General features: G+C 69.8%; 8 protein-coding genes and 2 pseudogenes (2 of these 10 cut by a window edge). 7 read left to right on the forward strand and 3 right to left on the reverse strand.

Features of this window, described 5'->3' with window-relative positions; translation table 11 throughout:
* From ACIRRA_RS05685 to ACIRRA_RS05700, 4 genes and pseudogenes are all read left to right on the forward strand, one after another.
* Window positions 1–8,663, forward strand: the 3' portion of a protein-coding gene (locus ACIRRA_RS05685; RefSeq protein ID WP_402763518.1) for an SDR family NAD(P)-dependent oxidoreductase. Its footprint begins 4,282 nt before the window's first position; only the last 8,663 of its 12,945 coding nucleotides appear in the window; the start codon falls outside the window, past its left edge; its stop codon occupies window positions 8,661–8,663.
* A 51-nt stretch (window positions 8,664–8,714) separates the two neighbouring features.
* Window positions 8,715–19,436: pseudogene (locus tag ACIRRA_RS05690) on the forward strand (SDR family NAD(P)-dependent oxidoreductase); the annotation flags it as partial.
* Window positions 19,433–35,248, forward strand: coding sequence for an SDR family NAD(P)-dependent oxidoreductase (locus ACIRRA_RS05695; protein ID WP_402763521.1), 15,816 nt, complete (start codon window positions 19,433–19,435; stop codon window positions 35,246–35,248). The pseudogene ACIRRA_RS05690 and the gene ACIRRA_RS05695, both read left to right, overlap by 4 nt.
* A 19-nt stretch (window positions 35,249–35,267) precedes the next feature.
* A complete protein-coding gene (locus ACIRRA_RS05700; protein ID WP_402763530.1) occupies window positions 35,268–51,503 on the forward strand; it encodes an SDR family NAD(P)-dependent oxidoreductase in 16,236 nt (5,411 codons plus the stop codon).
* 214 nt (window positions 51,504–51,717) lie between these two features.
* Here ACIRRA_RS05700 and ACIRRA_RS05705 read toward each other — a convergent pair whose 3' ends face one another.
* Together ACIRRA_RS05705 and ACIRRA_RS05710 are read right to left on the reverse strand one after the other, a co-directional pair.
* Complete coding sequence (locus ACIRRA_RS05705; RefSeq protein ID WP_402763533.1) at window positions 51,718–52,476, reverse strand: thioesterase II family protein; 759 nt, start codon at window positions 52,474–52,476, stop codon at window positions 51,718–51,720.
* The gene (locus tag ACIRRA_RS05710) at window positions 52,469–53,326 is read right to left on the reverse strand and encodes a class I SAM-dependent methyltransferase (protein WP_402763536.1); all 858 of its coding nucleotides are present in this window, start codon (window positions 53,324–53,326) and stop codon (window positions 52,469–52,471) included. The genes ACIRRA_RS05705 and ACIRRA_RS05710 overlap by 8 nt, the downstream gene beginning before the upstream one ends.
* 110 nt (window positions 53,327–53,436) lie before the next feature.
* Between ACIRRA_RS05710 and ACIRRA_RS05715 the strand changes: the two genes are divergently transcribed.
* Together ACIRRA_RS05715 and ACIRRA_RS05720 are read left to right on the forward strand one after the other, a co-directional pair.
* Window positions 53,437–54,771, forward strand: a complete 1,335-nt coding sequence (locus ACIRRA_RS05715; protein WP_402763538.1) for a cytochrome P450 — start codon at window positions 53,437–53,439, stop codon at window positions 54,769–54,771.
* A 9-nt stretch (window positions 54,772–54,780) separates the two neighbouring features.
* Window positions 54,781–55,038: pseudogene (locus tag ACIRRA_RS05720) on the forward strand (beta-ketoacyl synthase N-terminal-like domain-containing protein); the annotation flags it as partial.
* Window positions 55,039–55,127: 89 nt separating this feature from the next.
* Here ACIRRA_RS05720 and ACIRRA_RS05725 read toward each other — a convergent pair.
* A complete protein-coding gene (locus tag ACIRRA_RS05725; protein WP_402763541.1) occupies window positions 55,128–55,826 on the reverse strand; it encodes a response regulator transcription factor in 699 nt (232 codons plus the stop codon).
* A gap of 219 nt (window positions 55,827–56,045) precedes the next feature.
* On the opposite strand from ACIRRA_RS05725, the gene ACIRRA_RS05730 reads away from it, so the two are divergent.
* Window positions 56,046–57,671 carry the 5' portion of a cytochrome bc complex cytochrome b subunit gene (locus ACIRRA_RS05730; protein ID WP_402763544.1) on the forward strand. Its footprint extends 42 nt past the window's final position, so the window shows 1,626 of its 1,668 coding nt (coding positions 1–1,626); it begins with the start codon at window positions 56,046–56,048; its stop codon lies off the right edge, out of view.

Raw genomic sequence — 57,671 nt, forward strand, 5'->3', positions numbered from 1 at the left:
CAGTGGGGGAGCCGGACCCGGCCGGCCGACGGCAGTTCAGCTTCCACTTCCGGCAGTCGGGCCGTCGATCAGGTGAATGGCTGCGCAATGCCAGCGGTGTCCTCGCTCCCGCGTGGGACGGCGGCGATGTGCTGCTGGACCGATTGCAGGACGAGGCCTGGCCGCCCGCTGACGCCGAAACCCTTGATCCGGCGTGGATTCCCGAGCGGATCGCACAAGCCACGGGACTCGAGTACGGTCCGGCCCTGATCGGCATCGATGCCGCGTGGCGGCGTGGCGAAACCGTATTCTCCGAGATCACCCTGAACACCGCCGCCGCGATCGAACCGCAGCGATTCGATCTGCATCCGGCCCTGCTGGACCTGGTGATGCACGCCGGGCTGGCCGGACTCCTGTGGACCGATCAGGACGGCGACCCGGATATGGGCCGGTTGCTGTTCCGCTGGGGCGGCGTGCGCCTGCATCGCCCGCTGGGCAGGGCGACAACGCTGCGGGTCCTCGCCGTGGTGCGCGGACCGGAGGCGATTTCCCTTGCGGCCATCGATGATTCGGGTCAGCCGGTGGTCTCCGTCGACGCGGTCGTCATGCGGCCCTTCGATGTGAAGCAACTGCGCGGCGCGCTGGCCGACGATACCGCCGACCTCTACGAGATCCACTGGACGCCCATCTCGTCGAGCGTTGCTGAAATCGCTGCCGCGGAACAGATTCCAGATGTCGTCTGGTCCCCGGGGCAGGACGCCACCGACGACCCGGCGGTTGTTCGCGGCCATGTGGAAACGGCGCTCACCACGGTCCAGGAGTGGCTGGCCGAAGAGCGTTCGGCCGACAGCCGATTGGTCGTGGTGACCGCGAATGGCGCTGCGCTGCCGGGTGAATCACCGGACCTCGCCGCGGCGGCTGTCTGGGGTTTGCTGCGTAGCGCGCAATCGGAGTATCCGGGACGGTTCGTTCTCGTCGACTCCGATCCATCTGTGCCCCTGGATGATCCGGCACTGATCGGTGCGGTGCTCGCGACCGGCGAACCGCAGGTCGCGGTGCGATCCGGTGCGTTGCTGGTTCCCCGGCTGGCGAAAGCACGTTTGGCAAGCGAGGTCGAGGCCGGGTTCGGCACCGGTACGATCCTCATCACCGGCGGCACCGGTGGCCTCGGTGCACTGATGGCACGTCACCTGGTCGAGGCGCACGGAGTCCGCCACCTGCTGCTGGCGTCCCGGCGTGGCGAATCCGCCTACGGCGTCGGGGAATTGGTGTCCGAGCTGTCGGAGGCGGGCGCGACCGTCCGCGTGGCGGCCTGCGATGTGAGCGATCGGGACGCCCTGCGCGCCCTGCTCGATTCGATCGCCGCCGACCACCCGTTGACCGGCGTGATCCACGCGGCGGGCGTCCTCGACGACGGCACCCTCGCGGGCCTGACCGCCGAGCAGCTGCGGCGCGTCTTCGACTCGAAAGCCACTGCCGCGCAACATCTGCACGACCTCACCCGTGACCGTGACCTGTCCGCTTTCGTGCTGTTCTCGTCCATCGCGGCGACGATCGGGTCGGCGGGACAGGGCAACTACGCTGCGTCCAACGCCTTCCTCGACGCGCTGGCCCACCGTCGTCGCGCCGCCGGGCTGTCCGCGACCGCGCTGGCCTGGGGGCCCTGGAACACCGCCGGCGGCATGACCGGAACCCTGGACCGCAGCGCCCTGGCCCGCTGGGAACGGCTCGGCCTGCATCCGATCGCCCATGACGCGGGTCTGCGGCTGTTCGACCAGGCCACCGGCAGCACCGCCGCTCACCTGGCGGCGATCCGGTTCGACCCGGCGCAGCTGCGACGCGAGGCCCGCGATGGCGCGGCACCGGCTGTGCTGCGCGGCTTCCTGCCCCGTACCGCCGATCGGACTGCGGCACAGTCGAGTTCGCTGGCCGCGCGGCTGAGCCGAGTCGCTGAGGCCCAGCGTGCCGAGGTCGTGCTCGACCTGGTTCGTGAACACGCCGCGGCGGTGCTCGGGCACACTTCCATCGAGGACATCAGTCCCACCGAGCGATTCGACGCCCTGGGCTTCGACTCCCTCGGCGGGGTCGAATTCCGCAACAGGCTCTCCAAGGCGACCGGTGTCGGGCTGCCGTCCACCCTGGTCTTCGACCACCCCACCGCCGCGGCCGTGGCCACCTTCCTGCTCGCCACGATCCAGGGCACCGATTCCGCTCCGAAGACGACGCGCGCACCGCGCCGAGCCCGCGCGGACGAACCCATCGCGATCGTGGGCATGGCCTGCCGGTACCCCGGCGGCGTCGAATCGACGGACGCCCTCTGGGATCTGGTCGCCTCCGGAACCGACGCGACCGGTGACTTCCCCGCCGATCGCGGCTGGGATCTCGAGCGACTGTTCGACCCGGACCCGGGCAAGCCCGGGACCGTCTATACCCGGCGCGGTGGATTCCTCTACGACGCAGGCGATTTCGATCCCGGCTTCTTCGGCATCGGCCCGCGCGAGGCGACCGCGATGGATCCGCAGCAACGCCTGCTGCTGGAGGTGTCGTGGGAGGCCCTCGAACACGCGGGACTCGACCCGACCTCGTTGCGCGGCAGCGACACCGGTGTCTACACCGGCGTCATGTACCAGGACTACGAGGCGGTGACGGGCAAGGCCGGACCCGAGGTCGAGGGCTATCTCCTGACCGGCGGCCTGGGCAGTGTGGCCTCCGGGCGGGTGGCCTACGCGCTGGGTCTGGAAGGCCCGGCGATGACCGTGGACACCGCCTGTTCGTCGTCGCTGGTGGCACTGCATCTGGCCTGCCAGGCCCTGCGGCAGGGCGAAAGCTCGCTGGCCTTGGTCGGCGGCGCGACGGTGATGGCGACTCCGATGGTGTTCCAGGAGTTCTCGCGGCAACGCGGCCTGGCGCGCGACGGTCGCTGCAAGTCGTTCTCGGCCGCCGCCGACGGTGTCGCCTGGTCCGAGGGCGCGGCGGTACTGGTGGTCGAACGCCTCTCGGATGCCCGCCGGTTGGGCCACGACGTGCTGGCCGTGGTGCGCGGCAGCGCGATCAACCAGGACGGTGCCAGCAATGGCCTGACCGCGCCGAACGGACCCGCACAGCAGCGGGTGATCGAGGCGGCCCTGGCGAATGCCGGACTGTCCGCGCGGGATGTGGATGTGGTCGAAGCACACGGAACCGGAACGGCACTGGGCGATCCGATCGAGGCGCAGGCATTGATCGCCACCTACGGACGTGACCGCACGGGAGAACCGCTCGAGCTCGGCTCGCTCAAATCGAATATCGGCCACTCCCAGGCTGCCGCCGGGGTCGGCGGCGTGATCAAGATGGTGCAGGCGCTGCGGCACCGGATGCTGCCCAAGACCTTGCACGTGGATTCGCTGTCGCCGCACGTGGATTGGTCGGCGGGCACGATCCGGGTATTGACCGAGGCCCGTGCCTGGCCGACCGGTGACCGGGTGCGCCGGGCCGGGGTGTCGTCCTTCGGCATCAGCGGCACCAATGCGCACGTGATCATCGAAGAGGCTCCGGCCCAGCCGGTTCGCGCGACGACCGAGCCCGGCTCGTCCGGGCCGGACCTCGAGGGTGCCGTCGTGCCCTGGCTGGTGTCGGCCAAGTCGGAGGCGGGTCTGCGGGCGCAGGCCGAGCGGCTGCGGGCCTGGTCGTCCGATCGTGTGGAAGCCGATATCTGGTCGGTGGCACGGTCATTGGCGGACTCGCGGGCCTGGCTGGACCACCGGGCGGTGGTCGTCGGCCGCAACCGGGACGAATTGCTGTCGGGCCTGGCCGATCTCGCCGCGAGCGCGCCGGGCGCGACGACTGGGACGGCCGGTTCTGGGAAGACCGCATTCCTGTTCACCGGCCAGGGCGCGCAGCGGGCCGGTATGGGTGCCGGCCTGTACGAGGCGTTCCCGGTGTTCGCGTCCGCGCTCGACGAGGTGTGCGCGACGATCGATCCGCTACTGGGCCGGTCGCTCGAAGACCTCATGTTCACCGACGCCGACAGCGTGTTGGACCGCACCGAATACACCCAACCGGCGCTGTTCGCATTCGAAGTGGCACTGTTCCGGCTGCTCGAATCCTTCGGCATCACACCGGATCTGCTGATCGGCCACTCGATCGGTGAACTCGCGGCCGCGTATGTCGCGGGCGTGTGGTCGCTCGAGGATGTGTGTGCGCTGGTCGTCGCTCGCGGCCGTTTGATGGGCGCATTGCCCACGGGCGGAGCCATGCTCGCGGTCGCGCTGCCCGAATCAGAGGTGGCGGCAACGCTCGCCGCGCACCACGGGCAGGTGTCGCTGGCGGCGGTGAACGGCCCGTCGTCGGTGGTGCTGTCCGGTGCGGCGTCCGTTCTGGACGAGATCGGCGCAGGATTCGCCGGCCAGGGCGTGAAGACCTCCCGACTACGGGTCTCCCACGCCTTCCACTCGGTCCTGATGGAACCGATGCTCGACGAGTTCCGTTCCACCGCAGCCGGATTGACCTACCGTCAGCCATTGCTGCCGATCGTGTCGAATGTGTCGGCCCGGTTGGTGGCCGACGAGCTGACCGAGCCCGAGTACTGGGTCGAGCAGGTCCGGGCAGCCGTCCGGTTCGCGCCGGGAATCGACGCCCTGATCGAGTCGGGCGCGCGGCGATTCGTCGAGATCGGCCCGGACGCGGTACTGGCCGCGATGACCCGGCAATGTGTGGCCGATACTGCGGCCGAGGCGAAATCGACGGTGATCGCGACCGCCCGCCGTGCGATCGATGAGCAGACACAGTTCGTGTCCGCGCTGGCACAGGCTGCTGTCATCGGTGTCGAGGTGGACTGGACGCCGCTCTGGGCCGATCGAGCTACGGATCGGATCACGCTGCCTACGTATGCGTTCCAGCACGAGCGTTACTGGGCACGGACGGTCGACGCACCCGACCTGCGGCAGTCGGGCCTGGACGAGGCGGGACACCCCCTGCTGAGCGCGATGTTGCGGCTGCCCGACTCCGACGAGGTGGTGTTCACCGGGAGGCTGTCGCGGTCCGCTCAGCCTTGGCTGGCCGATCATGCCGTCGCCGGAACCGTGTTGCTACCCGGCGCGGCTCTGGTGGAGCTGGCGCTGCATGCGGGAACGACGGTGGATTGTCCGCTCCTGGCCGAACTGGTCATCGAAGCGCCCCTGCCGATTCCGGCCGCCGCGGCCGTCGACCTGCGCGTTGTTGCGGGCGGGCCGGATTCGACCGGCACCCGGACGGTGTCGGTATTCTCACGGTCCACGGATTCGCACCGCCTTGATGAGAACTCGCCCGACAACCCAGCGGCACAGTGGATCCGCCACGCGACCGCGACGGTCGCAGCCGGGTCTCCCACTCCCCGTGGCGATTCGGCTCTGGCGAGCTGGCCGCCGATGGGCGCGACACCGATCTCGATCGATCACGCCTATGCGGGCTTGACCGAGCGAGGCTACGAGTACGGCCCCGCGTTCCGCGGTCTGACCGCCGTGTGGGAGCACGACGAGGTGGTGTACGCCGAGGTCGTGCTGCCCGAGGCTGCCCGAGCGGGCGGCACAGCATATGGTCTGCACCCGGCCTTGCTGGATTCCGCCCTGCACGCGATCCTGCTGGGCGGCTTGGTGTCCGGCACCCCGGCTGGCGCGATCGCCGTGCCGTTCTCCTGGGAGAACGTGGCCCTGTACGCCACGGGCGCGACCACCCTGCGCGTACGCGTCGCCAAGACCAACTCCGGTCCGGGAGGTGAGCGTTTCGCCGTCTCCCTTGCCGACCCTGCCGGGCTGGCGGTAGCGGAGGTCGAGGCGCTGACGCTACGGACTCTGTCGACCGACTCCCTCGGAGCGGCCGAGCCCCGCGCCGAAAGCGTTGGCTACAAGTTGAACTGGGTCGAGTCGAGCAGGTCCACCGACGACCTTGCGGCAGTACCCGCCTGGAGCGCCGCCGACGATGGCGAGACGGTGACGGTCGGAGCTCACGACGTGACCGTGTTGCGGCTCGACCCGGCTGCTGACCGTCTCGACGAAAGTTCTGCCCGTCATTCCGGCGAAACCGATGTGCCCACGGGGGTGCGGGATCTGGTTACGGGCCTGGCTGCACGGGTGCAGGGACTGCTGGCGGCGGATCGGCGCATTGTCGTGGTGACGCGGCGGGCGGTTGCGGTGCGTTCGCACGAGCGGGTGGATCTGGCCACGGCGGCGGCATGGGGGTTGCTGCGCACGGCGCAGAGCGAGAACCCCGAGCGGATTGTCCTCGTCGACGTCGAGGATTGGGAGTCCTATCGGACGGCTGTGGCGCTGGCCCTGGCCACGGGTGATGAACCGCAGGTGGCGTTGCGGGATGGGAAAATCTGTGTGCCGCGGCTGAACCGGGATGTGTCGAACGCGCTCACGGCACCTGACGCCTCGGCGTGCGCCATGACGTTGCGTGACAAGGGCACATTGAGCGCGGACAACTTCGCTCTCGAAGAGCATCCGGGTGCGTTGGAACCGCTCGCGGCGGGGCAGGTTCGGGTGAGCGTGCGGGCGGTCGGGCTCAACTTCCGGGATGTGTTGATGGCGCTCGGCACCTATCCGGACAAGGCCGGACGACCCGGTGGGGAAGGGGCCGGTGTTGTTCTCGAGGTTGCCTCGGATGTGACCCAATTCGCGGTCGGTGATCGGGTTTTCGGGCTGATCCCGGGTGTCGGGTCGATGGCGGTGGTTGATCGGCGGCTGCTTGCGCCGATGCCGCGCGGGTGGTCGTTCACGCAGGCTGCGGCGATTCCGATCGTGTATGCGACCGCCTACTACGGGCTGGTTGATCTGGCCGCAGCGCAGCCGGGCGAGACTTTGCTGTTGCACGCGGCGACCGGTGGGGTGGGGCTGGCGGCCGTGCAGCTCGCGCGGCATCTGGGGCTTCGGACGCTGGTCACCGCAAGTGAGCCGAAGTGGAATGTGTTGCGCGAGCTCGGATTCGACGACTCCGCCATCGGAAACTCGCGGACGTTGGATTTCGAGCAGAAGTTCCTCGACGCCACCGGCGGACGCGGGGTGGACATCGTCTTGGACTCGCTGGCGGGCGAATTCGTGGACGCCTCGCTGCGGTTGCTGCCGCGCGGTGGGCGATTCGTCGAGATGGGCATGATCGATCGGCGCGATCCGGTCGAGGTGGCCGCCGAGTATGCGGGCGTGGACTACTTCAGCTTCATGCTCATGGAGGCGGGTCCCGCACGGCTGCACGAGATTCTGGGCACGCTGGTCGAGCTGTTCGACGCCGGGGCGCTGACTCCGTACCCGACACTCGCCTGGGATATCCGGCAAGCGCCGGACGCCTACCGATACTTGAGCCAGGCCCGGCACATCGGGAAGAACGTGCTCACCGTGCCGACAACGCTGCGTCCCGAGGGCACCGTGTTGATCACCGGCGGCACCGGAGGATTGGGTGCGGTGGTCGCACGGCACCTGATCACCGAGTACGGCGTGCGCAGGCTGATGCTGGCGGGTAGGCGTGGTCCGGAAACGCCGGGCGCGGCCGAACTCGCCGCCGAGCTGACCGCGCTCGGCGCGCACGTGGACGTGGTCGCATGCGATGCGGCCGACCGCGCCGCCCTGGACGCGATGCTGGCGGGGATCCCGGAGCGGCATCCGCTGACCGCCGTGGTGCATGCGGCGGGCGTGCTGGCCGACGGTCTGCTGTCCACCATGACGCCCGAGCAGATCGCGATGGTGTTGCGGCCCAAGGTGGATGCGGCCTGGAACCTGCACGAGGCGACGAAGGAGCTGGATCTGTCGGCGTTCGTGCTCTACTCCTCGATCGCGGGCGTGATCGGCAATCCCGGTCAGGCCAACTACGCGGCCGCCAATGTCTTCCTGGACGCGCTGGCACACCATCGGCAGGTCTCCGGCCTGCCCGCGACTTCGGTGGCGTGGGGTCCGTGGGAGCAGAGCGGCGGCATGACCAGCACGCTCGGCGCGGCCGACCTCGCCCGGCTGCGCCGGGAAGGTCTGCTGCCGATTGGCGACGAGGAGGGCATGGCGCTGTTCGACGCCGCATTGGCGGGCGGACGGTCGCCGTTCGTTGCGATCCGGGTCGACCCGGCCGCGCTCAGCGAGGCGCAGGAGGTGCGTCCGGTCATGCGCGGCCTGTCGCGGCCCATGGTCCGTCGAGTGGCCGAAACCACCGATGCGCCGACGACGGCGGCGAATGCGTCCGCATCGTTGACAGCGCAACTGCAAGGCCGTGCGACCGCCGACCAGGAACGCGTCCTGCTCGGCGTGATCCGGGCCCAGGCCGCGGCCGTACTGGGACACGCCAATGCCGACTCGATCCCGTCCGACAAGCCGTTCAGCGATATCGGATTCGACTCGCTGGGCGTGATGGAATTCCGCAATCGCCTGAAATCGGCTGTCGGCGTGCAATTGTCGGCGACCGCCATGTTCGACCATCCGACCCCCGAAGCGCTGGCCGGTCACCTGCGCCGAGAACTGGTGCCGGTCGAGGACCCGGCGGAACGCATTGCCGCCGAACTCGATTCGCTCGCGCACCGCTTTGCCACGGTCGAGCTGTCGGCCGTGGACCGCACGGCCATCGCGAGCCGGTTGACCACCCTGCTGCGAGAACTCGAAGGCGGCGGCGACCTCGACTTCGGTGGCGGCGCCGACGGCCTCGACGATGCCGACGACCGCGAGCTGTTCGACTTCATCGACCAAATCAGCTGAAGCGCCCCCGCGACCACCTCAGCTGAGCACACACGATCTGGAGTTCCACCGATGGCCGACAACGATGAACTACGCCGGTATCTGAAGAAGACCGCGAAAGAGCTCTACGACACCAAACAGCAACTGCGCGCACTCACCGACCGGTCGCGGGAACCGATCGCGATCGTCGGCATGGCCTGCCGGTACCCCGGTGGCGTGCGCTCGGCCGCGGACCTGTGGCGGCTCACCGCCGACGGCGTGGACGCCATCGGCGACTACCCGGCCGATCGCGGGTGGGACCTGGACCGGCTCTACAACCCGGATCCCGATGTGCCGGGCGGCATCTACACCCGCGACGGCGGATTCCTGGACTCCGTAGGCGATTTCGACGCGGCCTTCTTCGGCATCGGCCCGCGTGAGGCCGCGGCCATGGATCCGCAGCAGCGTTTGATGCTGGAGGCGTCCTGGGAGGCCCTGGAAGACGCGGGCATCGACCCGGTGTCGTTGCGCGGCAGCGACACCGGCGTGTTCGCCGGGGTCATCCATCAGAACTACGGGCCCCGCATCGGCGGGCCGAATATCAGCGCCGAGACCGAAGGACATGCCTACCTGGGTGTTTCGAACGCTGTGCTGTCCGGACGGATCGCCTACTCGTTCGGGCTCGAGGGCCCCGCCCTCTCTGTGGACACTGCCTGCTCGTCGTCGCTGGTGGCACTGCACCTGGCGTGTCAGGCGCTGCGGCAGGGTGATACGTCGCTGGCGCTGGCGGGCGGGGTGACCATCATGTCGGATCCCTCGCTGCTGATCGCCTTCGCCCGCCAGCGCGCCTTGTCGCCGGATGCGCGCTGCAAGGCGTTCGCGGCGGCCGCCGACGGCACCGGGTTCTCCGAGGGCCTCGGAGTGCTTGTGCTGGAGCGGCTTTCGGACGCCCGGCGCCACGGGCACACCGTGCTGGCGGTGGTGCGTGGCAGCGCCGTCAACCAGGACGGTGCGAGCAACGGACTGACCGCGCCGAATGGCCCGTCGCAGGAACGAGTCATCGCGGACGCGTTGGCGAATGCCGGGCTGGCACCGTCGGATATCGACGCCGTGGAGGCGCACGGCACCGGGACCATGCTGGGCGACCCGATCGAGGCGCGCGCCCTGATCCGCGTGTACGGCACCCGGCGCGAGGGTGCGCCGCTGCGGCTGGGATCGTTGAAGTCGAACATCGGCCACACCTCGGCCGCCGCGGGCGTCGGCGGCGTGATCAAGATGGTGCAGGCCATGCGCCACGGCGTGCTGCCCAAGACCTTGCACGTGGATGAGCCCACCCCGCACGTGGATTGGTCCGCGGGCACGGTGCGGCTGTTGCGCGACACCGAGCCGTGGCCGGCGGGGGAGCGGGTCCGGCGCGCCGGGGTGTCCTCGTTCGGGGCCAGCGGCACCAATGCCCACCTCATCCTCGAGGAAGCGCCCGCGCACCCGGCCGCGGAGGAAGACGCGAACCGGACCGATCCGGAGCCGACCGTCAAATCTATTGCGGCCGAGATTGTTCCGCTGTTGATCTCGGCGAAGTCCGAGGACGCGCTCCGCGCCCAGGCGGATCGACTACGACGGTGGCTGACCGAGCACCCCGACCTCGACGTGCGAGACGTCGCGTACTCCCTGGCAACCTCGCGGGCACAACTGGATCGGCGGGCGGTGGTCGTCGGGCAGGACCGCGATGGACTGCTGGCCGGTCTGATCGATCTGGCCGCGGGCTCGCCCGGCACGATCGAGGGCACCGCTGGTTCGGAGCAGACGGCCTTCCTGTTCACCGGACAGGGCGCGCAGCGAGTCGGCATGGGAACGGGCCTGTATCAGGCGTTCCCGGTGTTCGCCGCCGCGCTGGACGAGGTCTGCGCACAGTTCGATCCGCTGCTGGGCCGCTCGCTCAGAGACCTGATGTTCGCCGACCCCGAGGGCGGGCTCGATCGCACCGAGTTCACCCAACCGGCGCTGTTCGCGTTCGAGGTGGCCCTGTTCCGCCTGGTCGAATCCTTCGGTGTCACACCGGATCTGCTGATCGGACACTCTATCGGCGAGCTGGCGGCGGCCTACGCGGCCGGTGTGTGGTCGCTCGCGGACGCGTGCACGCTGGTGGCGGCCCGCGGCCGGTTGATGGGCGCGCTGCCGGTGGGCGGCGCGATGCTCGCGGCGGCGATCGGCGAAGGACGGGCCGTCGAGATCACCGCCGGTCTCGCCGACCGGGTGTCGATCGCGGCGGTGAACGGACCGTCCTCGACCGTGCTGTCCGGCGATGTCGAGGCGATCAACGAGCTCGAGCGGCTGCTGTCGGCCGAGGGCGTGAAGACGAATCGGTTGCGCGTCAGCCATGCATTCCATTCGGCGCGAATGGACCCGATGCTCGCCGAATTCCGCGCCGTGGCAGCGGGATTGACCTATCGGGAGCCGACGCTGCCGATTGTGTCGAATGTATCGGCGACCGTGGTCGGCGCGGAGCTGACCGATCCGGACTACTGGGTCGCGCAGCTGCGCGGCTGCGTCCGGTTCGCTCCCGGAATCGATGCGCTGGTGCAAGCCGGTGCCCGACGGTTCCTGGAGATCGGCCCGGATGCGGTGCTGGCGGCCATGACTCGCGGCTGTCTGGCCGAGCATCCGGAGATCGAGTCGGCGTCATCGGTGGCAGCGGCCGCCCGGCGCTCGGTCGACGCTGTCGAACAGTTCGTCACCGCCCTGGCCCAGGTGTATGTCGCCGGTGCGCGGGTGGACTGGCGGGCGTGGTTCGCGGGCCGGGACGCGTGTCGAATTCCCTTGCCCACCTATGCCTTCCAGCATCGTCGCTGCTGGCTGCCGAACGCCCTCGAGGCGTCGCCGTCCACCGACCATCCGATCCTGAGCGGAGTGATCGGGCTGGCGGGCAGCGACGAATGGCTGCTCACCGGCCGATTCTCGCTGCGCACCCACCCGTGGATCGCCGATCACCGCACCTACGGCGTGGTCGTGGTGCCGAGCGCGACCTTCATCGAATTCCTGCTCGTCGCGGGTCGCCGGATCGATTGCGGGGTGGTCGAGGAACTCACCCTGCAAGCGCCGATCCTGCCGACCGCCGACGACGAGGTCGAGGTGCAGGTGCTCGTGCAGGCCGCCGACGAGTCCGGGCGGCGACCGTTCGAGTTCTATTTCCGCCAGTCCCGCGACGCCGAGTGGATCCACAACGCCACCGGTGTATTCGGTGCCCGGTGGGAGAGCGATTCGGCGCTCGTGTCCCGCGTGCATGAGCAGGAATGGCCGCCGCTCGATGCCGAAATCGTCGACACCGCAGGACTTCCCGATCGGATCGCGCACCTCGCGGGGCTCGAGTACGGACCGGCGTTCCTGGGGGTGCGTGGCGTGTGGCACGCCGGGGACGCGGTGTACTCCGAGATCGCGCTGGACACCGATGCCGCGCCCGAGTTCGCCCGCCACGACCTGCACCCGGCCCTGCTGGACATGGTCATGCACGCCGGGTTCGCCGAATTACTATGGCGTGGAACGGATTCCGATGCCGATACCGGCAGGCTGCTGTTCCGTTGGGGCGGTGCGCGTTTGCACGGGCCGGCGGCGGGCAACCGGTGGCCGGCCGAGGTGAGCTCGCTGCGGGTCATCGCGGCCGCGACCGGGCCCGAGACCATCTCGGTCGCGGCGGTCGATCCGGACGGCACCCCGATCGTGTCGGTCGACGCGGTGGTGATGCGCCCCTACGACGTGAAGGAATTCCGCAGCGGCCTCGTCGGCGATGCGGCGGGCCTGTACCAGGTGCGCTGGGAGGCCATCGCGGCATCGGGCTCCGATGTCGTTGCGGCCGAGGATGTTCCCGGCTGGCCGGTGTGGCGAGCGACCGAGGCGGTCGAGGCGGTCGACGGCCCGGAATCGGTGCGTGCGGCCGTGCATGCCGCATTGGCGAAGCTGCGTTCCTTCCTCGCCGAGGAACGCGAGTCCGATGTCCGGCTGGTGGCGGTGACGACGGGTGCGGCGGGAGCGCGTGAGGAGACTCCCGATCCGGTCGCGGCCGCGGTGTGGGGACTGCTGCGCAGCGCACAGTCCGAGCATCCCGAACGGCTCGTTCTGGTCGACGAGGACCCGAGCCACCCGCTCGACGCCGACCGGATCGCGGCGGTGCTGCGCACGGGCGAGCCGCAGGCGGCGGTCCGCGGCGCGCAGATCCTGGTTCCCCGGCTGGTGCGCGCGTCCACCTCCGAGGTCCCGGCGACGTTCGGGGATGGAACGGTGCTGATCACGGGCGGCACAGGTGGATTGGGTGCGCTGTTCGCCCGCCATCTCGTCGCCGAGCACGGTGTGCGCGATCTGGTTTTGACCTCGCGTCGGGGACTCGATGCTCCCGGTGCCGCCGCCCTGTCCGCCGACCTGACGCACGCCGGGGCCGAAGTCCGGGTCGCCGCATGCGATGTCGCCGACCGCGACGCCGTGCGGAACCTGCTGGACTCGATCACCGGCTTGACCGCCGTCGTGCACACCGCCGGAATCCTGGACGACGGCACTGTCGAATCGCTGACCGATGACCAGGTGGACCGGGTGCTCGCCCCCAAGGTCGACGGCGCCTGGCATCTGGACGAACTCACCCGCGACCGGAAGCTGTCCGCATTCGTGATGTTCTCGTCGATCGCGACCGTGCTGGGATCCTCGGGCCAGGGCAACTACGCCGCCGCCAACGGCGTCCTCGACGCGCTGGCGCAGCGCCGCCGGGCAGCGGGCGCGGCCGCCACATCACTGGCCTGGGGTCCCTGGAACCAGGGCAGCGGCATGACCGACGGCCTGGACCGCGCGGCACTGGCGCGCTGGGACCGCTTGGGCCTGAGCCCGCTCGAAAACGCGGAGGGCACACGACTCTTCGACGAGGCGCTCGCCCACCCCGAGGCCCGTCTGGCACCGATCCGGTTCGACCCGACCGCCCTGCGCCGCGAGTCCGATGCCGACTCCGTCCCGGCGGTGCTGCGCGGATTCGTGCGGCAGACACCGCGTCCGGCCAAGCGGGCGGCCGTCGCCGCGGCGGGTTCGCTGGCCGCCCGGTTGGCCGGCGTGCCGGAAAACCGCCGTGGCGAACTGGTTCTGGAGGTCGTGCTGACCGAGGCCGCAGCGGTGCTGGGCCACGAGTCGGCCGCCGACATCCGGCCCACCCAGCGCTTCGACGAGATCGGATTCGATTCGCTCGGCGGCGTCGAATTCCGCAACCGCCTCGGCAAGGCCACCGGCCTGCAACTGCCTTCGACGCTGGTGTTCGATCATCCGACCCCGGCCGCCGTGGCCAAGCTGGTGCAGTCCCGCACCGAGCCGACGGCCGCCGCACCGGTCAAGAAGGCCGTGCGCCGGGTCCGCGCGGACGAGCCGATCGCGATCGTCGGCATGGCCTGCCAGTTCCCCGGCGGCGTCCGATCACCGGACCAGCTCTGGGATCTCGTCGCCTCCGGCACGGACGCCACCGGCGACTTCCCGTCGGATCGCGGCTGGGACCTGGAGCGCCTGTTCAACCCCGACCCGGACAAGCCCGGCACCGTCTACACCCGGCGTGGTGGATTCCTCTACAACGCAGGCGATTTCGATCCGGGATTCTTCGGCATCGGTCCCAAGGAAGCCTCGGCGATGGATCCGCAGCAGCGCCTGTTGCTGGAAGTCTCGTGGGAGGCCCTCGAGGACGCGGGCATCGACCCGACCTCGTTGCGGGGCAGCGACACCGGCGTCTATGTCGGCGCGGGCTTCTCCGGCTATGTCGACCGCGTCGCCGGTGACCTGGAGGGCTACCGCCTGACCGGCACCACGAGCAGCGTGATGTCCGGCCGCGTGGCCTACGTCCTCGGCCTCGAAGGCCCAGCCGTCACCGTGGATACGGCGTGCTCGTCGTCGCTGGTCTCGCTGCACCTGGCCTGTCAGGCACTGCGGCAGGGGGAGAGCGCGCTGGCGCTGGCGAGCGGAGTGACGGTCGCGGCCAGCCCGTACCTCTACGTCGATTTCGCACGCCAGCGCGGACTTTCGCCCGATGGCCGGTGCAAGGCGTTCTCCGCGTCGGCCGACGGCGTCGCCTTCGCCGAGGGCGTCGGCGTCCTGGTGCTCGAGCGGCTGTCGGACGCACAGCGGCTGGGGCACGACATCCTTGCCGTCGTGCGCGGCACCGCGGTGAACCAGGACGGCGCGAGCAACGGCCTGACCGCGCCCAACGGCCCCTCTCAGGAGCGGGTGATCGCGGCCGCGCTGGCCAACGCCGGACTCGAACCGTCCGATATCGACGCCGTGGAAGCCCACGGCACCGGAACGAGCCTGGGCGACCCGATCGAAGCCCAGGCGCTCATCGCCGCGTATGGGCAGGACCGCACGGGCGGGCCGCTGCGCATCGGATCGATCAAGTCGAACATCGGTCACACCGTGGCCGCGGCGGGCGTCGGCGGCGTGATCAAGATGGTGCAGGCGCTGCGGTACGAAACCCTGCCGAAGACACTGCATGCCGAGGAGCCGAGCCCGCATGTGGACTGGTCGGCGGGCGCGGTCGAGCTGCTGACCGAGGCCCAGCCCTGGCCCGCCGGCGGCCGGGTGCGGCGAGCGGGCGTGTCGTCGTTCGGTGTCAGCGGGACCAATGCCCACGCGATCCTCGAGGAGGCACCCGCCGCACCGGCGGTGGCGGCGGCACCGGCCGCCGAACGACCGCATGTGGTGGAGCCCTGGCTGATCTCGGCCAGGAACGAGACCGCCCTGCGGGCACAGGCCGCGAGACTTCAGCGCTGGCTGGTGGAGCGCCCCGACGCCGATCCGGCGGCGGTGGCGTATTCGCTCGCCACGACCCGTGCCCAGCACGAGTCCCGGGCGGCGCTCCTCGGCGGCGATCGCGAGGAACTGCTCGCACGCCTGGCCGGGCTGGCCGCCGGATCCGACACGGCCGGAGTCGTTTCCGGTGTGGTGGGGTCCGGCAAGACCGCCTTCCTGTTCACCGGTCAGGGCGCGCAACGGGTCGGCATGGGCGCGGGTCTCGCCGCGGCCTTCCCGGTCTTCGCCCAGGCATTGGACGAGGTGTGCGCCCGCTTCGCCCCGCTGCTCGGATGCTCCCTGAAACAAGCAATGTTCACCGGGCACCTGCTCGACGATCAGGGTGTCGCCGCGGAGACCGGCATCCTGGATCGGACGCGGCTGACTCAGCCCGCGCTGTTCGCCTTCGAGGTGGCACTGTATCGGCTGCTCGAATCCTTCGGTGTCACACCGGATGTCGTGATCGGGCACTCGATCGGGGAACTGGCCGCGGCGCATGTCGCCGGAGTGTGGTCCCTGGACGACGCGTGCACGCTGGTCGCCGCGCGCGGGCGGCTGATGGACGCGCTGCCCGAGGGCGGCGCGATGCTCGCGATCGCCGTGTCCGAGACCGAAGTCCGTTCGGCGATCGCCGAATTCGGTGATCGGGTCTCGGTGGCGGCGGTGAATGCGCCCGCGGCCGTGGTGGTGTCCGGTGACGAGGACGCCATCGACGAGATCGAACGGCGGTTCACCGAGACGGGCCGCAAGACGAACCGGTTGCGGGTATCGCATGCGTTCCACTCGCATCGCATGGACCCGATGCTGGCCGAGTTCGCGACCGTGGCAGCGAGCGTGACCTTCGATGCCCCACGGATTCCCTTGGTGTCCAATGTCTCCGGCGAGATCGCGGGCGACGAGATCCTGGATCCCGGTTACTGGGTGGCGCAGGTTCGCGACGCGGTGCGTTTCGCGCCCGGCCTGGAAACACTGGCGGCCTCGGGCGTGCGCCGGTTCCTCGAAGTCGGACCCGACGCGGTGCTGACGACGATGACCCGCCACACGCTGCCCTCCAAGATCGAGGACCGCTCGGTGGTCGCCGCGGCGGCCCGCCGCGACCACGACGAGGTCGAGCAGTTCCTGACCATGCTCGGCCGGGCGCACACCGCCGGTATCGCGGTCGACTGGAACCCCCTGTTCGCCGACCGGCGCATGCCGCGAGTCGCCCTGCCCACCTACGCCTTCGAGCATCGGCGGTACTGGCTCGAACCCGCGCCCGCCGCGCCCCGCAGTACGTCCGAGCACCCGATGCTCACCGACGTGGTGCGGGTGGCCGACCGGGACGAGTGGCTGTTCACCGGGCGGCTGTCGCTGCGCGCCCATCCCTGGATCGCCGACCACACCACCTACGGCGTGGTGGTCGTCCCGAGCGCCGCGCTCATGGAGATGCTGCTGGTCGCGGGCCGCCGGATCGGCTGCGGCGTCGTCGACGAGCTCATCCTCGAGACGCCGATCCTGCCGCCCGCCGACGGCGAGGTCGAACTCCAGGTGCTGGTGCGGGAGCCGGATGCGGCGGGACGCCGGGCGTTCACGTTCCACTACCGCCTGCCCGACGCCGGGGGCGAGTGGTCGCGCAATGCCAGTGGCGTCCTGAGCGGTTCGCAGCTGATCGACATCGGGCTCATGGACATGCTGCGCAATACGCCGTGGCCGCCGATCGCCGGCGAACCCGTGGACACCGACTGGATTCCGGCCCATGCGACGCGCGTCTCCGGGCTGGCCTACGGGCCCTCATTCCTGGGCATCGACGCCGCCTGGATCAGCGGGGACACCGCGTTCTCCGAGATCAGCTTGAACCGGGAGGTCCCGGCCGACGGGTTCCAGCTGCATCCGGGACTGTTCGACATGGTGATGCACGCTGGGCTCGCCGGTTTGATCTGGGGCGATCTCGGCAGCAATCCCGGCGAGGGCAAGCTGCTGTTCCGTTGGGGCGCAACGCAGTTCCACACCACCTCGACCGTGACGTCCCTGCGGGTGATGGCCGTCAGGCGCAACAGCGAGGCGATCGCCGTCGTGGCCGTGGACCAGCACGGCAATCCGGTGGTCTCCATCGACGAAGTGGTCATGCGCTCCTACGACGTGCAGCAGTTCCGCGCCACGCTGTCGGGCGGACAGGCGAGCCGGTACGGATTGCGGTGGGCGACCGCGGAGAACTCGGAGGGGCTCATCCCGGTTGGGAGCGCGGCCATGCTCGGTGCCGGGCAGGTGCCCGGGATCGACGAGCGGTACCCGGATCTGGCGGCGCTCGCCGCGGCACCGACGATCCCCGACATTGTCGTCTGGGCTGAAGCCTCTGTACCGCACGGTAATTCGACACCGTCCGCGAGCGATCGGGTGAAGGCGACCCTGCACTTGGTGCGCGACTGGCTCGCCGACGACCGGTTCGCGCGGTCGCGGCTGGTGGTGGTGACCGCAGGCGGCGCGGATCCGGCCTCGGCCGCGGTAGCGGGGCTGATACGTAGTGCTCAGACCGAATACCCGGATCGAACAGTGCTCCTGGAGCCGGACGAATCCGGTGGTGGGCGGTCGCTTTCGGTCGACTCGATCCGAGCGGCCGTCGCCACCGGAGAGCCGCAGGTCGCCCTGCGAGACGGACGTGTCCTGGCACCGCGCCTGGAAGCGGTGACATCGACTGCGGCCGAACAGATCTCGTTCGGGACCGGCACGGTGCTGATCACCGGCGGCACCGGGGGACTGGGTGCACTGCTGGCCCGGCATCTGGTCACGGCACACGGGGTACGGCGACTGTTGCTGGCATCCCGACGCGGCGAACATGCGGACGGTGCAACGGAACTCACGGACGAGCTGACTCGAGCCGGTGCCGACGTCCGGATCGCGGCCTGTGATGTCACCGACCGGGCCGCGCTGGCCGACCTGCTGGCGAGCCTGCCCGCGGAGCACCCGCTCACCGCCGTCGTGCATGCCGCGGGCGTCCTCGACGACGGCACGTTCCACACCCTCACCGACGACCAGATCGATCGGGTGTTCGCGCCCAAGGCCGAGGCGGCCTGGCATCTGCACGAACTCACCCGGGACCTGAACCTGTCGGCCTTCGTCATGTTCTCCTCGATCGCGGGTCTGATCGGTTCGGCGGGACAGGCGAATTACGCCGCCGCGAACAGCTTCCTGGACGCGCTGGCCCTGCGCCGCCGAGCCGAAGGGCTCCCGGCGCTCGCCTTGGCGTGGGGGCCGTGGGAGCAGGACCTCGGCATGACCGGTGAGCTGGACCACACCGCCGTGCACCGCATGGAGCGGCTGGGCCTGGCCCCGCTGACCCGCGCCGACGGCCTGCGACTGTTCGACGAATCGCTGACCACCGCCGAATCGGTGACCGCCCTGCTGCATCTGGATGCCGACAAGCTGCGGGTGGAAGCGCACGGCGGTCTGGTACCGGCGGTCCTGCGCGGATTCGTGCGCGGCCGCGGCCGCTCGCTCGCACAGTCGAATCCCGAACCGTCGCTGGGGGAGCGGCTGCAAGGCGTGGCCGAGGCCAAGCGCCGCGGGGTCGTGCTGGACCTGGTGCGCGAACACGTGGCGGCGGTGCTGGGTTACGGGTCGATCGACGACATCGGACCCGATCGCGGCTTCGACGACCTGGGCTTCGACTCCCTGGGCGGAGTCGAGTTCCGCAACCGGCTGGCACGGGCGACCGGGCTCTCCCTGCCCTCGACCCTGGTCTTCGACTACCCCAATGCGGGGGAGACCGCCGACTATCTGCTGGCGCAGGCCGCGGTGGCGGAACCCCCCGCAGCGCCGAACACCGTGGCGCACAGCGATATCGCGTGGCTCGAGGCACTGCTCGAACGCATCATCGCGGGCAGCGGCGACAGCGACGAGACCGTCGCCGCGTTGCGGGGCGTCGACGAACGCCTGCGCGCCCACCTGGGGGACAAATGGTCGGGAACCGAATACGAGGATCTCGAATTCCATTCCGACTCTGAACTTTTGGATCTGATCGACGAGGAGTTTGGCCCGGCATGAGCAACCCCGGCACCAGCAATGAAGAACGTCTCAGCCGGTATCTGCGCAAGCTGACCGGAGATCTGCGCACCGCCAAGAAGCAGATCCAGCAGTTCGAAGACCGTGCGGGCGAGCCGATCGCGATCGTCGGCATGGCCTGCCGCTACCCGGGCGGCGTCGACACTCCGGCCGGGTTGTGGGATCTGGTCGCCTCCGGCACCGACGCCGTCGGCCCCTTCCCGGCCGATCGCGGCTGGGACCTCGCGCGACTGTTCGACGCGGATCCGGAGCAGCCCGGCACCATCTACACCCGCGAGGGCGGATTCCTGGATGCGGCGGGCGATTTCGATCCGGGGTTCTTCGGCATCGCACCGCGCGAGGCCGCGGCCATGGATCCGCAGCAGCGGCTGTTCCTGGAAGCGGCCTGGGAAGCCTTGGAGGACGCGGGAATCGATCCGGCGTCGCTGCGCGGCGGTGACACCGGGGTGTTCGCCGGTGTCATCCACCAGGACTACGGGCCCCGCGTGGGTGCGCCCGGTCTGACCGCGGAGTCGGAAGGCCATGCCTACCCGGGTGTTTCGTCCAGCGTTCTGTCCGGGCGCGTCGCGTTCACCTTCGGGTTCAAGGGTCCGGCGCTGTCGGTGGACACCGCGTGCTCCTCGTCGCTGGTCGCCCTGCACCTGGCCTGCCAGTCGCTGCGTCAGGGGGAGACCTCGCTCGCGCTGGTCGGCGGCGTCACCGTGATGTCCGACCCCACCCTGCTGGTCGCCTTCGCCCGGCAGGGGGCGCTGTCGCCCGACGCCCGCTGCAAGGCATTCGCCGCGGGCGCGAACGGGACCGGATTCTCCGAGGGCCTCGGCATGCTCGCGGTCGAGCGGCTCTCCGACGCCCGCCGCAACGGCCACCGCGTCCTCGCGGTCATCCGCGGCAGCGCGGTCAACCAGGACGGCGCCAGCAGCCGCCTGACCGCCCCGAACGGTCCGTCGCAGGAGAAGGTGATAGCGGCTGCCCTCGCCCAAGCCGGTCTCACCCCCTCCGACATCGACGCCGTCGAGGCGCACGGCACCGGCACCAGCCTCGGCGACCCGATCGAGGCACAGGCCCTGATCGCCGCCTACGGTCGCGACCGCACCGGAGAGCCGCTGCGCATCGGCTCGCTCAAATCGAACATCGGCCACACCTCCGCGGCGGCCGGCGTCGGCGGCCTGATCAAGATGGTGCAGGCCCTGCGGCACGAAATGCTGCCCGCCACACTGCATGTCGATGCCCCGACCCCGCACGTGGACTGGTCGGCGGGAACCGTGCGCATCCTCACCGAGGCCGAGCCCTGGCCCGCGGGCGAGCGCGTGCGCCGCGCGGGCGTGTCCTCCTTCGGCGCCAGCGGCACCAACGCCCACGTGATCCTCGAGGAGGCCGCGGAGTTCGAGGAGACCACCTCCGCGCCGTCCGGCGACACCCGTGACGGAGACGCGCAGACCGACACGTCCAACGAGACCGCCGGTCGTGCGGCGCCGGGCGTTACATCGGAGGGGGCTGCCGGGCAGGGGGTGGCGATCGGTGTCACCCCGTGGCTGCTGTCGGCGAAGACCGAGGACGGGCTGCGGGGGCAGGCGGCCAAGCTATTGAGCTGGGTTACCGAAAATCCCGGTCCGACAGTCGATGACATCGGGTGGTCGCTGGTGACGACGCGCGCTCGGCTGGAGTGGCGGGGCGCGGTGGTCGCTGCGGACCGGGACGCGATGCTGGCCGGGTTGGCGGCGCTCGCCGAAAGCGGAACAGGGAACTCGGCCCGCGGTCTGGTGACCGGGCGAGCGGTGACGCGGAAGGCGGCGTTTCTGTGCACCGGGCAGGGCGCGCAGCGGGTCGGGATGGGACGTGAACTGTATGAGGCGTTTCCGGTGTTCGCGGGCGCGTTGGATGAGATCTGCGCGCAGTTCGATGCGCTGCTCGGCGGTTCGCTGAAGCAGGTGATGTTTACCGGGCAGACCGCGGAGGGCGGCGCCGACGGTGCGGAGGTTTTGAGTCGGACGGAGTTCACTCAGCCTGCGCTGTTCGCCTACGAAGTTGCGCTGAGTCGGCTGCTGAGCTCGTTCGGCGTCGCTCCGGATGTAATGGTCGGACATTCGATCGGTGAATTGGCCGCCGCCTACATCGCCGGGGTGTGGTCACTGCCGGACGCGTGCCGGTTGGTCGCGGCGCGTGGACGGCTCATGGGGCAGCTGCCCGAGGGTGGCGCGATGCTGGCCATTGCGGCGAGTGAGGACGAGGTCACCGAGGCACTCGTCGATGGAGTTGCCCTCGCGGCGGTGAATTCGCCCGAGGCCGTGGTGGTCTCAGGTGACGAGGATGCGGTCGCGGCGCTCGAGCGGCTGTTCGCGGACCGGGGGCGCAAGACCTCGCGGTTGCAGGTGTCGCACGCGTTCCATTCGCATCGGATGGATCCGATGCTCGCCGAGTTCGAGGCCGTCGCGCGGGAGGTGACTTACCGGCGGCCGCAGATTCCGCTGGTGTCGAATGTGTCCGGCCGGATCGCCGGAGACGAGGTGCTGGAACCCGCCTACTGGGTCCGGCAGGTGCGGGAGGCCGTTCGGTTCGCGCAGGGCGTGGACAGCCTGGCGGCCGCGGGTGTGCGCCGATTCCTCGAAATCGGCCCGGATGCGGTGCTGGCGGCCATGACCCGGCAATGCCTGCCCGAGGAGCTCGAGGCGCAGTCGCTGGTGGTGGCCGGGGCGCGTCGCGGACACAAGGAGGTCGAGCAGTTCGTGCGCTGCCTGGCGTCCGCGCATACCGCCGGTATCGATGTCGACTGGACCGCGTTCTTCGCCGATCGTGCGACGACACGAGTGTCTTTGCCCACTTACGCGTTCCAACGCCGCCGCTACTGGCTGGAGACCTCGATCGGCGCGGCCGGTGTGGAATCGGTCGGCCTGGGTGCGGTGCAGCATCCGCTGCTGGGCGCGGTGGTCTCGGTGGCGGAGTCCGGTGACGTGCTGCTGACCGGTCGGCTGTCGGTGGCGACCCAGCCGTGGCTGGCCGATCACGTGGTCGCCGGGTCGGTGCTGCTGCCGGGGACCGGTTTCGTGGAGCTGGCGTTGCGCGCCGGCGCGGTGGCCGGGAGCCCGGCCATCGAGGAACTGACCTTGCAGGCCCCGCTGCTGTTGCCCGCGGCGGGTGGCGTGCAGATCCAGGTCGTCGTGGCCGGACCCGAATCCGAGTCCGCGCAACGGCCGATCTCGATCTACTCCCGTGGTGAAGACGACCACGACGGGCTGTGGGTGCTCAATGCGCGCGGCGTGCTGACCGAGCAAATCGACACGGCCGCAGCCGAATCGGATGCATGGCCGCCGGCCGACGGCGCGCTCGATATTCCCGCCGCGTACACGGGCCTGCTGGCGCGCGGCTACGACTACGGTCCGGCCTTCCAGGGTGTGCGGGCGATGTGGCGGCACGACGGCGAGGTGTTCGCCGAGATCGCCGTAGACGCGGAAACCGGAGTGCGCGCCGAGGGATTCGGTATCCATCCGGCGCTGCTCGATGCCGCCATGCACGCGGGCCTGCTGGCCGGTGTGCTCGACAGCGATGCGGGAGAGCAGGACTCGCCGTTCACGATTCCGGCCGGACAGCTGGTACTGCCGTTCTCGTGGCAGTCGGTGTCGCTGTACGCGACCGAAACTCCGACGCTGCGTGTGCGTCTGACCACTGTCGGATCCTCGGTGTCGGTCTCGGCGGCCGACGAGCAGGGGCACCCGGTGCTGTCGGGAACGCTGACGACCCGATCGATGCCACTGCAACAGCTCACCGCGACCGCGAGCGGCCGGGTCGAGCCGATCCTCGAACTGGTGTGGTCGCCAACCACATCCGAACCCACGACGGTGGATGCGGGTGCACCGACCGTGATCGAGGCCGGATCCGGCTGGACCGATCAGCCCGGCACCGACGTGGTGGCCACCACCCACGACGAGGTCGCACGGATTCTCGCGGCGGTGCAGGAGTGGCTGGCGCAGGACGGGTCCGTCTCGAACACCCTGGTGATCGCGACGCGCGGCGCGGTCGCGCTGCCCGGTGAAGACCTCACCGACCTCCCCGGTGCCGCCGTGTGGGGCCTTGTGCGCTCCGCGCAGACCGAGGAACCGGGCCGAATCATCCTGGTGGATGCGGACACTCACGTCGATGAGAGTCTCGCGGCGGCGATCCTCGCCGTCGGCGAGACCCAGGTGGTCGTGCGCGGCGGGGTCACCCACACGGCTCGGCTCAGCCGGCCCGGCAGCATCGATACCGTTGCGGCCGACCATGACTCTTCCGCCTTCGGGACCGGCACCGTCCTGATCACCGGTGGCACCGGTGGCCTGGGAGCGGTCGTGGCCCGGCACCTTGTGGTCGAACACGGTGTGCGGTCGCTGCTCCTGGCGAGCCGTCGCGGTCCGCACGCCGACGAAGTGGCGGAGCTGTGCGCCGAACTCGAGCAGCTCGGCGCGCAGGCGCGAGTGGTGGCCTGCGACGTCACCGATGCGGATGCGGTCGCCCGCCTGGTGCACGACGTGCCCGCCGAATCGCCGTTGACGGCCGTGATCCACGCCGCGGGTGTGCTCGACGATGGAATCGTCGGGTCTCTGACCGCACAGCGCATCGATGCGGTGCTGGCGCCCAAGGCGGATGCCGCGTGGCATCTGCACCGGGCCACCGCGGAACTGAATCTTGCCGCGTTCGTGGTGTTCTCGTCGGTCTCGGGCGTCGTCGGCGGACCCGGGCAGGCCAACTACGCGGCCGCGAACACCTTCCTCGACGCGCTGGTGACCCACCGCCGGGCACACGGCCTCGCCGCACAGTCTCTGGCGTGGGGACCGTGGGCGCGTTCGAGCGGTATGGCCGGGCATCTGGGTGCCGCCGATGTGGCCCGGATGAGCCGGGGCGGATTCACCGCGATCTCCGACGAGCAGGCATTGGCCGCGTGGGACGCGGTGCTCACCCGAAACACGGCACACGCGGTGATCGCCACGCTCGACACCGCCGCGCTGCGCGCCCAGGCCGAGGCCGGCCTGCTGCCCCCGCTGCTGCGGGCGCTGGCCCCGGCGGTCCGGCGTCGAGCGGCCACCTCCGCAGTGGCATCCGGTCTGCGGCAACGGCTTTCCGGCCTGGATGCGGACCGTCAGCGTCGGACGGTGCTCGAAACCGTGCGCACCCACATCGCGGCCGTGCTCGGCCACGACAGCGTGTCCGCCATCGATCCCGATCGCGCGTTCCAGGACCTGGGACTGGATTCCCTGAGCGCTGTCGAGCTGCGCAACCGGCTCAAAACCGCGACCGGACTGTCGCTTCCGGCCGCAGTGGTCTTCGACTACCCGACGCCCACCGCCCTCGCCGGATACCTGACCGACGAATTGACCGGCACCGCACAGGACATCGTGACGACCGCCGGACGGGCCGTCGACGACGACCCGATCGCGATCGTCGGCATGGCGTGCCGGTACCCGGGCGGCGTCGCCTCACCCGAGGACCTCTGGACGCTGGTCGCCGACGGGATCGACGCCACCACGCAGTTCCCGGTCAATCGCGGCTGGGACGCCGAGCGCCTCTACGACCCGACCGGCGAGACACCGAACACCACCTACACCCGCGAGGGCGGATTCCTGCACTCCGCGGGCGAATTCGATCCGGCCTTCTTCGGCATCAGCCCCAATGAGGCTGCCGGCATGGACCCCCAGCAGTTCCTGCTGCTGGAGACCACCTGGGAAGCCCTGGAACGGGCCGGAGTCGATCCGGCGACGCTGCGCGGCAGCGCCACCGGCGTCTTCTCGGGCATGATGTATCACGACTACCCGGGCAACTCGAACTCCGGATCCATTGTCTCGGGCCGGGTTTCGTACATCCTCGGCCTGGAGGGGCCGTCGGTCACCGTGGACACGGCGTGCTCGTCGTCGCTGGTGGCCCTGCATCTGGCGGCACAGTCGCTGCGGTCGGGGGAGTCCGACCTCGTGCTGGCCGGCGGCGTGTGCGTCATGGCCTCGCCGGAGACCTTCGTGGAATTCAGCAAGCAGCGCGGACTGGCCCCCGACGGGCGGAGCAAGTCCTTCGCCGATGCCGCGGACGGCGTCGCCTGGTCCGAGGGCGCGGGTGTGCTTGTGCTGGAACGGCTTTCCGATGCCCGCCGAAACGGTCATGAGGTACTGGCGGTGATCGCGGGTTCGGCAGTCAACCAGGACGGCGCGTCCAACGGTTTGACCGCGCCCAACGGTCCCTCGCAGCGGCGGGTCATCCGGCAGGCCCTCGCGAATGCCGGAGTCTCGTCGGCCGACGTGGACGTGGTCGAAGCCCATGGCACCGGAACGACTTTGGGTGATCCGATCGAGGCGCAGGCGATTCTGGCGACCTACGGTCAGGATCGTGCCGAGGACAGGCCGCTGTGGCTGGGGTCGTTGAAGTCCAATATCGGTCACTCCCAGGCCGCGGCGGGCGTGGGTGGCGTGATCAAGATGGTCATGGCCATGCGGCACGGTGTGCTGCCGCGCACCCTGCACGTGGACAAGCCTTCCACGAAGGTGGATTGGTCCGAAGGCAATGTGCGCCTGCTGACCGAGGCCGTGTCGTGGCCGGAGGCGGATCGTCCGCGTCGTGCCGGTGTGTCCTCCTTCGGCATCAGCGGCACCAACGCCCACGTCATCATCGAGCAGGTTCCGGCCGCCGAACCCATCCGGGCCGCGGCCGCCGAAACCGCCCCGGCCGCAGGGTCGTTGGTGTGGGTGATCTCGGCGCGCGGCCGTGAGGCGCTCGCCGGTCAGGCCGGACGGCTGGCCTCCGCGGTCGCCGACCGCGACCTCGATCCCCGGGATGTCGGCTTCTCGCTGGTGTCCACGCGCAGCGTCTTCGAGCATCGCGCGGTCGTGCTGGGCGACAACCGTGCCGGTCTGCTCTCTGGCCTGTGGGCACTGGCCGAGGATGCGCAGGCACCCGGTGTCGTGACCGGCCGTGTGATGCCGGGCTCCACGGCGATGGTGTTCTCCGGTCAAGGCGCGCAGTGGGCCGGCATGGCCACCGCACTGTGTGCGGAGTACCCGGTGTTCGCCGAGGTGTTCGATGAAATCGTCTCGCGGTTGGAACCGCTTCTGGGACAACCTGTTTCGCTGAGCGCGGCGCTGGCCCCCGAGGAATCGGTCGATGCGACGGTGTTCGCGCAGGCCGGGCTCTTCGCGTTCGAGGTGGCGCTGTTCCGGCTGCTCGAATCCTGGGGCGTGCGCCCCGACGTGGTGGCCGGTCACTCGATCGGTGAGATCGGCGCCGCGCATGTCGCGGGCGTGCTGTCACTGGACGACGCGTGCGTCCTGGTGGCGGCGCGCGGCCGGTTGATGCAGGCACTGCCCACCGGCGGCGCGATGGTCGCCGTCGGCGCTTCGGAAGCGAACGTGCTGCCCCTGCTGACCGCCGGGGTGTCGATCGCGGCGATCAACGGGCCCTCGTCGGTGGTGCTCTCCGGCGTCGAGGACGCGGTCCTGACCGTCGTCGAGCGCTGTGCCGAACACGGTTGGCGCACACACCGTCTGCGGGTCTCCCACGCCTTCCACTCGGCGCTGATGGACCCGATGCTCGGCGAATTCGCCACCGCGATAGCGGGTTTGACCTTCCGGCGGCCGAACCTCCCGCTCGTGTCCACCGTCACCGGCACCCTGGTCGTCGATGAGATGACCGATCCGGCGTACTGGGTCGGGCAGGTCCGCGGGACCGTCCGATTCGCCGACGCCGTGGTCACGGCCGCGGGAATGGGTGTGTCGCGGTTCGCCGAGGTCGGACCCGACGCGGTGCTGACGCCAATGGTCGCCCAGACCCTCGACGGCGGACAGGCGATCGCCGTGGCGCTGGCGCGCCGCACCCACGCCGATGCGACCACGCTGATCAACGGCGTGGCCGGGCTGTTCGTCTCCGGCGCGCGCGTCGAGTGGACCGCCCTGTACGCCGGCACCCGTGCACGCCGAATCGACTTGCCCACCTACGCCTTCCAGCACGACCGTTTCTGGAGCGATGCCCGCCGGGCGCTGGCCAAGTCGTGGCTGGGCGCGGAACTGGGCGGGGTGACCGCCGTCGGGCTCGACGCGGTGGATCACCCGCTGCTCGGTGCTGTCGTGGCGCACCCGGAGTCGGGTGGGGTGAGCTTCACCGGCCGGTGGTCCCTCGATTCGGTCGATTGGCTGGCCGACCACAGCGTGCACGGCGTCGTGCTGCTGCCCGGCACCGGATTCGTCGAGCTGGCTGGTTATGTCGGCGGCCAGCTGGGCTGCGACATGGTCGACGAACTGGTCCTGCACACCCCCTTGACGATGCCCGCCGAGGGCAGTGTCGCGGTCCAGGTCGTGGTGGCCGCCGCGGACGACGCCGGTCGGCGTCGCCTGACCGTCCATTCCCGGCAGACTGCGGCCGACCCGTGGGTGCTGCACGCCGAGGGCAACCTCTCCCACGCCGACGCGGTGGCCGATTTCGAGCTGGCGGCCTGGCCGCCGATCGGTGCGGAGCCGCTGGATGTCGATGGCGCGTACGACATTCTGCTCGACGTCGGGTACGAGTACGGCCCGTTCTTCCAGGGGCTGCGGGCGGCATGGCGGCGCGGCGAAGAGTTGTTCGCCGAGGTCGCGTTGCCGGATCCGCAGCAGGCCAAGGGATTCGGTATTCACCCGGCACTGTTCGACTCGGCGCTGCACGCCGGGATCATCCACGAACGCAAGGGCCGCGACGCGGTGCTGCCCTTCGCCTGGAATCGGGTGGTGCTGCATTCGCCCGGCGCGGCCGCCGTGCGCGTGCGCAGCGTGCCCGTGGGCGACAACTACGCCGTGCAGATCGCCGACGAGCGCGGTCGTCCGGTGTTGTCGGTGGGCACCTTGGTTTCTCGACCCGTCTCGGCCGAGCGACTGGGCGCGGACCGGGTGTCGGAGTCGCTGTTCGGCGTGCAGTGGGTCACCGTCGCGAACCCGTCGGCGGGCACCTCCGACCCGGCGCGGGTGGCGTTCCTCGCCGACCTCGAGGCGGATCCGGAGGCGGTGGTCCCCGAGGTCGTGCTGTACGAGTGCCCCCGCCACGACGGTCCGCCGATCGAGGCGGCACGACTGGCCGCGACCGATGTCCTCGACACCATCCGGCGTTGGCTGCCCGATTCCCGCTTCGCCGATGCCCGGCTGGTCGTGGTGACCAGACAGGCTGTGGCGGTGGCCGAATCCGAGCAGGTGCGCCTGGATCAGGCACCGGTGTGGGGTGTGCTGCGCGCCGCGCAGGCCGAACACCCCGGTCGATTCCAGCTGCTGGACCTGGACCAGGACGGCGATCCGCGGTCCGTCGCCACCGCGGCGGCGGCGCTCGCCGGGGAACCCGAGGCGAGCCTGCGCGGCACGACCGTGTCGGCTCCCCGGCTGGCCCGCCACGCGGTGGGCACGAACGTTCGCCCGATCGACACGGGCACGGTCCTGGTGACCGGCGGCACCGGCGGCCTAGGTGCGGTGATCGCCCGTCACCTGGTCGCCGAACACGGTGTGCGCCACCTGCTTCTGACCTCTCGACGCGGTCCGGACGCCCCGGGTGCGGCCGAGTTGCGTGACGAGCTGGCGGAGCTCGGCGCGCAGGCCACCATCGCCGCCTGCGATGTGTCGGATCGGTCGGCACTGGCCGCGCTGCTCGACGGCATCTCCGCCGAGCATCCGCTGACGGGTGTGGTGCACGCGGCGGGAACCGCCGATAACGGTGTGATCGAGTCGATTACGGCCGACCGGATCGACGCGGTGTTCCGCCCCAAGGTCGATGCGGCCTGGCACCTGCACGCGCTCACCCGCGAGCACGCGCTGTCGCTGTTCGTCCTCGTGTCGTCGGCGGGCGGCTTGGTGCTGGCCGCCGGTCAGGCCAATTACGCTGCGGCCAACGTCTTCCTGGACGCCCTCGCCGCACACCGCCACGAACTGGGGCTGCCCGCGACCTCGATCGACTACGGCCTGTGGGCGCGCTCGAGCGGCCTCGGCGTCGAACTGTCGGAGGAGGACTTCGACCGGATGCGCCGGCAGGGCTTCCCGCCACTGACCGAGGCCGAAGGTCTGGCGCTCTTCGACGCGGCGATCGCCACCGACCGCGCGCAGCTGGTGGCGCTGCGGGTCGACCCGGCCGTGCTCCGCACCCGGGGTGGGCAGCTCCCGGCGCTGGTTCGCGCGCTCGTACCGAACCCGGTGCGCCGCAACAACAATCGAAACGCGGCGGGTCAAGCGTTCGCGCGGCGGCTGGCGGGACTGTCGGAGGCCGATCGCGCCACCGCGTTGGTCGAGCTCGTCCGCTCGACGGCCGCCGGCATCCTCGGACACGCCTCGCCCGAGGCGGTCGAACCCCAGCAGGCATTCCAGAATCTCGGGTTCGACTCGTTGAGCGCCATCGAGTTCCGCAACCAGCTCAATGCCGCCACCGGTCTGCAACTGCCCGCCACGCTCGTCTTCGACTACCCCAACCCGCAATCGGTCGCCGAGTTCATCGGCGCCCAACTCACCGGTGTCGAGGTCGTCGAGCAGGCCGTGGTCAGCCGCGTCCGCGCCGGCGACGAGCCGATCGCCGTGGTGGCGATGGCCTGCCGCTATCCCGGCGGGGTCGCCTCACCGGAGGACCTGTGGAATCTGGTCGCCTCGGGCGGTGACACCACCGGGGACATGCCCGCCGATCGCGGCTGGGACGTCGAGGGCATCTACGATCCCGAACCCGGCAAGGCGGGCAAGACCTACGCCCGGCAGGGCGGATTCCTGTACGGGGCAGCCGAATTCGACGCCGATTTCTTCGGCATCAGTCCCAACGAAGCCACGATGATGGATCCGCAACAGCGGATGCTGCTGGAGGTCTCCTGGGAGGCGCTCGAACGCGCCGGAATCGACCCGGCCATGCTGCGCGGCAGCGCCACCGGAGTGTTCACCGGACTGATGTACCACGACTACGCCCAGTCGACCGGCACCGGTAACGGCGCCGCGGGCAGTCTGGCCTCGGGCCGGGTCTCCTACACGTTCGGTCTCGAAGGGCCGTCGGTCACCGTGGACACGGCGTGCTCGTCGTCGCTGGTGGCCATGCATCTGGCCGGGCAGTCCCTGCGGTCGGGGGAGTGCGATCTGGCCCTGGCCGGTGGCGTCGCCGTGATGGGAAGCCCCGACATGTTCCTCGAGTTCAGCCGCCAGCGCGGCATCGCCCCGGACGGTCGCTGCAAGTCCTTCGCAGAGGCGGCCGACGGCGTCGGCTGGGCCGAGGGCGCCGGTGTCCTTGTGCTGGAACGGTTGTCGGATGCCCGCCGCAATGGCCATGAAGTGCTCGCGGTGATCGCGGGTTCGGCGGTGAATCAGGACGGCGCCTCCAATGGCTTCACCGCGCCCAACGGTCCCTCGCAGCGCCGGGTCATCCGGCAGGCGCTGGCCAATGCCGGGGTGTCCCCGGCCGAGGTCGATGTGGTCGAAGCCCACGGCACCGGAACGACTCTGGGTGATCCGATCGAAGCGCAAGCACTGCTGGCCACCTACGGACAGGGCCGCGACGAGGACCGTCCGCTGTGGCTGGGCTCGTTGAAGTCCAATATCGGTCACGCCCAGGCCGCCGCGGGCGTGGGCGGCGTGATCAAGATGGTCATGGCCATGCGGCACGGTGTGCTGCCGCGCACCCTGCACGTGGATCAGCCCTCCACGAAGGTGGATTGGTCCGAAGGCAATGTGCGCCTGCTGACCGAGCCGGTGGCCTGGCCGGAGGTGGATCGTCCGCGGCGCGCGGGCGTGTCCTCGTTCGGGCTCAGCGGCACCAACGCGCACCTCATCGTGGAGCAGGCCCCGGCGGCGACTCCGGCAGCGGCGCCCGCGGCCGAATCCGGTCCGGCCCGCGGGTTCACCCCGTGGGTGATCTCGGCGCGCAGCGCCGAGGCGCTCGCCGCTCAGGCCGCCCGATTGGCATCGCAGGTGGGCGAGCAGGATTCGGTCGATGTCGGCTTCTCGCTGGCATCCACCCGCGCCGTGTTCGAACATCGCGCGGTCGTCCTCGCCGACCACCGTGCCGAGCTGCTCGCCGGAGTGCGGGCGCTGGGCCGCGCGGAATCCGTTCCGAGCGTGGTGTCCGGTCGTGCGGTGTCCGGGACGACGGGTCTGGTGTTCTCGGGTCAGGGCGCGCAGTGGGCGGGCATGGCCACCGCATTGCGAGCCGCGTATCCGGTGTTCGCCGAGCACTTCGACTCGATCATCGCCCAGCTGGATCCGATGCTGGCACAACCGGTTTCGCTGAGTGTGGCGCTGGCCTCCGAGGACCTGGTCGATCGGACCGTGTTCGCGCAGGCGGGGTTGTTCGCATTCGAGGTGGCATTGTTCCGGCTGCTCGAATCCTGGGGTGTGCGCCCCGATATGGTGGCCGGTCACTCGATCGGTGAGATCGGCGCCGCGCACATCGCGGGCGTGATGTCGCTGGCGGACGCGTGTGTGCTGGTGGCGGCGCGTGGCCGGTTGATGCAGGCGCTGCCCGCCGGTGGCGCAATGGTCGCGGTCGGTGCCTCGGAGTCCGATGTGCTGCCGTTGCTCACGGGTGAGGTGTCGATCGCGGCGGTCAACGGTCCGTCGTCGGTGGTGCTCTCCGGTGTCGAGGCCGACATCGCCGCCGTGGTCGATCGTTGCATCGAACATGGTTGGCGCACACACCGTTTGCGGGTCTCGCACGCGTTCCATTCGGTGCTGATGGACCCGATGCTCGAGGAATTCGCCGACGCGATAGCGGGTTTGACGTTCACGCGGCCCAGCCTTCCGCTGATCTCCACGGTGACCGGTGCCCGGATCACCGACGAGATGACCGATCCGGCGTACTGGGTCGGACAGGTCCGCGGCACCGTCCGCTTCGCCGATGCGGTTGCCACGATGGCGAAGTCGGGCGTGGCCCGGTTCGCCGAAGTCGGGCCCGAGGCCGTGCTCTACCCGATGGTCAACCAGATCCTCGACGCCATGGACGCGGCGGCGCCGCCGACCGTGGTCGCGCTGGCGCGCCGGGATCACGCCGATGTCGCCACCGTGCTGGCCGGTGCGGCCGGGCTGTTCGTCTCCGGCGCGGACCTCGACTGGGCGGGTATGTATCCGGCCGGGGCGCGGCGAATCGACCTGCCCACCTACGCCTTCCAGCGCCGCCGCTACTGGATGCGCGAGGGATCGGCCGGTGGCGGTGACGCCCGGTCGATGGGTCTGGCGACCACCGGACACCCGCTGATCTCCGCGGTGGTATCGCAGCCGGACTCCGGCGCGGTCATCCTCACCGGCCGCCTGTCGGTGCAGTCGCATCCGTGGCTGGCCGATCACCGGGTGCTGGGCACGGTGCTGGTCCCCGGAACCGGTCTGGTCGAACTCGCACTGCACGCCGGGGAACAGGTGGACTGCTCGACCCTCGAGGACCTGGTCCTGCGGGCCCCGCTGGTGCTGCCGGAGTCCGCGGGCGTCGCGGTGCGCGTCACCGTCGGGGCGGCCGAGGAGTCGGGCCGGCGCGCGGTGCGGATCTTCTCCTGCCCCGAGGCGGGAGTCGAGGTGGCCGCCACGTGGACCCTGCACGCCGAGGGCGCGCTCGCCCCCGCGGCCGCGGCCGCCGCCGTCGACCTCGTGGCATGGCCGCCCGTCGGCGCGAAGGCGCTGGACGTCGAGGGCGTCTACGACGATCTGCTCGACGCCGGATACGGGTACGGTCCGTTCTTCCAAGGTCTGCAAGCGGCCTGGCAGCGCGGCGACGAGGTGTTCGCCGAGGTCGCGCTGCCGGATGCGCAGGACACCGAGGGATTCGGAATCCATCCGGCGCTGCTCGATTCCGCGGTGCACGCGCTGCGGTTGACCGGCGACCTGTCGGCGGACAACGGTGTCGCCTTGCCGTTCGAGTGGTCCGGTGTCACCGTGCACGCGGCCGGCGCGGATACGTTGCGGGTGAGGCTCATCCGCCTCGGTGAGAGCTCGCTGTCGATGGACCTCGCCGACTCGACCGGCGCGCCGGTGGCGACCGTGCGGAATCTGGCCTCCCGGGTCATCGATCCCGCGCAGCTCACCGCCGCCGCGTCCATTGTCGATACCGCGTCGTACCAGGTGGATTGGACGCCGATCACGGTGTCGGGTGCCCCGGTCGACAGCGTGACGTGGGCGGATCTCGGCGACGAGGTGCCGGCCGCGGTGGTGTGGGACTGCCCCGCGGGCAATGAGCCCGACGCTGTGCGGTCCGCGACTCACATTGTGCTGCACATACTCCAGACCTGGACCAGCGATCAGAGGTTCGGGGACGCCGCACTGGTGGTCCGGACACGCGGTGCGGTTTCGGTTGCGGGGGAGGACATTACGAACCTCGCCGGTGCCGCGGTGTGCGGCTTGGTGCGTTCCGCGCAGGCCGAGAACAGCGGCCGGATCGTCCTGATCGACAGCGACGCTGAGCTGGGCGGGCTGCTCGGCGCGATCCTGGCCACCGAGGAATCCCAGGTGGCCGTGCGCGGTGGGCAGGTGTACACCCCGCGGCTCGTGCGCACGGTGGCCACCTCTTCGGCTCCGAGTCCGGCCTTCGAGCCGGACGACACTGTGCTGATCACCGGTGCCAGCGGTTTCCTCGGCGGGCTGTTCGCCCGCCACCTGGTCGCCGCCCGCGATGTCCGTCACCTGCTGCTGATGAGCAGGCGCGGTGAATCCGCCCCCGGCGCAACCGAATTGCGGGCGGAATTGCAGGAGCTCGGGGCCGAGGTCTCGTTCGCCGCTTGTGATGTCGCAGACCGTGGCGCGCTGGCGGAGGCGCTGGCCGCTGTACCCGCGGATCGACCGCTCGCCGGTGTGTTCCACACGGCCGGCGTGCTCGACGACGGCGCGATCGCCTCACTGACCTCGGAGCGGCTGGATACGGTGCTGCGGCCCAAGGTCGATGCCGCCCTGCACCTGCACGAGCTGACCGCCGATCTGCCCTTGAAGGCATTCGTGCTGTTCAGTTCCGCGGCCGGTGCTTTCGGCAGTCCCGGCCAGGGCAACTACGCCGCGGCCAACGCCTGCCTGGACGCATTGGCGGTACACCGCAAGGCATCCGGGCGCAGCGGGCAGTCCCTCGCCTGGGGTCTGTGGAGTTCGGACGGCGGCATGGCCGCCGAGCTCAGCGATGTGGACCGGCGACGGATGTCGCGGTCGGGCATGCTGCCGCTGTCGGCGGAACAGGGCCTGGCACTGTTCCACGCCGCCAGCGAGATCGGCACGGCCGCACCGGTTCTCGCGCGTCTGGACCTGGAGAGCCTGCGCGGTGCGGGATTCGCGGCGACCCTGCTGTCCGGCCTGATCCCGGCGCGCCGCAAGTCGACCGCGGGCGCGGCGGACGCGCTGCGCGCCCGGCTGGCCACCACTCCCGAGGGTGCGCGCCGCGGCGTGTTCGTCGACCTCGTCCGGACTCAGATCGCGGCGGTGCTCGGTCATGCGAACGCGAACGCCATCGCGGCCGATCGGGCGTTCAACGAGCTGGGCTTCGATTCGATCACCGCGGTCGAATTCCGCAATGCCCTCAAATCGATTACCGGCCTGCGGTTGCCGGCGACCCTGGTGTTCGACTATCCGTCACCGCAGGCGCTGGCCGGATACCTGGCCGAGGAGTTCACCGACACTCGCGCCCCCGAGGCGTCGGCGGACCCGTCGGACAACGACATTCGCCAGGCCCTGTACACGATTCCCGTCGCGCGGCTGCGCGAGGCGGGTCTGCTGGATGCCCTCATGAAGCTCGCACACGGGCCCGAAACTCAGGACGAGACCGATCGCGCCGTCACCGAGGAGTCGATCGACGACCTCGATATCGACGATCTGATCGACCTGGCTTACATCAACTCGTCCGAGGACTGAAAGAAGAGCTGGAACCATCATGACCAAGCCCGAGGACAACACTCAGAAGCTCGCCCAGGCGCTGCGCGTATCGCTCAAGGAGACCGAGCGCCTGCGCGCCCGCAACCGCAAGCTCGACGCCGCCCTGCGCGAACCGATCGCGATCGTGGGTATGGCCTGCCGTTATCCGGGCGGCGTCGGTTCTCCCGAGGACCTGTGGAGGCTGGTCATCGAGGAGCGCGACGCCACCTCGGAGTTCCCCACCAACCGAGGCTGGGATATCGAGCGCCTCTACGATCCGACGGGGGAGACGCCGAACACCAGCGCCACCCGGGAGGGCGCATTCCTGCATTCCGCAGGCGAATTCGATGCGGCGTTCTTCAATATCAGCCCCAACGAGGCCATGATCAACGACCCGCAGCAGTTCCTGCTGCTGGAGACGACGTGGGAGGCGTTCGAGCGGGCCGGTGTCGACCCCGGCACGCTCAAGGGCAGCAAGACCGGGGTGTGGGTCGGCATGATGTATCACGACTACCCGGGCAATGCGATTACGGGATCCTTTGCCTCCGGGCGGGTTTCGTACGTGTTCGGTCTGGAGGGGCCGTCGGTCACGGTGGACACGGCGTGCTCGTCGTCGCTGGTGGCCATGCACTCGGCGGCCGCGTCGCTGCGGTCGGGCGAATGCGATCTGGCCCTGGCCGGCGGTGTCGCCGTGATGGCCGGGCCGGACACCCTGATCGAGTTCACCCGGCAGCGCGGACTGTCGCCCGACGGCCGCTGCAAGTCCTTCGCCGACGCGGCCGACGGGGTGGGCTGGTCCGAGGGCGTCGGCGTGCTGGTGCTGGAGCGGCTGTCCGACGCGCAGCGCAACGGTCATCAGGTGCTGGCGGTGATCACCGGTTCGGCGGTCAATCAGGACGGCGCGTCCAATGGTTTGACCGCGCCGAACGGTCCCTCGCAGCGGCGGGTCATCCGCCAGGCGCTCACCAATGCGGGGATCACCGCGGCCGATGTGGACGTGGTCGAGGGCCATGGCACCGGAACGACTTTGGGCGATCCGATCGAGGCGCAGGCGATTCTGGCGACCTACGGTCAGGATCGTGCCGAGGACAGGCCGCTGTGGCTGGGGTCGCTGAAGTCCAATATCGGTCACTCCCAGGCCGCGGCGGGCGTGGGTGGCGTGATCAAGATGGTCATGGCCATGCGCCACGGCATGCTGCCCAAGACGCTGCACGTGGATCGGCCGTCGACGAAGGTGGATTGGTCCGACGGTCAGGTGCGACTGCTGACCGAGGCGGTGCCGTGGCCGGAGGTGGATCGTTCGCGGCGCGCGGGCGTGTCCTCGTTCGGCATCAGCGGCACCAACGCGCACGTCATCGTCGAACAGGCCCCGGTGAGCGAGCCGGTGCCGGAACCGGATTCGGGGCCGGTGACCAAGACCGTCCCGGCCGGTGGACTGCTGCCGTGGGTGGTGTCGGCGCGCGCCGCCGGGGCCCTCACCGATCAGGCCGCGCGCCTGGCAGCGCGGGTGGGCGACCAGGATCCGATCGATGTCGGCTTCTCGCTGGCGTCCACGCGTGCGGTTCTCGAGCATCGCGCCGTCGTCGTGGCCGAGGGGCGCGATGGTCTGCTGGCAGGGGTGCGGGCGCTGGGGCGCGCCGACACCGCCGCAGGCGTGGTGTCCGGTCGTGTGGTGCCCGGCTCGACGGGTGTGGTGTTCTCGGGTCAGGGTGCGCAGTGGGCCGGGATGGCCGTCGAGTTGCGTGCGGCCTATCCGGTGTTCGCCGAGCATTTCGACGCGATCGTGGCGGAGCTGAATCCACAACTGGGGCAGCCGGTTTCGCTGAGCACGGCCTTGACGAGCGCGGATCTGGTCGATCGGACGGTATTCGCGCAGGCGGGTCTGTTCGCGTTCGAGGTGGCCTTGTTCCGGCTGCTCGAATCCTGGGGCGTGCGCGCCGATGTCGTCGCCGGTCATTCGATCGGTGAGATCGCGGCAGCCCATGTGGCGGGTGTGCTGTCGCTGGCGGATGCGTGTGTGCTGGTGGCGGCGCGCGGCCGGTTGATGCAGGCGCTGCCCGCCGGTGGCGCGATGGTCGCCGTGGGAGCCGCCGAAGCGGCGGTGCTGCCGCTGCTGAGCGACGGGGTGTCGATCGCGGCGGTGAACAGTCCCTCGTCGGTGGTACTTTCCGGTGTCGAAGAAGCCGTCACCGCCGTGATCGAGGCATGCGTCGAACATGGTTGGCGCACACACCGTTTGCGCGTCTCGCATGCGTTCCACTCGTCCTTGATGGAACCGATGCTGGCCGAATTCGGCACGGCTATCGCGGGATTGACCTTCGGCCGCCCGAATGTGCCATTGGTGTCGACAGTGACCGGCGCCGCGATCGGCGAGGAGATGTCGGACCCCGCGTACTGGGTCGGTCAGGTGCGCGACACCGTGCGGTTCGCCGATGCGGTCGCCGCGATGGTGGATTCGGGTGTCGCGAGGTTCGCGGAGGTCGGGCCCGACGCGGTGCTGACCCCGATGATCGCCCAGACCGTCGACGACGGCACCGCGGCCGTGATGGCGCTGGCGCGCCGAGACCATGCCGATCCGTCCACGGTGCTGGGTGGCGTGGCCGGGTTGTTCGTGGCCGGTGCCGCGGTGGACTGGGCCGGTCTCTATGCCGGTTCCGGTGCCCGGCGAATCGACCTGCCCACCTATGCCTTCCAACACGAGCGCTTCTGGCTCGACCCCAAGCAGGCGCTGGCGCTCTCGTTCTTCGGCGCGGAACTGGGCGGAACCGGTGCTACCGGGCTGGACCTCGTGGATCATCCGCTGCTGGGTGCCGTAGTGCCGCACCCGGATTCGGGCGGCGTCAGCTTCACCGGCCGGTGGTCGCTGGACTCGGTCGAATGGCTGGCCGATCACAGCGTGCTCGGCACCGTGCTGCTGCCGGGTACCGGGTTCGTCGAGCTGGCCGCCTACATCGGTGGACTGCTGGGCTGCGATGTGGTGGACGAGCTGGTGCTACAGGCCCCGTTGACCGTTCCGGCCGAGGGCAGTGTCTCGGTGCAGGTTGTGGTGGCCGCCGCCGACGAGGCCGGTCGCCGGCGACTGAGCGTCCATTCCCGGCAGTCGGCCGAGAGCCCCTGGGTCGTGCACGCCGAAGGCGTTCTCGCGCCGGGTGAGACGACGGCCGATTTCGACCTCATCGCGTGGCCACCGGCCGGCGCGCAACCGCTGGACGTCACCGGCGCCTATGACGAGCTGCTGGATGCCGGGTACGGCTACGGCCCGCACTTCCAGGGCCTGCAGGCGGCATGGCTGCGCGGTGACGAGTTGTTCGCCGAGGTCGCGCTGCCGGATCCCAAGGACGCCAACGGGTTCGGGATTCACCCCGCCCTGTTCGACTCGGCGCTGCACGCGGCGATCGTGCACGGTGTGCGCGGCGGCCTCGAGGGATTCCCGGCCCTGCCGTTCTCCTGGAATCACGTGGTGGTGCACGCCGCCGAGGCCGCCGCGGTGCGAGTCCGGATCGTGGTGCAGGGCGATCGGTTCGCCGTACAGCTGGCCGACGAACAGGGTTACCCGGTGTTGTCGGTGGGTGCCCTGGTCTCTCGGCCGGTGTCGGCCGAGCGTCTTCGCGGTGATCGGGTGTCGGAGGCGCTCTTCGACGTGGAATGGGTTGCGGCTCAGTCACTGTCGGCAGGGACGGTCGAGCCGGACCGGGTGGTGTTCCTCGCCGATCTGGAGGCCGATCCCGACGCTGCCGTCCCCGATTTCGTCCTGTTCGAATGCCCCCGCCACGAGGGCGCGCCGCCGGAAGCGATACGGCGGGTCGCCGCCGACGTCCTCGGCACCGTGCACCGCTGGCTGGCCGATCCGCGTTTCGCCGGTTCCCGGCTGGTCGTGCTGACCGGAAACGCGGTGGCCGTCGCCGATTCGGAGCAGGTGGATCTGGGACAGGTGCCCGTGTGGGGGTTGGTGCGTGCCGCGCAGGCCGAACACCCGGGCCGATTCCAGCTGCTCGACCTGGATCGCGGCGAACCCGACCCCCTGGCGATCGCGGCGGCGGCCGCCACGATGGAACCCGAAGCCGCGCTGCGGAATTCGGGCCTGCTGGTGCCGCGTCTGCACCGTCGCGCACCCGGCACCCTCGTGCCCCTGACCGAACCCGGCACCGTGCTGGTGACCGGTGGCACCGGCGGTCTCGGTGCGGTCATCGCCCGGCATCTGGTGACCGAACACGGTGTGCGCCATCTGCTTCTGACCTCCCGCCGCGGACCGGATGCCCCCGGCGCCGCCGAACTGAGCGCGGAACTGGCCGAGCTCGGCGCACAGGTGACCATCGCGGCCTGCGATGTCTCCGACCGGGAGTCGCTCGCGGCACTGCTGGACACCGTCCCCGCCGAGCATCCGCTGGTCGGCGTGGTGCACGCGGCCGGAACCGCGGACAACGGCCTGATCGAGTCGATCACGCCCGAGCGCGTCGACTACGTTTTCGGCCCCAAGGCCGATGCGGCGTGGCATCTGCACGAACTGACCCGCGACAACCCGCTGTCGCTGTTCGTCATGCTCGCTTCGGCCGGTGGGCTGGTGCTGGCCACGGGCCAGGCCAATTACGCCGCGGCGAACGTCTTCCTGGACGGCCTGGCCGCGCACCGCCGCAGCCTGGGACTGCCGACGACCTCGATCGACTACGGTCTGTGGGCGCGTGCGACCGGACTCGGTTTCGAGTTGCCCGAGGAAGCCTTCGAAAGGATGCGCAGGCAGGGCTTCCCGGCGCTGTCCGAGTCCGAGGGCCTGGCGCTGTTCGACGCGGCGATCGCCACCGATGCCGCGCAGCTGGTGGCGCTGCGGATCGACCGCGCGGTGCTGCGCACCCGGGGCGAGCAGCTCCCGGCCCTGGTCCGCGCGCTCGTGCCGAACCCGGTGCGCCGCAACCGATCCGCGGCGGGCCAGGCGTTCGCGCAGCGGCTGGCGGGCCTGTCGGACGCCGAGCGCAAGAGCGCGCTGCTCGAAGTGGTCCGCTCGGCGGCCGCCGAGGTGCTCGGGCACGGATCCGTCGACGCCGTGGAACCCCGGCAGGCGTTCCAGCAGCTCGGATTCGACTCGCTGAGCGCCGTCGAGTTCCGCAACCGGCTCAATGCCGCGACGGGCCTGCAACTTCCGGCCACACTCGTCTTCGATCAGCCCAACCCGCAGGCCGTCGCCGAGTTCATCGAGGCCGAACTCACCGGCACCATCCAGGATGTCGCGGTCACCGCCCGCCGGGTCGCCGGGGATGATCCGATCGCGGTGGTGGCCATGAGCTGCCGCTATCCCGGCGGCGTCGCCTCGCCGGAAGATCTGTGGCGGCTGGTCGTCTCGGGCGGCGACAGCACCGGGGAGATGCCGGTCGATCGTGGCTGGGATACCGAGGGCATCTACGATCCCGAGCCGGGCAAGCTCGGTAAGACCTACACCCGTCAGGGCTCGTTCCTTTACGACGCAGCCGATTTCGACGCGGACTTCTTCGGCATCAGCCCGATCGAGGCCACCGTGATCGATCCGCAGCAGCGGTTGCTGCTGGAGGTGTCGTGGGAGGCGCTGGAGCGCGCCGGCCTCGATCCGGCGGTGCTGCGCGGCAGTTCGACCGGTGTGTTCACCGGTGTCATGTACCACGATTACGCGCAGGGCACCGGGACCGGCAACAGCGTCGCGGGCAGCCTGGTGCCCGGTCGCATCGCCTACACCCTGGGGTTGGAGGGCCCGGCCGTGGCGGTGGATACGGCGTGCTCGTCCTCGCTGGTGGCCATGCATCTGGCCACGCAGTCGCTGCGGTCGGGCGAATGCGATCTGGCCCTGGCGGGTGGTGTGGCGGTGATGTCCAGCCCGGACATGTTCCTCGAGTTCGGTCGGCAGCGCGGGCTCGCGCCCGACGGCCGGTGCAAGTCGTTCGCCGAGGCCGCCGACGGCGTCGGATGGTCCGAGGGTGCGGGAATGCTGGTGTTGGAACGGCTTTCCGACGCTCGCCGCAACGGGCACGAGGTGCTGGCCGTGATCGCCGGGTCGGCGGTGAATCAGGACGGCGCGTCCAATGGTTTCACCGCGCCCAACGGTCCCTCGCAGCGGCGGGTCATCCGGCAGGCGCTCGCCAATGCCGGGGTGTCCCCGGCCGAGGTCGATGTCGTGGAGGCCCACGGCACCGGCACCAGCCTGGGCGACCCGATCGAGGCCCAGGCACTGCTCGCCACCTACGGTCGGGACCGGGATGCGGACAGTCCGCTGTGGCTGGGGTCGTTGAAGTCGAATATCGGTCACGCCCAGGCCGCCGCGGGTGTGGGCGGTGTCATCAAGATGGTGATGGCCATGCGGCACGGGGTCCTGCCCCGCACGCTGCACGTCGATCAGCCCAGCACCAAAGTGGATTGGACCGAGGGCAACATCCGGCTGCTGACCGAAGAAGTGGCGTGGCCGGAGGCCGATCGGCCGCGTCGCGCCGGTGTGTCCTCATTCGGTCTCAGCGGCACCAATGCCCACCTCATTGTCGAACAGGCTCCGGCCTCGCCCGCTCCCGTGGCGGTGGACAGGACCGTTCCGGCCGGCGGTGTGCTGCCGTGGGTGGTCTCGGGACGGACCGGCGAGGCGCTCGCCGATCAGGCGCGGCGGCTGGCATCCCATGTGGGCGAGCACGATCCGATCGATATCGGCTTGTCGCTGGTGACGTCGCGGGTGCTGTTCGAGCACCGGGCCGTGGTGTTGTCGGCCGAGCGGGATGGTCTGCGGACCGGTATCCAAGCGATTGGCCGTGGCGAATCCGCGGCGGGCGTGGTGTCCGGTCGGGTGGTTTCCGGCTCGACGGGCATGGTGTTCTCAGGTCAGGGTGCGCAGTGGACCGGGATGGCGAGTGAGCTGCGTGCGGCGTATCCGGTGTTCGCCGAGCATTTCGACGCGATCGTGGCGGAGCTGGACCCGGCGCTGGGACAGTCGGTTTCGCTGAGTGAGGCGCTGCTGTCCGAGGAGTTGGTCGATCGGACGGTGTTCGCGCAGGCGGGGTTGTTCGCGTTCGAAGTGGCGCTGTTCCGGCTGCTCGAATCCTGGGGTCTGCGGCCCGATGTCGTCGCCGGTCATTCGATCGGTGAGGTTGCGGCGGCGCATGTGGCAGGGGTGTTCTCGCTGGCCGATGCGTGTGTGCTGGTGGCGGCGCGTGGCCGTCTGATGCAGGCGCTTCCCACGGGTGGCGCGATGGTCGCGGTCGGTGCCTCGGAGGCCGACGTGTTGCCGTTGTCGACCGGCGGTGTGTCGATCGCGGCGGTCAACGGTCCGTCGTCGGTGGTGCTCTCCGGCGTCGAGGCCGATGTCCTCGCCGTCGTCGAGGCGTGCGCCGAACACGGCTGGCGCACACACCGTTTGCGCGTCTCGCATGCGTTCCACTCGGCCTTGATGGAACCGATGCTGGCCGAATTCGCTTCGGCGATAGAGGGTGTGGCGTTCTCGAGCCCGGGTGTGCCGCTGGTGTCCACGGTCACCGGTGCACGGGTCTCCGAGGAAATGTCGGTTCCGTCGTACTGGGTCGCTCAGGTGCGCGACGCCGTGCGGTTCGCCGATGCGGTGACCGCGATGGCGGGACTGGGGGTTTCGAGATTCGTCGAGGTCGGGCCGGATGCCGCGCTGACCCCGATGGTCACCCAGACGCTCGAGGCCGGGCAGGCGGCCGCGCCGGCGGTTCCGACCGTGGTCGCCACGGCGCGCGGTGGCCAAGCGAATCCCCCGGCCCTGCTGGCGGCGGTGGCCGCGGTGTTCGTGACCGGCGCTCACGTCGACTGGGCCGCCCTGTACGCCGGTACCGGCGCGCAGCGAATCGACCTGCCCACCTATGCTTTCCAGCATCGTCGCTTCTGGATGCACGCAGGGTCCTTCGGCAATGCGGACGCCCAGTCGCTGGGCCTGATCGCCACCGGGCATCCGCTGGTGTCGGCGGTGGTGTCGCAGCCGGATTCGGATGTGATCGCCGTCAGCGGCCGGCTGTCGGTGCGGACGCATCCCTGGCTGGCCGATCACCGCGTCATGGACACGGTGCTGCTGCCGGGGACCGGTCTGGTCGAGCTGGCCCTGAATGCCGGTGAGCGAGTGGGCTGTTCGAGCCTGGACGAGCTGGTGTTGCGCGCACCGCTGGTGCTGCCGGAGTCGGCGGGGGTGGCGGTGCGGGTCCTCGTCGGCGGCGACGACGGTTCGGGTCGGCGCGGTGTCCGGATCTTCTCCCGCCTCGACGACGACCCGGACGCGTCGTGGACATTGCACGCCGAGGGAGTGCTCGCGCCGGAAACCGTCGGCGCGACAGCGGATCTGACCCATTGGCCGCCCACCGGTGCCACCGAGGTCGACATCGACGGGGTCTACGACTCCCTCGACGAGCAGGGCTACCACTACGGCCCGATGTTCCAAGGCCTGCGGTCGGTGTGGCGCGGAACCGACGGGATCTACGCCGAGGTCGAACTGCCCGAGCTGGCGCGCGTCGAGGCCCAGCGGTTCGGCGTGCATCCGGCGCTGCTGGATGCGGCATTGCACGCCTTGCGTTTCGCCGACGACGGCGCGGCGCAGGGCAGCGGCCCCGTGTTGCCGTTCGAGTGGTCCGGTGTCACGGTGCACGCGGCGGGCGCGGACGCGGTGCGGGTCCGGCTCACCCGCGTCGGCGCGCACGGCGTGGCCCTGGAGCTCGCGGACTCGACCGGCGCCCCGGTGGCGACGATCCGGAATCTTGCCTCCCGGCCGATCGATCCCGCGCAGCTCACCGCGGGCACACCCATCGCGCGCACTGCGATGTTCGATGTCGGCTGGGCCCCGATCTCGGTGGCGGACAAGGACATCGCCGCAGTTGCCTGGACCGATCTCGATGGTGAGAGCGAGCAGGTCCCGCCGGTCGTGGTGCTGGACTGCCCGGCGGGTAACGATCCCGCCGCCCTGCGCGCGGCGACTCACGAAGTGCTGCAATCGCTTCAGACCTGGATGACCGATCGGCGCTTCGCGGAGTCGGTGCTGGTCGTCCGGACCAGCGGTGCAGTTTCGGTTGCGGGGGAGGACATTACGAACCTCGCCGGTGCCGCAGTATGCGGACTGGTTCGCTCGGCCCAGGCGGAGGCCCCCGGCCGGATCGTGCTGGTCGACACCGACTCCGACGATGCCGACTTCGGTGGGCTGCTGGGCGGAATCCTGGCCGCCGACGAACCACAGGTGGCGGTGCGTGGCGGGCAGGTGCACCGGGCCCGACTCGGCCGGGTCGTGGACGGGGCCGCTGCGGTGACCGACTCCCTCGGTCCGGAGGACACCGTGCTGATCACCGGTGCCAGTGGCTACCTCGGCGGGTTGTTCGCGCGGCACCTGGTCGACGCCCACGGCGTGCGTCGGCTCCTGCTGCTGAGCCGCAGCGGCGAATCCGCTTCCGGCACAACCGATTTACGTGCGGAGTTGGAGAATCTCGGGGCCGAGGTCGAATTCGTCGCGTGTGACGTCGCTGATCGTGGCGCGCTCGCCGAGGTGCTGGCCCGCGTGCCCGCCGATCATCCGCTGACCGGGGTGTTCCACCTGGCCGGTGTCCTCGATGACGGTGCGATCGCCTCGCTGACCCCGGAGCGGCTGGACGCGGTGTTCGCGCCCAAGGTCGATGCCGCCCTGCACCTGCACGAGCTGACGGCCGAGCTGCCTCTGAAGGCGTTCGTGCTGTTCAGTTCGGTGGCCGGGTCGTTCGGCGGGCCCGGTCAGGGCAACTACGCCGCGGCCAACGCCTGTTTGGACGCATTGGCGGTGCACCGCAGGGCCTCCGGGCGCAGCGGCATCTCGCTCGCCTGGGGTCTGTGGAGCTCGGACGGAGGTATGGCGGCCGAACTCGGCGACGTCGACCGGCACCGCATGTCCCGCTCGGGTCTGCTGCCGTTGTCGGAGGAGCAGGGTCTCGCGCTGTTCGACGCCGCGCTCGGGCTCGACACGGCCGCCGTCGTCCTCGCCCGCGTGGACCTCGACGCCCTGCGCAACGCGGGATTCGCCGCGCCCGCACTGTTTTCCGCACTGGTCCCGCAGCGCCGCAAGGCCGCCTCGGGTGCGGCCGCGGCCCTGCGCGCCCGGTTGACGGGCACGCCCGAGGCCGAGCGGCTCGGTGTGCTCGTGGAGATCGTGCGCGGCCAGGTCGCCGCGATCCTCGGTCACGAGAACGCCAATGCTGTTGCGGCGGACAGGGCGTTCAACGAGCTGGGCTTCGATTCGATCACCGCGATCGAGTTCCGCAACGGCCTCAAGGCCGTCACGGGACTGCCCCTGCCCGCGACCCTGGTGTTCGACTACCCGACGCCGCAGGACCTGGCGAAGTATCTGGCCGGGGAACTCACCGGAAGCGGGCGCGAGGCCGAGGTCGTGGCGAGCCGGGCCGTCGACGGCGACCCGATCGCCGTGGTCGGCATGGCCTGCCGCTATCCGGGCGGGGTCACCTCCCCCGAGGAATTGTGGGAACTGGTCCGGGTCGGCGGGGACGCGGTGACGACGCTTCCGATCGACCGCGGCTGGGATGTCAATGGCCTCTACGATCCCGAACCCGGCCGCCCGGGCAAGGCGTACACCCGCGAAGGCGGATTCCTGCACACCGCGGCCGAATTCGATCCGGACTTCTTCGGGATCAGCCCCAATGAAGCCACCATGATGGATCCGCAGCAGCGGCAGCTCCTCGAAACCACATGGGAGGCGCTCGAACGCGCGGGCGTGGACCCGGCCGTGCTGCGCGGCAGCTCGACCGGCGTGTTCGCCGGTGTCATGTACCACGACTACGCGCAGGGATCCGGCAGCAACGCTGCGGGCAGCCTGGTGTCGGGGCGGGTCGCGTACACGCTGGGGTTGGAAGGCCCTGCGGTGTCCGTGGATACGGCGTGCTCGTCGTCGCTGGTGGCCATGCATCTGGCCGCGCAGTCGCTGCGGTCGGGGGAGTGCGATCTGGCCCTGGCCGGCGGCGTCACCGTCATGGCGACGCCGGAGACTCTCGTGGAGTTCAGCCGTCAGCGTGGGCTGTCGCCGGATGGTCGGTGTAAATCCTTCTCCGACACCGCCGATGGCGTGGCGTGGGCCGAAGGCGTCGGCATGCTGGTGCTCGAACGGCTCTCCGATGCCCGGCGCAACGGGCACGAAGTGCTCGCGGTCATCGCCGGGTCGGCGGTCAATCAGGACGGTGCGTCCAATGGCTTGACCGCTCCCAACGGCCCGTCGCAGCGACGGGTCATCCGCCAAGCCCTGGCGAATGCCGGGGTGTCGCCGGTCGAGGTGGATGCGGTCGAAGCCCACGGCACCGGAACGACTTTGGGCGACCCGATCGAGGCGCAGGCGCTGCTGGCCACCTACGGTCAGGACCGTGCCGAGGATCGTCCGCTGTGGCTGGGGTCGCTGAAGTCGAACATCGGTCACTCCCAGGCAGCCGCCGGTGTGGGCGGTGTGATCAAGATGGTGATGGCCATGCGCCACGGCATGCTGCCCAAGACGCTGCACGTGGATCAGCCGTCGACGAAGGTGGATTGGTCCGAGGGTCATGTGCGGCTGCTGACCGAAGCGATGGCGTGGCCGGAAGCCGATCGTCCGCGTCGGGCCGGTGTGTCCTCGTTCGGCATCAGCGGCACCAACGCCCACATCATCATCGAACAAGCTCCGGCGGCCGACCCGGCTCCGGTGTCGGCGGTGAAGTCCGTTCCGGCCGGTGGGATTGCGCCGTGGGTGATTTCGGCGCGCAGTGCCGATGCTCTGGCCGGGCAGGCCGCTCGACTGGCATCGCATGTGGGCGAACAGAATCCGGTCGATATCGGTTTCTCACTGGCGTCCACCCGTGCCGTGTTCGACCATCGTGCTGTCGTCCTCGCTGCCGACCGTGACGGCCTGCTGGCCGGCACGCGGGCGGTGGCTGCGGGTGAGGCGGGACCGGCTGTGGTGTCCGGCCGGGTGGTGTCGGGCTCGACGGGCGTGGTGTTCTCCGGTCAGGGCGCGCAGTGGGCGGGCATGGCCGCCGAGCTGCGTACCGCGTATCCGGTGTTCGCCGAGCACTTCGATGCCCTCGTCGCCGAGCTGGATCCGCTGCTGGCGCAGCCGGTTTCGCTGAGCGTCGCACTGTCCTCCGAGGATGTGGTCGACCGGACGGTGTTCGCGCAGGCGGGGTTGTTCGCGTTCGAGGTGGCGCTGTTCCGGCTGCTCGAATCGTGGGGCTTCCGCGCCGATGTCGTCGCCGGTCACTCGATCGGCGAAGTCGCGGCCGCCCATGCGGCCGGGGTGCTGTCCGTGGCGGATGCCTGTGCGCTGGTGGCCGCGCGTGGTCGTCTGATGCAGGCTCTGCCCGCGGGCGGAGCGATGGTCGCAGTCGGCGCGTCCGAGGCCGGCGTGCTGCCGTTGTTGACCGGCGGTGTGTCGATCGCGGCGGTCAACGGCCCGTCGTCGGTGGTTCTCTCCGGTGACGAGGACGCGGTCCTGGCCATCGTCGACGCGTGCGCCGAGCGCGGTTGGCGTACTCATCGGCTGCGGGTCTCCCACGCGTTCCATTCGGCGGCCATGGAACCGATGCTGGACGAATTCGCCTCGGCCATTGGTGGATTGGAATTCGGCCGCCCCCGTATCGCATTGGTGTCGACGGTGACCGGCGCACGGGTCGAGCACGAGATGTCGGATCCGGCGTACTGGGTCGGTCAGGTTCGGGGCACGGTGCGATTCGCGGATGCGGTTGCCGCGATGGCGAGTTCGGGCGTGTCCCGGTTCGCCGAGGTCGGCCCCGATGCCGCACTGGCCCCGATGATCGCCCAAACCCTCGACACCGCAACCACCGTCGCTCTCGCCAGGAGGAACAGCGCGGACCCCGCGACCATGCTGACGGGCCTCGCCCGCCTCTACGTCGCCGGGGCCACGGTGAACTGGACCGGCTACTACGCCGGGACCGGAGCCGCTAAGGTCGATCTGCCGACCTACAGTTTCCAGCACCGCCACTTCTGGGCCACGGGTTCACTGCACACCGGCGAGGCGCACACGCTCGGCCTGGGGTCCAGCGAGCATCCCATGCTGGGAGCGCTGGTGCCGCAGCCGGAGAGCGGCGGCATCCGATTCACCGGCCGCCTGTCCACGGCCACCCATCCGTGGCTGGCCGATCACGACGTGCTCGGCACGGTGCTGCTGCCCGGCACCGGATTCGTCGAACTGGCCGTGCACGCCGGAGAACAGGTCGACTGCCCGGAACTCGAGGAACTCACCCTGCTGGCGCCGCTCGTGGTGCAGGGGCAGGGCGGAGTGCAGATCCAGGTGATCGTCGGCGACGACGAGAACGGTCGCCGACGGCTCGACATCTACTCGGGCAAGGACGCCGACGATCCGTCGGCCCCGTGGACCCACCATGCCCGAGGCGCGGTGAGCCCGGGTACGGACGGCACCGAGCCGGACGGCTGGGACGGCTTCGTCCAGTGGCCGCCGGTCGATGCCGCGGCGATTCCGTTGGACGGCGTATACGACGAGCTCGCCGATCTCGGGTACCACTACGGGCCCGCATTCCAGGGACTGGCGGCCCTGTGGCGTCGCGGTGCCGATCTGTTCGCGGAAGTCGCACTGCCCGAACAGACTTCGGCCCAGGGCTACGGCGTGCATCCAGCACTGCTGGACGCGTCGATGCATGCGCTGGCCATCGGGCTGCGGCAGGAGGCGCGCGAATCCACCGAAAGCCCGACCCTCGTTCCGTTCGCCTGGTCGTCGGTGCGCATGCATGCCGTCGGCGCTCGGCGGGTGCGCGTGCGGCTGACCGTGTCGAGTCCCGGGGAAATCACCGTGACCATGGCCGATTCCGCCGGCACGCCGGTGCTTTCGGTTCGGTCGCTCGCGGTGCGCCCGCTGTCGCCGGAATTGCTCGCGGCCGCGACCGCGTCGGCGCCCGACGCGCTGTACGAGCTCACCTGGCGGACCGGTCCGCAACTGCGATCGGCGGAAGGGGCCACCTGGGCAGAATGGGGCGGCACGGCAGCGGCTTCGGTGTTGCTCTTCCGGCCCTCGCCGGAAGGCATCGAGATGCCGGACCGGCTGCGCGCGGCCCTGCACGGGACGCTCGCCGTCGTCCAGCAGTTCCTCGCCGAAGAGCGGTACACGGCAAGCACTTTGGCCGTGATCACCGATTCGTCCTCCGATCCGGCTCTCGGCGCGGTGTGGGGTCTGGTGCGCGCGGCGCAGGCAGAGAACCCGGGGCGGATCGTGCTCATCGAGGCCGATACGGAGACGACTCCGGATCGGCTTGTCGCCGCGGCACTCTCGGGTGAGCCGGAGCTGGCGGTTCGCGCGGACGGGACGCGGGTGCCGAGGCTGGTTCGCGCCGCGTCGGCGACCGACGCGGAGCGGCTCGAGCCGTGGGATCCGGAACGGACGGTGCTGATCACCGGTGGCACCGGCGGAATCGGCAGCTACCTGGCCAAGCATCTGGTGCGCGAGCACGGCGTGCGGCACCTGCTGCTGGTCGGTCGCCGCGGTCCGGACGCCGCCGCGGAACTGCGCGCGGAACTCGAGGCGCTCGGTGCCCGGGTCGACGTCGCCGCCTGCGATGTCACCGACCGGGACGCGGTGGCGGACCTGCTCGCCTCGATACCCGCGGAGCATCCACTGGGTGCCGTCGTCCACGTGGCGGGCACCGCCATCAACGGACTTGTCGACACCTTGACGCCGGAGCAGATCGACCACTCCCTCGGCGCCAAGGCCGATGCCGCGTGGCACCTGCACGAGCTCACCCGTGACGCCGGACTGTCGGCCTTCGTCATGACCTCCTCGGTGGCGGGTTCGATACTGCCCGCCGGACAGGGCGGTTACGCGGCGGCCAACGTGTTCCTCGATGCGCTGGCCACCCGGCGCCATGCCGAGGGCCTGCCGGCCACCTCGCTCGCCTACGGGCTGTGGGATATCGGGACCGGGCTCTCGCAGTTCCTCTCCGAGGCCGACCGGCAGCGCATGCGACGGCAAGGTCTGCCGCCGCTGGCCGCGGACAAGGCGCTGGCCTTGTTCGACGCGGCGGTGTCCACCTCGCGTCCGGTGCAGGTGCCGGTCGAAATCGACTTGGCCACACTGCGTTCCCGCGACGCGGTGCCCGCGCTGCTCGGGGACCTGGCCAAGCGGGGAGGGCGTCGGCAGAGCGTCGGCGGCCAGGACAGCGCCGCCCTGCGCAGGCATCTGGCACAGCTGCCGGAGTCCGAGCAGGAACAGTGGCTCCGGACGCACATCCTCGAGCTCGCCGCCAGGCTGCTGGGGCACGAGAGCATCGAATCCCTCGATCCCGAAAGGGATTTCCTCGAATCGGGATTCGACTCGCTGGCCGCCATGGAGCTGCGGACCACACTCAACGCCTCGACCGGCCTGACCCTGCCCACCGCCGCGATCTTCGATCACAAGACACCGGCGGCACTGGCTCGATACCTGCTCCAGGAGCTCGCCACCGACTCCCGAAAGGAGACCGGCGGCGCGGACGACTCGCTGTACGGGATGTTCCGCGGCGCGATCGAAACCGGCCGGGTAGATAAGGGTTTCGCCTTGCTGACGATGGCGGCCGAACTGCGCGAACAGTTCGACTCGGCACAGGATCTGGATCGGCTACCGGTGCCGACGCGACTCGCGACGGGCTCCACCCTGCCCCGGATCATCTGCCTCACACCGCCATTGGCGACCGGCGGCGCGCACCAGTACGCACGCATCGCATCACACCTGCGTACCGAGCGTGACGTGCTGGCCATCTCGCCGATCGGCTGCCGAATGGGAGAGGAGTTGCCCGCGACATCTCGGGCAGCACTGGAAGCCCTGGCGCGCAACGTCATCGAGGCAGCCCAGGGAGACCCGTTCATCCTGCTCGGCTACTCCTCGGGCGGCCTGCTCACCTACCTCCTCACCGAGCACATGGAGGCGGCCGGCGGCCCCGTCCCCGACGGGCTCGTCATGCTGGACACCTACCAGGTGCAAGACGAGTTCGGCCAATGGCTGCTACGCGCGATGGCCGAACACATGGTGTCCAACGAGGCGACCTTCGGCCGATTCGACAGCGCCCGCCTGTCCGGCATGGGCTGGTACGTGAACATGCTCCACGAGATGTCGCCCGGCTCCGTCGTCACCCCGACACTGTTCGTGCAGTGCGCCCAGCCCTTCCCGGGCAGCTCGGACCGCGGCGACTGGCGGGCCGAGCCCTGGGACGCAACGCAGTCCGTCGTCTCGGTCCAAGCCGACCACTTCACGATCCTGGAGGACGGCTCGGCCGAGGCGGCGGCAGCGATCGAGGGCTGGCTCGAGAGCTGACCCGGCGACCGGGTGGGCAATTACCGGGCCCACCCGGTCGTTCCGGCCCGAGCGGCATTCCGTCGGCGTCAGATATTGCTGAGAATGTCGACGGTCGCGGCTGTGGTTTCGGCTGCGCTGACGCCCGGTTCACCGATGATCAGGATGAATACCGATCCCTCGGAATAAGTGCGGCGCTGATCGCCACACTGCTGCCCATTCAGGTTGAATCCGCCTAGTCCGTCGACAGTGCGCGGGTGCAGTGTTCGCGAATCAGGTCGCCGATCGGGCGGCTGTTCGCGTCGATGAAGAAGTGGCCTCCTGGAAAGGATTTCGCGAAGAAGGCGCCGGAGGTGTGGGCGGCCCAGCCTTCGATCTGCGCGAAACTCGTGTCGGGATCTCGGTCGCCGGTAATGGCGACAATGGGGCTGCTGACGACCGCGCCGGGCTCGCACGTGTAGGTTTCGATGGCTCGGTAGTCGTTGCGGACGATCGACAGGATCAGCGCTCGGAATTCCGGGTCCTCGAGCAATACCGTGGGGGTGCCCCCGAACTGGACGAGGTGATCGGCGAGTTCTCGATCGCTCAGCAGATGCATTCGCCGCTCGGGCATCGCGGCCGAGGGGGAGCGGCGGCCGGAGGCGAACAGGACGGCCGGGTTCGCGCCCAATTCCTGTTCGAGGCGTCGGCAGGCCTCGAAGGCCACGACGGAACCCATGCTGTGCCCGAACAGGGAGAAGTTCTGGGCGTCTCCGACGGCTTCCTTCAGTTCCGGGAGCAGGCCGTCGACGAGGTTGGCGATATTCCCGACGAGGGGTTCGAGACGGCGGTCCTGGCGGCCCGGATATTGGATTGCCAGTACCTCGAACTCGTCCCCGACGCTTTTGGCCAAGGGGCCGTATGACATTGCGGCACCGCCCGCGTGGGGAAAACAAACCAATGTATGTGCGCCGGTTCCGGATGCCGGGGACAGGCGTCGTAGCCAATCAGCCATGGGTGAGTCGCACCACCGCACTCCAGGGCATCCGCGAATTCTTGATCGGAGCACGGGGATCGGGCTGGGGGAGGAGCGTGAGCGGTTTCATGAACCATGGCAGCCGGTGCAACCGGTGCGCGGCCCAGGCCAGATGCTCCACGTCGTCGGCGGTCCAGCCGATGCTTTCGAAGAAGCGCAGCGGCTCGACCGGGCCGAAGTGCCAGGGGGCGTTGGCCAGCAGTTCGGCGGTGGACTTGTTCGTCCGCTTCACCAGCGCCTGGTTGTTGACATCCACCATCCACCAGGCGATCTCGGGACGGGCCAGGGCGTCGCCCAGGCTGATCACATTGTCGTCGGTGAGGTAGTAGACCAGACCCTCGGTGAGCACGAGCGCGCGCTGCGCACCCTCGAGGGCTTCATCGAGGAACCGCTGCCGGGCCTCGGGATCGGCGAGGTCCACCGCTGTGCGGGTGAGCGCGCAGCGCGGCGATTCGCCGGCCAGCATGTCGTTCTTCTCGGTGATCAATCCCGGGAGATCGGCTTCGATCCAAGGGAATTCGGCCGCCAACTCCAGCCGGTACGGGCGGGTGTCCATGCCCGCTGCCAGATTGAGCACCCGATCGCAGCCCTGCGCGATGCTCTTCATGATCAGGTCGTCGATCAACTTGGTGCGGGTGACGAAATTCCAGCCACTGCGCATGAGGCGCGGTCCATTGGCGGCAATGGCGCGACCCCGTTCTCCGGCGACCAGGTCGGCTAGCGGATCGTCGAAAAGTGCGTCGGGGCGCGCGGATTCGATGGCGCGGAAGGCGGCGACCCAGCGGGCGGTGTCGGATACGGTGGTAACTAATTGAGCGGTCTCGGCCACCCGTGCAGTCTTGCACAGTGAACCCGACATTGCCTGTGGCGCTGGAACACTCCCGCTGGATACAGTGAACCACTGTCTTTTCTGAAGTTTCGCCACGCACAGGGGATTTGATGAGCGCACGGTATTCGATCAGGTGGGCAGCCGAACACGGTTTACCGCGACTGGCGCTGCGCGTGCACCACTATCGGGGCGACTCGTTCGCCCGGTTGCTCAGTGGTGCCGAAGACCGCAGCGATCCGTATTCGCTGATCGACCGGCTGCGTGGGGCGGGTGGGGTGCGGCCGGCCCCCGTCGGACACGCGGCCTTCGATTACCAGCTGTGCCGGGCGATCCTGCGTGACAACAGATTCGGCACGCGCACCCCGGTCGACCCTGCCGTTCCCGGCCCGTTGCGCCGCTATGCCGAACGAATAGAGCTGCCGCCCAACCCGGTCGAAGCGCCATCGATGTTCATGGTCGATCCGCCCGAGCACAGCCGGCTGCGCAAACCGGTCGCCTCGGCCTTCACCCCGCGCGCCGTGGCCCGCCTGGGCGAACGGGTGCACGAGGTCACCGCCGAACTCCTCGATGCCCTGTCCGGGCGCGAATCCGCGGACCTGATAGGCGATTTCGCCGCCCAGGTGCCCACCGCCATCATCGCCGAGATGCTCGGCTTCCCCGCCGCCGACCGTGAGCTGTTCCTGCGCTGGGGCGACGTCGTCACCCCGTTGCTGGACGTCGGCATCACCTGGCGGGCCCACCGGCGCGCCATGGCCGCGACCTCCGCGATGAAGGGCTATCTCCTCGCCCATATCGAGAAACTGCGCCGCACCCCCGGCGACGGCATCTTCGGCACCCTGGTGTCCTCGGGCGACCTGACCACCACCGAGCTGATGGCCACCGCGAACGTGCTCATGGGCGCGGGCTTCGAAACCACGATGAACCTGCTGGGCAACGCAATCCCGTTGCTGCTGGCCCACCCCGACCAACTCGACCTCCTCCGCGCCGAACCGGACCGCTGGCCCAATGCGATCGAGGAGATCCTGCGCTTCGACCCGCCGGTCCAGATGACCGCCCGCCGCGCCCTCGAACCGATCGACCTCGGCGGCGTCCGCCTCCAACCGGCCGAATCCATCATCGTCTCCCTCGCCGGCGCCAACCGCGACCCCGCCCACTTCCCAGACCCTCACCGCTTCGACATCGCCCGCCCGAACGCCAAGGAACACCTCACCTTCGGCAGCGGAGTCCACGCCTGCATCGGGGCCAGCCTGGCCAGATTGGAAGCGGCGCATGCCCTTCCCGCGCTGTTCGAACGCTTCCCCGACCTCCGGCTCGACGGCATCCCACGCCGCCGCGCCCTGTCCACGCTGCACGGGTACGAGCATCTGTCGGCGCGGCTGGGTCGGTCGACTCACGGCCGGGCCGTCCCGTCCGTGACCTCCGGGCCTCACCTGGTCGGCGGCTGAGACGAAAAGGGCACCACCGGCATTCCGGTGGTCAATGTGAACAACAACTGCTCGACCGGGTCCTCGGCGCTGTTCCTGGCCCGTCAGGCCATCGCCCACGGCATCGCGGACGTGGTGCTGGCCATGGGTTTCGAGCAGATGCAGCGCGGCGCGCTGGCCATGGCCTACACCGACCGCCCGACCCCGTTCGACCGGTTCAACGAGGTCGCGCAGGGCTTGCAGGGGACCAGCGACGCCCCGTTCGCCGCGCAGTTCTTCGGCGGCGCGGACCGCGGGGTCTAGCGGTGACGGCGGGTTCTCCAGCGTCGGCATGGAGGACATCGGTCGTGGTGTGGTGCGGATGGGCCAGCGGCGAATCATGCTGTCGGGCTTTCTATCCGGCCACCGTCGCTACGCAGGCGATAACCCGCGCCGCGCACGGTCTCCAGGGATACCACGCCGAACGGGCGGTCGATCTTGCCGCGCAGTCCGCGGATGTGGACGTCCACGACATTGGAGCGCGATTCGTACGCGAAATCCCAGCAGTGCTCGGTGAGCAGTTCCCGGGTCAGCACCGCGCCGGGCTGCCGCGCGAACATCTCCAACATGGCGTATTCCTTCGCTGTGAGGACGATTTCATCGTCACCGCGCCAGCACCGCCGTGCCGAGGTATCGATGCGCAGATCACCCACGCGCAGCACCGTCGGCCGCGGGATGGGTCCCCGGCGGATCAGGGCCCGCAGCCGGGCGGACAGCTCGTCGAGATGAAACGGCTTGGTGAGGAAGTCGTCGGCACCATCGTCGAGCCCCGTGACCCGGTCGCGCACCGCGCCGTGCGCGGTCAGCATCAGCACCGGCACCCAAACGCCCTCGTTCCGCAATCGCCGGCACACTTCGAACCCGGAGAATCCGGACAGCATCACGTCGAGCACGATCGCGTCGTAGGCGCGGCTGGCGGCCGCACCGTAGCCATCGGGTCCGTCCGCCGCGACGTCGACGGCGTACCCCTCCTCGGTCAGGCTCCGGCGCAGCAGCCGTGCCATCTTCTGTTCGTCCTCGACCACCAGCACGCGCATATGGATCAGCCTCCCGCCCACATTCTCGGCATCGGCAACGCCGGGCAACCCTGACGTGGGAGTCCATACCGTTCATGACTACACCTACGCCGGGCCTCCGGAACGCAGCGAGTTGATCTTCATGAATGCTTCATCTTCGCGGCGTAGACCAAAATCGACAAGGCGTGATGTCACGTTCTGCCGGGCAGACGCGACCCGGCCTGCCCAAGGAGACCGGTCATGGCACGGATCCGACGCAACACATCCGCCCTCGCCGTCCAGGCCAACGCGGCCGACGAGCGCTATCGGGCCGCTGCGTTCATCAAACGGTCGATCAACAAGGTCTTCGCCACGCACTGGTCGTTCCTGCTCGGTGAGATCGCGCTCTACAGCTTCATCATCCTGGTGTTGACAGGCGTGTATCTGACGCTGTACTTCGATCCGTCGATGACCGATGTGGTCTACAACGGGCCGTATCAGCCGCTGCGCGGAGTGACGATGTCACGGGCCTACGAATCCACCCTGAACATCTCCTTCGAAGTCCGCGGCGGCCTGTTCATCCGTCAGGTTCACCACTGGGCCGCACTGCTATTCGTCGCCTCGATGATCGTCCACCTGTTCCGGGTCTTCTTCACCGGCGGGTTCCGCAAACCACGCGAAGCCAACTGGGTCATCGGCTCCATCCTGCTGATCCTTGCCATGTTCGAGGGCTTCTTCGGCTATTCACTGCCGGATGATCTGCTCTCGGGCACCGGGCTCCGCCTGGCCTTCGGCGGCATCACGATGGGCCTGCCCATCATCGGCACCTGGTTGCACTGGCTACTCTTCGGCGGCGACTTCCCCGGCAACATCATCGTGCCCCGCATGTTCATCACTCACGTGCTCCTGATCCCCGGCATCATGCTCGCCCTGATCGCCGCCCACATCGCCCTGGTCTGGTATCAGAAGCACACGCAATACCCCGGTCCGGCACGGACGGAACGCAACGTGATCGGCACTCGGATCGTGCCGGTCTTCTCCCTGGACCAGGGCGCGTTCTTCGCGTTCACCCTGGCCGCAGTGTCACTCATGGGCGGCCTGCTACAGATCAATCCGATCTGGAACCTCGGCCCGTACAACCCCTCCCAGGTGTCGGCGGGATCGCAACCGGACTTCTACATGATGTGGACCGAGGGTCTGGCCCGCACCATGCCGCCGTGGGAGCTGTATCTGGGCCGCTACACCATCCCCGCCGCATTCTGGGTCGCCCTGATCATGGGCCTGATCTTCGCGGTGCTGATCGTCTACCCCTGGATCGAGAAACGCCTCACCGGCGACACCGCCCGCCACAACCTGCTGCAACGACCCCGGGATGTGCCGGTGCGCACCGGCATCGGCGCCATGTCGATCACTGCTTACCTGATCCTGACCTTGATGGGCGGCAACGACATCATCGCCTACGCGTTCCACATCTCCCTCAACGCGACCACGTGGGCGGGACGCATCGGCATCCTGCTCCTGCCGCCGCTGGCCTACTTCATCGCCTACCGGATCTGCGTCGGCTTGCAGCGAGCCGACCGGACCGTACTCGAGCACGGCATCGAAACCGGCGTCATCCGGCGCCTGCCCCACGGCGAATACATCGAGCTGCACCAATCGCTCGGCCCCGTCGACGACCACGGCCACCCGGTCCCGCTGGACTATCAGGGCGCACCCGTGCCCAAGAAGATGAACCGACTCGGGATCGCCGGCAGACCCGGCAGCGGCAGCTTCTTCCGCGCCGACCCGCCCGACCAGGTCGCAGCCCTCCGCCGCGCCGACCACGCCGCCGAATCAGCCCAACTAACCGTCCTACGGACCTACCAGCAGCGCATCACCGGGCGCGAA

The sequence above is a fragment of the Nocardia sp. NPDC101769 genome (genome assembly GCF_044766925.1).
In the GTDB taxonomy this organism is placed as follows: domain Bacteria; phylum Actinomycetota; class Actinomycetes; order Mycobacteriales; family Mycobacteriaceae; genus Nocardia.

Coding starts and splice junctions, on each gene's coding strand:
- ACIRRA_RS05695 (WP_402763521.1), top strand. CDS start 19,433: ATGAGCAACCCCGGCACCAGCAATGAAGAACGTCTCAGCCGGTATCTG.
- ACIRRA_RS05700 (WP_402763530.1), top strand. CDS start 35,268: ATGACCAAGCCCGAGGACAACACTCAGAAGCTCGCCCAGGCGCTGCGC.
- ACIRRA_RS05705 (WP_402763533.1), bottom strand. CDS start 52,476: ATGGCTGATTGGCTACGACGCCTGTCCCCGGCATCCGGAACCGGCGCA.
- ACIRRA_RS05715 (WP_402763538.1), top strand. CDS start 53,437: ATGAGCGCACGGTATTCGATCAGGTGGGCAGCCGAACACGGTTTACCG.
- ACIRRA_RS05725 (WP_402763541.1), bottom strand. CDS start 55,826: ATGCGCGTGCTGGTGGTCGAGGACGAACAGAAGATGGCACGGCTGCTG.